The organism is Acidovorax sp. LjRoot129 (genome assembly GCF_964253765.1).
GTDB lineage: Bacteria > Pseudomonadota > Gammaproteobacteria > Burkholderiales > Burkholderiaceae_C > Acidovorax.
On sequence record NZ_CAXUSE020000001.1, the window covers coordinates 274,881 to 331,640 of the forward strand.

Here is a 56,760-nt window from a genome sequence, read left to right on the forward strand (position 1 = left end):
TTCTCACTGGCAAGCATGAGAAGCGATGAACGTCTGCGACCTCAACAAGCAGGTTTCCTAGTCACCCCCTAGTGCAAAGAAAAAAAAGGCCCGGTGCACGCCGGGCTTTGCTGTTTCAAGCACACATCACTTGCAGCTAAAACTGCTCGCACTCTCCACATCTCCCGTCCCGTTGTAGCGCGCGACCTTCGGGTACATACACAGCGGCCGGCTGCGGTTGGCAGACCAGCTCGCAGGCAGCTCGTTATTGACCACCTTGGCCCCCGCACCGCGCGCGTTCGCCGCCACGCTGTCAGGCGCCTTGCCCTGCTCCACCCACGCCACCAGCGGGGCCAGCATGTCGAACTGGTCGGTGGCGGGGCCGCCGGAGCAGTGGTTCATGCCGGGCACGAGGAACAGGCGGGCAAACGCGTCGGCCTGGCCCTGGTGGTGGGCGTTCAGGCGGTCCATCCACTGCGCGGTGTCGGCGGGTGAGAACACGCCGTCGGCCACGCCATGGAACACCATCATCTTGGCGCCACGGTTTTTGAGCGTGCTGAGGTCTGTGGGGTTGGGCGGCGTCATGTACGACCACGCGGACTCGGTGTACGGCGCGGTAGTGGCAAACATCTTGGCGTAGTCGGTCTCCATGTTGAAGTTGAGCGCGTACTGCATGCCCGTGGTGGCCTTGAAGGCCGTAAGTGGTGTGGGCGGCGTGGTGAATAGGAAAGCCGCCGCCCCTGCATCGCGCGTGGCCGGCGCGCCGAAGTGCCAGAACGCGAAGTTGGAGCCTGCAATGCCCGGGTCGAACCAGGTGCCGGTGTAAAGCGGCTCGCCCTTGCTGTTTTTGGGGCCGGCAAAGATGCTGGCGAGCACGCTTTTCTGCGCGCTGGAAATGCAGCTGCCGTCACGTGCGCCGCTGCAGGTGGGCACGTCGGTCTGCAGGTTGAAGGTGGCCTGGCAGGCGGCCACATCGTTCACCTGGCCGTCGGCCACGCCGTCGAGGATGTCGCATTTGCCGACGACCTTGCTGGCGATGAGCTTGAACTCCGCCGGTGTCACGGCCGAGGTCAGGTCGGGCTGCCCGGCCGCGTCGGTGGTGGTGCTGATCTTGGCGTACTGCTGCGCCTTCCACAGTTGCGCGGTGGCGGCCTTGGGCAGGCTGAAGCCCGGGTTGCCTGCCAGCACGCCGTCGTAATGCTCGGCATAGCGCGACGCGGCCACCATGGCGTGGCGCCCGCCGTTGGAGCAGCCGGCGATGTACGAGCGGTCCGGCGCTTTGCCGTAGGCGCCGCGGATCAAGTCCTTGGCCATGGGCGTGAGGGTGCCCACGGCCTGGTAGCCGTAGTCCAGCCGCGCCTGCGGGTCCAGGCCGAAGAAGGGCGTGGGTGCGCCGTGGCCGGCGTCCGAGCTCAGCACCGCAAAGCCCTGCACCAGCGCGGGCGCCACGGGCGCTGCGCCGCTGACCGCGCCGAGTGCAGGCACCACGCTGCCGTCGAGCCCGCCGTTGGCCTGGTGCAGAAAGCGGCCGTTCCAGGCCACGGGCATGCGGATCTCGAAACCGATGGCGTAGCTTGCGCCGTCCACCGGGCTGGTGCGTTCTTTCATCCGGCCTTTGATGAGACAGTGCGCAGGTGCCTGGGTGGCCACGTTCTGCACGGTGATCGGCCCGGCCGCCACCAGCTCGGACGACGTAATGCGCGTGTCTGCCAGCGCCAGGCTGCCGGCCAGGTTGGCGCACGCCAGCAAGGTGGCCGGCTGGGCCGCGGCCAGCTGGGGCAGCGCGGCGCGGTGCAGGGTGGTGGTGCCGCAGCCCGCCACGAGGGCGGCCACGGCCGCCGCCAGGGCCAGGGGATGGATGCGCGAGGGGTGGGGGCTCATGCGGGGGTCTCCTGAAAACGTTGAGGGGCGGAGGTGGTTGCGGCGCGGCGCAGCGCGCGTTAGCGCTGCGGTTGCATCGTGGCAGCGGCGCCCGCCCAGTGCAAGAAAAAGCAGCCACTGCAGGGCGAATTGCGGTGGCTTGCCGTGGGTTTGCAATGGGTAGCGGTGGAGAACGGTGGGCTCAGGCAGCTAGCGCCTGCGCCCACCGGCCTTGCGCTACTTGCAGCTGAAGCTGCTTGCGCTTTCGATGTCGCCCGTGCCGTTGTAGCGCGCCACCTTGGGGTAGGCGCACAGGGGGCGGGTGCGGTTGGCGGACCAGCTGGCGGGCAAGTCCGGATTGGGGCCGGCGACGTTGCCTGCAGTCCGCACGCCGGCAACCACGCTGTCGGGGGCCTGGCCTTTTTCCACCCAGTTCACCAGCGACGTGAGCATGTCGAACTGGTCGGTGGCCGGGCCCATGCCGCAATGCGACATCCCGGGGACGGGGTAGTACCGCGCAAAGTTCGATGCGTCGCCGCTGTTGTTGTTGCGCAGGCCGTCATACCAGCTGGCCGTGTCGTTGGCCGAGAAGATCGGGTCGCTCACGCCGTGGTAGACCATCACCTTGGCGCCGCGCTGCTTGAGCGTGGACAAGTTGGTGGGGTTCACAGGCTGCATGAAGCTCAGCCCCGACTCGGTGTACACGCCGCTGGTGGCTGCGACCGATGCCAGCATGGTGTCGATGGCGGTGGTCAGCGCATAGGCTGCGCCGCTGAAGCCCGTGGGGGACACGGGTGGCGAGCCCCAGGTCATCGCCGTCATCGCGGGGTCGATGTTGGTCGATACGAAGAACTCCCAGAACGACGAGTCCGCCGCGTTGTGGCCCGTGTCGAACGGGAAGCTCGCATAGAACTTGTTGCCCTTGCTGTCCACGGCGCCGGAAAAGATGGGCGCGATGGCCGTCTTCTGTGCGGGTGTCAGGCAGCTGCCGTCCCGCGCACCGGAGCACGATGGGATGTCGCGCTGAAAGTCGAAGCTGGCCTGACAGGCGGCGGTGTCTTGCACGATGCCGTCCTTCACCCCGTCCAGTGCATCGCACTTGTCAAGCACCTTGGCAGACACCATAGCCCGCTCGGCGCCCGTGAAGGCGGTCGACAGATCGGCCGGATCTGTGGCAACGGTGGCGTACTGCTTGGCGCCGAACTGGTTGGCAATGGCGGCCAGCGGCAGGCGGTAGCCGGGGGCACCGGCCAGATAGCCGTCGTATTCACCGGGCATGCGCGTCATGGCCACAAAGGTGTGGCGGCCGGCATTGGAGCAGCCGCCGATATAGGAGCGGTCGGGTTTGCGTCCGTAGGCGGATGCGATCAGGTCCTTGGCCATCGGGGTCAGCTTGGCCACCGTCTGGTAGCCATAGTCCAGCCGCGCCTGGGCATCGATGCCAAAGGTCGTATTGCCCTGTCCGGTGTGGCCGGCGTCGGAGCTGATCACTGCGAAGCCCTGCTGCAGCGCCACGGTGGGCTGCGGCCCGGTCTGGGAGCCAATGGCAGGCCAGATGACGCCGTCGGAGCCGCCGTTGGGCTGGTAGAAGAACCGGCCGTTCCAGGCTGTAGGCATGCGCATCTCAAAACCGATGGCATAGCGCTGGCCGTCCTGGGGGCTGGTTCTGGCGAACATCTCGCCGCGCACCAGGCAGTGTGCGGGCATGGGGACGTCGCCCCGCGTCAGGGCACCCGCAGCCACTGGTTCGGCCAGGCTGATCTGTGTGTTGGGGTGGGTGAACTTGCTGGCCAGCTCGGCGCAGGTGGCCAGCGTGCCCGGCGCTGCGGCCGCCAGTTGCGGCAGCACCGTGTCCGACGAGTTGCTGCCCCCGCCGCAGCCGATCAGCAACGCTGCCGGCAGCGCGGCCAGGGCCAGCGGGTGGATGCGCATTCTTCTTTTCGCGATGTTCATGCTGTTGTCTCCGGTTTTTCTGAGGCGCAGGAAGGCCCGCAGCGCGGCCTCGACACGCTGTGGGAGGGGAAAAGGGAGGTGGGTTGGGTTTGCTACTGAATCAGGAGCTGGTTGCGCTGATTGAATAAGCGCTGGAGGCCAATTCGGGCACAAATTTCTTTGCCGGAGCCGCGAGACGCTCGCGCACGATGGCGATGCGCAGATCGAACTCGGGCAACACCCAGCGGGCAAACGCGTCGGCCGGTGCAGCCCAGCGCGCCCCGGCTTCGGTGGATGCACCCGCGCCATCGCCCGCGCTGCCGTGTGGATCTGCAGCCGGGCTGGCCGCGCTGATGTGGCCCCAGGCCCATTCGAGCAGCACCAGCGCCACGGCGCGCAGGTAGTCGTCGGCCACCCAGTAGGGCAGCCCGGGGTCGGCCTGTGCGGCGCGGGCCAGGACCTGGGTGACCTCGATCAGCGTGCGGCGGCGCGCCAGCGCTGCGGTGGGCGTGGTGGCGTGGCCGCCCGTCCCCGCGGGCAGGGCATCCAGCAGCGCAGCCAGGCCCTCGCCGCCATCGGGCAGCACCTTGCGCACCAGCAGGTCAATCGCCTGGATCTCGTTCGTGCCCTCGTAGATCATCGCCACGCGTGCATCGCGCACGATCTGCTCGATGCCCCACTCGCGCACATAGCCGTGGCCGCCGAACACCTGCAGGCAGTCGCTCGCGCCGTGAAAAGCTTGGGTTGTGAGCGCGGACTTGAGCACCGGCGTAACCAGCGCACACCAGCGCTGCGCGGCGGCGCGCTCGGCCGCATCGGTGCTGTGCTTGGCGGTGTCGAGCTGCAGGGCCGTGTGGTAGGCCAGCACGCGCCCGCCGTCGATCCACGCGCGCTGCGTGGCGAGGATGCGTCGGATGGCGGGGTGGTCCTGGATCAGGCTCGTGTCTTTGGCGCCGGGCGCGCGCATCTGGCGGCGCTCGGCCGCGTAGGCACTGGCCTTTTGCCACGCGGCTTCCAAGAGGCCAATGCCCTGCAGGCCCACGTGCAGGCGTGCCGCGTTCATCATCACGAACATGGCGCTCAGGCCCTTGTTCGGCTCGCCCACCAGCCAGCCGGTGGCGTCGTCAAACCGCATGACGCAGGTGGGGCTGCCGTGCAGGCCCATTTTTTCTTCGATGCGCTCGCAGACCACGGCATTGCGCTCGCCCAGGCCATCCGGACTCTCGACGTTCGGCAATACCTTGGGCACCAAAAACAGCGACAGGCCCTTCGGCCCCGCAGGTGCATCGGGCAATCGCGCCAGCACCAGGTGCACGATGTTGTCGGTCAGGTCGTGCTCGCCGCCGGAGATAAATATCTTGCTGCCGTTCACGCGCACGCTGCCGTCGGGCTGCGGCACGCCGCGTGTGCGCACCAGGCCCAGGTCGCTGCCCGCGTGGGCTTCGGTCAGGCACATGGTGGCCAGCCATTCGCCGCTGGCGATCTTGGGCAGATAGCGGGCCTTGAGGTCGTCGCTGGCGTGGTGCCGGATGCATTCGTACGCACCGTGCAGCAGCCCGGGCGCCATGGTCCAGCCGTGGTTGGCACCGGCCAGCCATTCAAACAGCACACATTCGAGCACCGCCGGCAAGCCCTGGCCGCCGTCTTCGGGCGCGCACGAGAGCGAGGGCCAGCCCGCCTGCCAGAAGGCCTGGTACGCCTCGCGGAACCCTGCGGGCGTGTGCACCTGGCCTGCGTCAAAGCGGCAGCCTTCTTCGTCACCACTGCGCTGCAGCGGGGCGATGGCGCTGTCGACAAACTTGGCGGCCTCGTCCAGCACCTGCGCCGCCAGCTCGCCATCGGTGTCGGCAAACGGCGGCAGCGCCTGCCACTGCGCGGGCGCCTGCAGCACCTGGGTCAGCAGGTGCTCGATGTCGGCAAGGGCCAGGCGTGCTTGCATTGTTTGTTTGCTCTTAAGTTGATAGCTATAAATGCTTATGGAACAAGCGCTAAGGCCATTTTTTGCTTGAATTCGTCATCCACGGCAGCCCGCGCACTCGCCATGCGGCGGCCTGGGCTGGGGTGTGGGCGCCCCAGCCTCTGGCTTTGTTGTCCCGGGTCTGCCTGCTCGGCGCCCGGGCGCGGGGTCAGGAATCTGCGGTAAAGCCGATCTTCTTGATCAGCGGGCCCCAGGTGTCGTACTCGGCCTTTTGCCAGCGGGCTTGTTCTTCGGGCGTGGAGCCGTGGGGCATCAGGCCCACGATGGCCAGGCTGTCGATGACCGACTTTTCCTTCAGCGCCGCGTTGATGGCTGCGTTGGCGGCGGCGATCACGGGCTTGGGTGTCGCAGCCGGCGCGTAGAAGCCAAACCATTCTTCGGTGGTCAGCTCAGGGAAGCCCTGTTCGGCAAACGTGGGCACATCCGGCACGTAGATGGAGCGCTTGGGGCCCGAAGTGGCCAGGATGCGGATCTTGCCGGCCTTGTAGTTGGCAATGAAGTCGCCATGCGGCGTGACCATGGCGGCGACCTGCCCGCCCACCACGTCCGTCACGCCGGGAATGGAGCCCCGATAGGGCACATGGCGCAGGTCCACGCCGCTGTTGATGCCCAAGAGCGCACCCAAGAAGTGGGGCGTGGAGCCCGCACCGGGCGAGCCGTAGCTCGCGTCCTTGGGGTTGGCCTTGGCCCAGGCGAGGAAGTCCTTCACCGTCTTCACGCTGGCGGGCACCATGGGGCCCACAGCCAGGCCGTGGTGCATCACTGCGGCGATCGACACGGGCGCGAAGTCCTTGTCGGTGTAGTTCATCTTGCTGTAGATGTGCGGGTAGTTGGCCAGCGCCGACACCTGTGCCACGGCCAGCACCGAGCCGTCGGCAGGCGCTGCCTTCAGTGTCTCGAGCGCAATGCGGCCGCCTGCGCCGGGCTTGTTCTCCACCACGCCGGCGTTCTTGCTGAACGCGGTGCCGCCCCACTTCTCGGCCACGCGGCGTGCGACGGTGTCGCCCGAACTGCCGGCCGGAAAGCCGAAGTAGACCTTGACCTGCTCGACCTGCGCGTGGGCGGCGAAGGGATGCAGGGCGCCCAGCGCGGCGCTGGCGCCAAGGGCCTGAACGAATTGACGGCGTGTGGTGGTCATGGTTTGTCTCCTGGTGTGTATCGGATGGAAATCTCAAAAAGCAACTGGGGTGTTCTCACACTCTCTCGTTATGTCGGCGCTGCGCCGCTCCGCGGCGCGCTACCGTGGCGCCATGCGCAGGGCGCCATCCAGGCGGATGACTTCGCCGTTCAGGTGCCCGTTGGTCACGATGTGGCAGGCCAGCTCGGCAAATTCCTCGGGCTTGCCCAGGCGCGGCGGGAAGGGGATGCTGGCCGCCAGCGACTGCTGCACGGCCTCGGGCAGCTCCTTCATCAGCGGCGTGGCAAACAGGCCCGGCGCCACGGTGCACACGCGGATGCCGTGCTGTGCCAGGTCGCGCGCCATGGGCAGCGTCATGCCCACCAGGCCACCCTTGGAGGCGCTGTAAGCCTGCTGCCCCACCTGGCCGTCGAACGCGGCGGCCGAGGCGGTGAACATCATCACGCCGCGCTCGCCGTTGTCCAAGGGGGCCAGCTTGGCGCAGGCGGCGGCGAACAGGCGGCTCACGTTGTAGCTGCCGATCAGGTTGATGGTCACCACCCGCGTGAAGTCTTCCAGCGGCGCGGCGCTGCCGTCGCGCTGCACGATGCGCTTGGCGCTGCCGATGCCGGCCACGTTCATCAGGATTCGCGCGGGGCCGTGGGCTGCGGCGGCTTTCTCCAACGCGGCGGTGACGCTGGCGGGGTCGGTGATGTCGCAGGCGCAGGCTATAGCGGCGCCGTCTCCAAACTCGCTGCAGAGGGCGCCGGCCACCTTCTCAGCCAGCTCGGCATTGCGGTCAAGCACGGCGACCTTGGCGCCCAGGCGGGCCAGTTCGCGGGCGGTGGCTTCGCCGAGGCCCGATGCGCCGCCGGTCACGATGGCGGCTTGTCCTTGGATGTGCATGGTGGTGTCCTTGGAGGAGTCAGTGTTGGGGAACGATGGTGAAAGGCAGGGCGCCGCCGTGCAGCGCGTCGACCAGCGCAGCGCGGTGCAGGAGCACCGCGCGCTGGTTGATGGAGCCCTTGTCGGTGATCTCGCCCTTGTCGAGGGATGGCGGCTCGGCCATCAAATGCGCGCGGGCCACGCGCGTGGCGCTGCCGGTGGAGTGGGCCGCCAGCTGGTTGAAGACCTGCTGGAAGTGCTGCTGCACGGGTGCGCTCTCCAACACTTCTTGCTGGCTGGCGCTGTCGGGTAGGCCACTCAGCGCGCGGATGGCGGGCGTGGGCACCAGCAGCGCGCCGATCTCTTTCAGGTTGATGCCGGTGATCACTGCGTCCTGCACATACGGCGCGCAGGCCGCGATGATCTTGGCGCGCATGGGGCCCACGCTCACGAAGGTGCCGGTACTGAGCTTGAAGTCCTCGGCAATGCGGCCGTCGAACTTCAGGCCCTTGTTCAGGTCGTTCTCGTCGATCCACTTCACGGCGTCGCCCGAGCAGTAGAAGCCCTCTTCATCGAAGGCGTCGCGCGTGGCCTCGGCATTGCGCCAGTAGCCGGGCGTGATGTTGGGGCCGCGGTAGCGCACCTCGACCTTGCCGTCCACGGGCACGAGCTTCAATTCGAGCCCCGGCGTGGGCACGCCGATGTCGCCCGCCTGCACGTCGGGGCTGTTGACTGCCACGCAGAACGGGCAGCCTTCGGTCATGCCCAGGCCCGTGTTCATCACGATGCGCTCGCCCACTTCGCGCTCGGCGCTGTCGAACAGCGAGTCCCAGATGGGCTGCGAGAGCGCGGCGGCGGCAAAGAAGAACATCTTCACGCGGCTGAGCAGGTTCTTGCGCAGCTGCTCGTCGGTCTTCATGGTGTGCGCGATCACCTCAAAGCCGGTGGGCACGTTGAAGTACACCGTGGGCGCAATCTCGCGCAGGTTGCGGATGGTCTCGGCCATGCCCTTGGGCGTGGGCTTGCCTTCGTCCAAATACAGCGTGCCTCCGTTGTAGATCACGATGCCGAAGTTGTGGTTGCCGCCGAAGGTGTGGTTCCACGGCAGCCAGTCCACCAGCACCAGGGGCTCTTCGGCCAGCACCGGCATGGACTGGTTCATCTGCTGCAGGTTGGCGGCCCACATGCCGTGCGTCACGATCACGGCCTTGGGCAGCTTGGTGGAGCCCGAGGTGAACATGAACTTGGCGATGCTGTCGGCCGTGATGGCGCCGTGCGCCGCATCCACGGCCGGCGTGGCGGGGGTGGCCAGCAGGTCGCTGAAGGCCACGGTGCTGCGGCCCGGGATGCTGCCGGTGCCCAGCACTACCTTCACGTCGTCGGCCACGGTGGCCTCGATGGCGCGCGCAAAGCGCGCGGCGTCGCTGGCGAACACCAGGCCGGGGGTCAGCGTGTCCAGCACATGGCGCAGCTTGTCGAAGTCCTGGCTGATGGTGGAGTACGCGGTGGACACCGTGCACTGCGGCACGCCGGCCACCAAGCAGCCCAGCGACAGCAGCGCGTGGTCCAGGTCGTTCTCGCTCAGGATGGCCACGGGGCGCTCGGCGCTCAGGTGCATGTCGAGCAGGGCCTGGGCAATGCTGCGTGCGGCCTGCCAGGCCTGGCCGTAGGTGATGTGGCGCCACTCGCCCAGGCTGCCGTCGGCGTTCTTCACACGCTGGGCCATCCAGGTCCGGTCGGGCACGGTCTGGGCCCAATGCGCCAGCCGGTCGGTCAGGCGCAGCGGGTAGGCCTCCAGGTCTTGCGTGGCCCGCACGTAGACCACGCCGTCGTCGGCCTGCCGGGTGCTGACTTCGGTCACGCCAAAGCGCAGCGGCCGGTAGCGGGGGGAGGGGTTGGTTGCCGTCATAGGTGCTTTCGAGGCTTTTCGCGGGCGCGATACCGCTTTCTCAGTCCTTCTTGACCTTGGCGGCCTTGCCGTCGAGGAAAGCCCGCACACGCGCCTTGGCTTCGGGGGCGCTCTGGGCGATGGCGGCCATCATGGCTTCGGTCATCAGGCCCTGGTCCGACGGTTGCTCGGCAATGCGCGGCAGCGCGTGCATCAGCGCGTAGTTGGTCAGCGGCGCGTTCTGCGCAATGCGCTGGGCCAGCTCGAAGGCCTTGTCGAATGCCGTGCCGGTGGGCACGAGGTACTGCGCGAAGCCCACGCGCTCGCCGTCCACTGCGTTGTAGACGCGGCCGGTCATCATCATGTCGGTCATGCGCGCCGTGCCGATCAGGCGCGGGATGCGCACCGCGCCGCCGCCGCCCACGAAGATGCCGCGCGAGCCTTCGGGCAGCGCGTAGAAGGTCGACTCGTCGGCCACGCGGATGTGGCAGGCGCTGGCCAGCTCCAGGCCGCCGCCCACCACCGCGCCGTGCAACGCGGCCACCACGGGCACGGGGCCGAACTGCACGCGGTCCAGCGCCGCATGCCACATGCGCGAGTGGTGCAGGCCCTGGCCGGCATCGCGCTCCTTGAGCTCGGACAGGTCCAGGCCCGAGCAGAAATGGTCGCCCTCGCCATCGATCACCGCCGCGCCCACGGAGGCGGGCAGCGTCTCCATCAGGTCCCGCAGCGCCAGGATCAGGCCGTCGTTCAAGGCATTGCGCTTGGCGGGGCGGGTGAGGCGGATGACCGCGATTTCCTCGTGTTCGCCGCGGATTTCTAGAGAGATGTCGGAATGCTGGGTCATGGTAGTCAGGGTGAGTTAGGGAAATTATGGTTATCAAAAATAACTAAAACAAGGCCACAACGACGGTCTTTGCTAGGTGGTTTCCCTAGCTTTCCCGGATTGCCATATGGTTATGATAAATAACTAAAATGACACCGACTCATCGCAAGGACCCGCCATGAACGCCTTCATCCCCTACGGTATCTACTGGTCGTCCCCGTTTGCCAAGTGGCAAGGCTCGCTGGCCAACCTCAATGCGCTGCCGCTGGCGGCCACCGTGGGCAAGCAGGCGCTGGCCGCGCGCGGGTACGACTTGGCGGCGGTGGACCTGGCGATCCTCGGCATCACCAACCCGCAAAAGGGCAGTTTCTACGGCCTGCCCTGGGTCACCGGCATGATGGGCATCGACCGCGTGGCCGGCCCCACCGTGCAGCAGGCCTGCGCCACCAGCGTGCGTGCGCTGCAGATGGCGGCGCAAGAGGTGGCCTGCGGCACGGCCACCAGCGCGCTGCTGGTGATGGCCGACCGCCAGTCCAACGGCCCGGTGGTGTACTACCCCGACTCCAGCGGTACCGGCGGCTACGGCATCACCGAGCACTGGGTGCCCGACAACATGGGCCAAGACCCCTACGCCAAGAACCCCATGCTGCAGACGGGCGAGAACGTGGCGGCACGCTATGGCATCACCACCGAAGAGCAGCACGCGCTCAAGCTGCACCGCTACACGCAGTACCAGGCGGCACTGGCCGACGACCGCGCCTTTCAAAAGCGCTACATGGCCGACGTGCCGATCACCGACTCGAAATTCCGCAAGCAGACCGGCACGCTTGCCGCCGATGAGGGCATCTTCCCTACCACCGCCGAAGGCCTGGCCAAGCTCAAGCCAGTCAAAGAGGGCGGCACCGTGACTTTTGGCGGCCAGACGCACCCGGCCGACGGCAACGCAGGCGCCATCGTCACCACGCGCGAACGGGCGCGTGCCGTGGCCACCGACCCCGGCATCGAGATTGAGATCCTGGGCTTCGGCATGTCGCGGGTGGAGGCCGGCTTCATGCCCATGGCGCCGTCGCCGGCCGCTTTTAATGCGCTCAAGAACGCGGGCTTGTCGATTGCCGACGTGCATGCCATCAAGACCCACAACCCGTTCGCCGTGAACGACATCGCACTGGCGCGCGACACCGGCTTTGCATGGGAGCGCATGAACAACTACGGCAGCTCCATCATCTGGGGCCACCCGCAGGCGCCCACCGGCCTGCGCGCCATCATCGAACTGATCGAAGAGCTGGTGTTGCGAGGCGGCGGCGTGGGCTTGTTCACCGGCTGCGCGGCGGGCGACACCGGCTACGCCACCGTGCTGCGCGTGACCGACAGCAGAAGCAGCAAAACTTCCAAGGCATGACCATGACCACGACAAGCACCGAACATTCCTTTTCTGCCCCGTTGAACGCCTGGCTGGTAGACGGCGTGCGCACGCCCATGGTCGACTACTGCGGCCCGCTGGGCCACGTGTCGCCTACCGACATGGGCATCAAGGTGGCCCGCGCCGTGCTCGAGAAGAGCGGCGTGCCCGCCGCCGACGTGAACTCGGTCATCACCGGCTCGATGGCGCAGGCCGACTTCGACGCCTTCGTGCTGCCGCGCCACATCGGCCTGTATGCGGGCGTGCCGCAGAGCGTGCCGGCCATCCTGGTGCAGCGCATTTGCGGCACCGGCTTCGAGCTGTTCCGCCAGGCCGCCGACCAGATCGCGCTGGGCTACGCCGACGTAGCGCTGGTGGTGGGCACCGAGTCCATGACGCGCAACCCCATTGCCGCGTACACGCACCGCACGGGCTTCAAGCTCGGTGCGCCGGTGGAGTTCAAGGACTTTCTGATGGAGGCGCTGATCGACACCGCCGGCCCCGTCACGATGATCGAGACCGCGGAGAACCTGGCAAAGAAATACGGCATCACCCGCGAAGACGTGGACGCGTATGCGGCCCGCTCATTCGAGCTGGCGCTCAAGGCCCAGGCCGATGGTTTCCTGGCCGGCGAGATCGTGCCGGTGACGAGCGAGAAGTTCGAGTTGGCGGGCTACGCCACGCGCGGCATCACGCTGCCGCGCAAGGTGGCGCAGCTCGACCGCGACACGCACCCGCGCCCCTCGCCCGTTGAGGCCCTGGCGGGCCTGCGCACGGTGTACCCCGGCGGCGTGCAGACGGCGGGCAACAGCTCGGCCCTGGTGGACGCGGCCGTGGGCGCCGTGGTGGCCAGCGACGCGTATGTGCAGCGGCGCGGCTTGAAGCCCCTGGCGCGCCTGCGCGGTGCGGCGGCTGTGGGTGTGGCGCCCGAGTACATGGGCATCGGCCCGGCGCCTGCCATCCGTGCGCTGCTGGCGCGCACGGGGCTTACGCTGGATGACATCGGCCTGTTTGAAATCAACGAAGCCCAGGGCGCGCAGACCATCGCCGTCGAGCGCGAACTGGGCCTGGACCGGAACAAGCTCAACGTGAACGGCGGCGCGATTGCGCTGGGCCACCCGCTGGCCGCCACTGGCGTGCGTTTGACGGTGACACTGGCGCGCGAGCTGCGCCGGCGCGGCTTGCGCTACGGCATCTCTAGTGCCTGCGTGGGCGGCGGGCAGGGCATGGCCTTGCTGATAGAAAACCCCGACGCCTAGTATTCGAGCCAAATCGGTCTCTAGCGCTTATTCCATAAGCGCTAGCAGCTATCAAAAGCATAGTATCCAATCCAAGGCCACCATGAAAATCATCACCGCAGCCCAGGCAGGAGCCCTGATCCCCGACAACGCCACCATCTTCCTGGGCGGCCTGGCTGTGTCCAGCCTGCCCGAGGAAGTGCTCAAGGGCGTGGAGAAGAATTTTCTCGACACCGGCCACCCACGCAACGTGACCACCTGGGCCTGCGGCGCCATCGGCAACAGCAAGGACGCGGGCATGGTGCACTTTGCCCACCCGGGCATGATCAAGCGTACGGTGGCGGGCCACTTCGGCCAGACCGGCGCCGAGATGATGAAGATGGTGTTCGACGGCGAGGTCGAGGCCTACAACTTCCCGCAGGGCAGCCTGTCGCACCTCACGCGCCACATCGCCAGCCGCAGCCCCGGCCTGCTGACCAAGGTGGGCCTGGGCACGTTCGTGGACCCGCGCATCGAAGGCGGCAAGCTCAACAGCAAGTCCACCGAAGACCTGGTCAAGCTGGTCGAATTCAACGGCGAGGAGTGGTTGTTCTACCCCTCGCCCAAGGTCGATGTGGCCATCATCCGCGGCACGCTGGCCGACGAGAACGGCAACATCACGCTGGACAAGGAAGGCGTGCTGCTGGAGCAGATCAACATCGCCCACGCGGCCAAGGCCAGCGGCGGCATCGTGATTGCGCAGGTGGAGCGCATCGTCAAGGCCGGCAGCCTGCACCCCAAGTCGGTCAAGGTGCCGGGCGTGTCAGTGGACTACGTGGTGGTCAGCCAGCCCGAGAACCACATGCAGACCATCACCACGCAGTTCAACCCCGCGCTGTGCGGCGATGTGCGCGTGCCGCTCAATTCGCTCGCGCCCATGCCGCTGGACGAGCGCAAGGTCATCGCGCGCCGCACGGCGCTGGAGCTCACACCCGGCGCCATCACCAACCTGGGTATCGGCATCCCCGCGGGCGTGCCGTCGGTGGCGGCGGAAGAGGGCGTGTCCGACCAGTTCACGCTGAGTGTGGAAAGCGGCATCACCGGCGGTATACCCGCGCAGCTCGGGGACTTCGGCACGGCCTACAACGCCGACGCGATCATCGAGCAGTCGCTGCAGTTCGATTTCTATGACGGTGGCGGTTTGGACGCGAGCTTTCTGGGCCTGGCGCAGGCCGACAACCACGGCAACGTGAACGTGAGCAAGTTCAACGGCCGGCCCGTGGGCTGCGGCGGTTTTGTGAACATCACGCGGTCCACCAAGCACCTGGTGTTCTGCGGCACGTTCACCGCGGGCGGATTGGAAGTGCAAGTGGCTGATGGGAAGCTCACCATCGTCAAGGAAGGCCGCTCGCGCAAGTTCATCGAGAAGGTCGAGCAGATCACCTTCAACGGCCTGGACGCTGCGCAGCGCGAGCAGAACGTGCTCTTCGTCACCGAGCGCGCCGTCTTCCACCTGACGACCGAAGGCCTGGAGCTGACCGAGATCGCGCCGGGCATTGACCTCGAACGCGACGTGCTGGCGCACATGGGCTTCAAGCCCATCATGCGCAACGTGAAGACCATGGACGCGGGCCTGTTCCGCGCGCAGTGGGGCGGCCTGGCGCAGGCCATGGCGGCGAAGGCCGACGAGGCAGAGCGCAACGCACACGCGGCTGCGTGAGCGCATCGGCCACGCCTGCGCGCTGAGCCTCGGGAACACGGCGAAAAGCGTGTGCCCCCCCAAAAAGCCAGCGGGGCCCAGCGCCTCGGCTGGCTTTTGTTTTGTCGGGATGAAGGAGGTCGCTGCGTGTCGGCTGCCGCCGTCGCGTCAACACCCGCACGGTCGGGGCCCTTGCCTGCTCAGCAGCTGCGCATGGCCCACGGCCACCGCGCCACGGGGCAGCAGCCTCGCTTGCAATCGATAGGGAGCCTCTGCACGAATGGAGCGGTAAATGTGCGCTGCGGATCGGGATCCACTGCTAGGCGCAAAGCACAGCAATAGCCGTAGCTATTGCGAGCATTTGCTTGTAACGCAGACGGCCGGGACCGCAGATGCACGCGGCGCGGAGATTCGTGCAGAGGCTCCCTAGGCGGCAGGCTCCGCCGAGTAGACCTTCTGCAACAGCCGGATCAGCGTCTTGCGCTCGGCGGTCGTGAGGCGCGAGGTGGCGTCGATTTCCAGTTCTGCGGCCGTGCCCTCGGCCTGCGCGGTCAGGTCCACGCCAGCGGGCGTCAAGTGCAGGCCCATCGCGCGGCCGTCGCTGGGGTGGGGGGTGCGTTCGATCAGGCCGCGCCGCTCCAGCGCGGCGACGATCCCCACCAGATTGGGCGGCAGCACGTTGAGCGTGGCGCACAGCTGGCGCGAGGTGACGCCCGGGTTGTGCGCCACCAGCGACAGCACCGAAAAATCCACCACCTTGAGGCGATACACCGCCATGCGTTCCATGAAGACTTCGATCACCGCCAGCGACGCGCGGCGCGCGTTGTAGCCCACCAGCGTGCGCAGAAACCCGGTGTCTACCGACTCGGTGGTGGGGACTGGGCTGGCGGGGGCCGTGGTGGTGGCGGATTTCTTGGAGGGGCGGGCGCTGGGCATGGGGCGATGGGCGGTGGTGCGATGTGGGGGGGCGGGTCCGAAGGGCTCTCGACGGGCTGGATGTGACCTGATTTTGAGTCAAATCATGCCCTACCGCTTATTCTGTAAGCACTTATTGCTATTGTTTTTGTAGTGTTGGTGTGAAAAGGCTGCGGCGGGTCAAACCGGGCTGCGCAGCACGCGGCGGTACTGCACGGCTTCGGCCACGTGGCTCACCTCGGTGGTGGGCGCGCCTGCCAGGTCGGCAATGGTGCGCGCGACCTTGAGGGCGCGGTGCGTGCTGCGCGCCGACCAGCCCAGGCGGGCGGCGGCCGTGTTGAGAAACTTCGCGGCGCTGTCGTCCAGCTGCAGATGGGTGTCTATCTCCTGGCCCTGCAGCGCCTGGTTGGTCTTGCCCTGCCGCGCCAGTGCGATAGCCCGGGCATGCTCCACCCGGGCGCGGATGGCGCTGGTCGATTCGCCGGGCGGGGTTTGCACCAGCTGTTCAGCGGGCAGTGCGGGCACCTCCACATGCAGGTCGATGCGGTCCAGCAGCGGCCCGCTGAGCTTGCCCTGGTAGCGGCTGACCTGGTCCGGCGTGCAGCGGCAGGCGCGCTGCGTGGAGCCCAGAAAGCCGCAGGGGCAGGGGTTCATCGCCGCAATCATCTGAAAACGCGCCGGAAAATCCGCGCGCTGCGCGGCGCGCGAAATGGTGATGTGGCCGGTCTCCAGCGGCTCGCGCAAGGCTTCTAATGCCGCGCGGGGAAACTCGGGGAGCTCATCCAAGAACAACACGCCGTGATGGGCCAAGGAGATCTCCCCGGGCTTGGGCGGCGAGCCCCCGCCGACCAGCGCTACCGCGCTCGCCGTATGGTGCGGCGACCCGGTCGGCCGCTGGCCCCACAGCTCGGGCCGAAAGCGCCCAGCCAGGCTCGCAATCGCGGCGCTTTCCAGTGCTTCCTGCACCGTCATCGCGGGCAGCAGGCCGGCAAAACGCAGCGCCAGCATCGACTTGCCCGAACCGGGCGGGCCGGCCATCAGGGCACTGTGACCTCCAGCCGCCGCGATCTCCAGTGCGCGTTTGGCCGTGGCCTGGCCCTTCACGTCGGCCATGTCGGGGCCGGCGGTGCGGGCCGTCAGCGGCGTGGGCTGCAGACGGGTCCAGCCATCGTTGGCCACGTCTGCATCGCCCCCAGCGGTGCTGCCCGGCGGCAAAAAAGCGCGCACCACGTCGAGCAGGTGGCGGGCACGCACCACCTGTGCGTCGGGCACCAGCGCGGCTTCTTCGGCGCTGCCCGGGGGCAGCACGAGCTGCACATTGATCTGCTGCGCCTGCAGCGCCAGGCTGGTGGCCAGCGCACCGCGCACGGGGCGCAGTTCGCCCGACAGCGACAGCTCGCCCGCAAACTCATACCCCGCCAGCCGGGCGCCGTCGACTTGCCCGCTGGCCGCAAGGATGCCCATGGCAATCGGCAGATCGAAACGGCCGGAATCCTTGGGCAGATCCGCTGGCGCGAGGTTCACGGTGATGCGTTTGTTGTGGGGAAACTCCAGCCCCGCGTTCTGCAGCGCCGACCGCACCCGCTCGCGCGCTTCCTTGACTTCCACCTCGGCCAGGCCCACCAGGGTGAAGCTGGGCAGGCCATTGGCCAGATGCACTTCGACCGTGACAGACGGGGCCTGCAGCCCCAGAAGGGCGCGGCTTTGCACCAAAGCAAGACTCATGAAGCGGTTTCTCCCCAGATGGGTGCGTTTTATGTTTTTTTGATGCGCGGACCAAGCGTTTTGCACCAATCAAGTGCGCCAGGCCGCCGAGGGCAGACCGCCACTGTACCGGGGGATCGTTGTAACGCGAAGCAACTGCGCGGCACGCGGTCGAAGGCCAATGGCACGGTCCGTGCTTAAAGCGCTCGTCCCTATTTGTCCAACCGGAGGAAACATGACCCGCGCCATCATCAAGACCCTGGGCGTTGCCCTTGTCGCAACCCTTCCCATGCTGGCGAGCGCCCAGCTCACGGGCAACGTCAGCCTGACCACCAACTACAAGTTCCGTGGCCAGGACCAGGACGCCTCCAAGGCCAAGGCCGTCAAGCCCGCGCTGCAAGGCGGCTTTGACTACGCCTTCGGCGACTCCGGCTGGTACGTGGGCAACTGGAACTCCAGCGTCGACTGGCTGGCCAACAACTCGCTCGAAGCCGACCTGTACGGTGGCTACAAGTTCAAGGCCGCGGGCGCGGACTTTGACGTGGGCGCACTGACCTACATCTACCCCGGCAACGCCAACGGCAACACCACCGAGCTGTACGGCGCGGCCACCCTGGGCCCGCTGACCGCCAAGTACTCGCACACCATCTCCAAGGACTACTTCGGCTGGGCTGGCGCCAAGGCAGGCTCGGGCCGCAAGGGCACCAACACCGGCTACCTGAACCTGGCGTTCGCCCAGGAAGTCGCGCCCAGCATCACGCTGAAGGCTTCGGTGGGTTTCACCCGCTTTGCCAGCGACATCAAGGACACGGGCGTGCCCAACTACGTCGACTACAGCCTGGGCGGCGCGTATGACTTCGGCAGCGGCGTCTCGCTGGGCGCTGCCGTGGTGGGCGCCAACAAGAAGGCCTTCTTCGGCCATGTGAACAAGTCGCGCGTGATCGTCACGCTCACCAAAACCCTGTAAGCCAGTCTCAATGGGCGCCGCGTGCGCCCGTTGTCGGAGGAACCAAAAAATGAAAATGGTGACAGCCATCATCAAGCCCTTCAAGCTCGACGAGGTGCGCGAAGCGCTCTCGGACATCGGCGTGCAAGGCATCACGGTCACTGAAGTCAAGGGCTTCGGCCGCCAAAAGGGCCACACCGAGCTGTACCGCGGCGCGGAGTACGTGGTCGACTTCCTGCCCAAGGTCAAGATCGAAGCCGCTGTGGCCGACGACCTGGTGGACCGCGTGATCGAGTCCATTGAAAACGCAGCCCGCACCGGCAAGATCGGCGACGGCAAGATCTTCGTGACCCACCTGGAGCAGGTGGTGCGCATCCGTACCGGCGAAACCGGCAAGGAAGCCCTGTAAGGGCCGGCCGCATCAGACACAAGAGAAGAACGCCATGAAAAAACTGATTGCTTCCTTCATCCTGGGGCTGGGTCTGCTGACCATGGGCAACCTGTCCCTGGCCCAGGCACCCGCCACCCCCGAAGCGGCTGCCACCGCGCCGGCAGCCGCCGCCGCGCCGGCCGCTGAGGCCCCCGCTCCTGCAGCTGCGCCAGCACCCGCTGCTGCAGCGGCTGCCGCCCCGGCCGCTGCCGAAGCTGCACCTGCTCCCGTCCCCAACAAGGGTGACACCGCCTGGATGATGACCTCGACCATCCTCGTGATCCTGATGGTCCTGCCCGGCCTGGCCCTGTTCTACGGCGGCCTGGTGCGCAGCAAGAACATGCTGTCCGTGCTGATGCAAGTGATGGTCACGTTCTCGCTGATCGTCGTGCTGTGGTTCGTCTACGGCTACAGCCTGGCCTTCACCGAAGGCGGCGCCTTCATCGGTGGCTTTGACCGCCTGTTCATGAAGGGCATCTGGGACAACGCTGCGGGCACGTTTGCCAACGCTGCCACGTTCAGCAAGGGTGTCGTGATTCCTGAAGTGGTGTTTGCCGCCTTCCAGGCCACGTTCGCCGGCATCACCTGCGCCCTGATCGTGGGTGCGTTCGCAGAGCGCATCAAGTTCAGCGCCGTCATGATGTTCATGGTGCTGTGGTTCACCTTCAGCTACCTGCCGATCGCCCACATGGTGTGGTTCTGGGCCGGCCCTGACGCTTACACCAGCAAAGAAGTGGTGGACAAGGTCAACGCTACGGCCGGCTACATCTGGCAATCTGGCGCGCTGGACTTTGCTGGCGGTACCGTGGTGCACATCAACGCCGCTGTGGCAGGCCTGGTGGGCGCGTTCATGGTGGGCAAGCGCATCGGCTACGGCAAGGAAGCCATGGCGCCTCACAGCCTGACGCTGACCATGGTTGGTGCCTCGCTGCTGTGGGTGGGCTGGTTCGGCTTCAACGCCGGCTCCGCGCTGGAAGCCAACGGTTTCGCCGCCCTGGCCTTCATCAACACGCTCGTGGCGACCGCCGCGGCCGTGCTGGCATGGTGCATCGGTGAAGCGCTGATGCGCGGCAAGGCTTCGATGCTGGGTGCAGCGTCGGGTGCCGTGGCAGGCCTCGTGGCCATCACGCCAGCTGCCGGCAACGTCGGCATCGGCGGCGCGCTGGTCATCGGCCTGGTGGGTGGTTTTGCCTGCCTGTGGGGTGTCAACGGCCTCAAGAAGCTGCTGGGTGCAGACGACTCGCTCGACGTCTTTGGCGTGCACGGCATCGGCGGCATCGTGGGTGCCCTGCTGACCGGCGTGTTCAACGCCCCTGGCCTGGGTGGTCCTGGCTACGTGGCCGACTGGGTGACGGCCACGATGGTGACATCGGCCGACTACTCGATCGCCGCGCAAGTCTGGACACAAGCCAAGGCTGTGTTGATCACCGTCGTGTGGTCTGGCGTGGTCTCGTTTGTGGCCTACAAGATCGTCGACCTGACCGTGGGCCTGCGTGTCCCCGAAGAAGACGAACGCGAAGGCCTGGACATCACATCGCACGGCGAGACAGCGTACAACCGCTAAGCCGTGCCCCCACGCGCTGCGGTGTCTGGTGGCACCGCAGCGTCGCAACAAGAACAAGCGAGTCGCTCCTTCGGTTTCTTCAGCCCGCCGACCACGGCGGGCTTTTTTGTACCGGCAGGAAGCCGCCAATGCCACGTGGCAATCAGCACGGGGTGTCGGGCGCCAACAACTCGTGGGTGAAGAACGCGAAACGCAGACCCACGGGTCTGCGTTTCGCTTTGTGTCCCACCAGTAGTGCCACCCGGCGCGTGCGATCCACCAGGGCTTGCGGCACCACCGCCGTCATTTGCTGCACGCCGGCTGTTCAAAAAATTCACGCGCGCCATAACGCCCCGTGAGGACCCCACCCGCTACGATCCAGGCCATGGAAACAGCCCTGGCCCAGATCATCGAGCGGGTGCGCGCCGCCGCCGCAGACCGCACCCCCTTGCGCCTGCGCGGTGGGGGCACCAAGGACTTCTACGGCCTGGCCCTGCAGGGCCAGGTGCTGGACACCCGGGCGCTGCGCGGCATCGTGAGCTACGAGCCCAGCGAGCTGGTCGTGACCGTGCGCACCGGCACCCCGCTGGCCGAACTGGAGGCCACTCTGGCAGCGCACGGCCAGTGTTTGCCGTTTGAGCCGCCGCACTTTGCAAAAACCCCGGCCGACGCCGCCACCGTGGGCGGCATGGTCGCAGCTGGCTTGTCGGGCCCGGCCCGCGCGAGCGTGGGCGCGGTGCGTGACTACCTGCTCGGCGCCACGCTGATCAACGGCCGCGCCGAGCTGCTGAGCTTTGGCGGCCAGGTGATGAAAAACGTCGCCGGCTACGACGTCTCGCGCCTCATGGCCGGCGCCTGGGGCACGCTGGGCCTGCTCACCGAGGTCAGCCTCAAGGTGCTGCCGGTGGCCCCGGCCGAAGCCACGCTGCGTTTTGAATGCAACCAGGCGGACGCCCTGCGCAAGCTGCACGCCTGGGGCGGGCAGCCGCTGCCGCTCAATGCCAGCTGCTGGGTGCAGGATGCGGGCGTGGGCACGCTGTATGTGCGCCTGCGCGGCGCGGTGGCGGCGGTGGAAGCGGCCTGCCGCATGATGGGCGGCACACGGCTCGACACCGGCACCACAGCCCCCGACTGGGCCGCCTGCCGCGAGCAGACCCTGCCCTGGTTTGCTGATCGCGCGCAACGCCCGGACCACGCGCTCTGGCGCCTGTCTCTGCCGCCCACGGCCCCCGTGCTCACCCTGCCTGCTGCGGCCCAGCCGCTCATCGAATGGCATGGCGCGCTGCGTTGGGTGCAGGCGCCCGTATCGGCGGGCGGCGCACTGCGCGATGCCGCGCGAGCGGCGGGTGGGAGTGCTACTATTTTTAGAGCTGCTAGCGCAGATGGAACCAGCGCTGGAGGCCAATTTGACTTGAAATCTCCGGCGCTGGAGCAGATCCACAAGCGCCTCAAGCAGAGCTTCGACCCGGTGGGCATCTTCAACCCCGGGCGCATGAGCGGCACCTGGTAGGCCCTGTTCAAGCTTTGCCATTGCCCCGACTTCGTCCCACTGCCCGCCATGCGACGCCTGCGCCACCTCACCGGACACCACCGCACCGCGGCCAGCAACCGCGCGCTGGGGTTGTTGCTGGCCTTCAATGCGGGCGCGGTCAATGCGGGCGGTTTTCTGGTGGTGCACCACTACACCTCGCACATGACGGGGTTTCTGTCCTCGCTGGCGGACAACCTCGTGCTGGGCCAGATGAAGCTTGTTCTGGGCGCCATCGGTGCGTTGTGGGCTTTCATGTCGGGCGCCGGCACCACCGCCATCATGGTCAACTGGGCGCGCCACCACCGGCTGCGCAGCGCCTTTGCTTTGCCGCTGCTGCTCGAAGCCGTGCTCATGCTGCTGTTCGGCCTGCTGGGCGCCATCACGCTCAGCTGGCCCACGCCCTTTGCCGTGCCGATGACGGTGCTGCTGCTGTCTTTCATCATGGGCCTGCAGAACGCCACGGTCAGCAAGATGTCGTCGTCGCAGATTCGCACCACGCACATGACGGGCGTGGTGACGGACCTGGGGATCGAGGTGGGCAAGATGCTGTACTGGAACCGCACCGGCACAGCGCCCGAATCGCAGGTGCGCGCCAACCAGGCCCGCCTTCGGCTGTTTGCGGGGCTGCTGGCGATGTTCCTGGTGGGTGGCATCGCCGGCGCTGCAGGCTTCAAGTACGTAGGTTTTGTGTTTGTGGTGCCACTGGCGCTGGTGCTGCTGGCCCTGTCGCTCCCGCCGCTGTGGGCCGACCGCGGCCGGCTGCGCCTTGCGCGGAACCAGCGGCAGGACGGCCATGCGCCGCTTGCCCCGCATCCAGCGCCACCCCTGGACCCGGCCGCCAAACCCCCGGCCGGCCGCTGAACCCGTCCGATCTATCTGATTCTCTGCCCAGGCTGCACCCCATGCAAACCCAGCTCTCCCCTGAATACCGCGCCCGCGCCGATGGCCTGGAGGCCGAGTCGATCCTGCGCAAATGTGTGCACTGCGGCTTTTGCACCGCGACCTGCCCCACGTACCAGCTGCTGGGCGACGAGCTCGACGGCCCGCGCGGCCGCATCTACCTGATCAAGCAGGTGCTTGAAGGTGCCGAGCCCACGCGCAGCACCCAGCTGCACCTGGACCGGTGCCTGACCTGCCGCAACTGCGAAAGCACCTGCCCCAGCGGCGTGGAGTACGGCCACCTGGTGGACATCGGCCGCAAGATCGTGGATGAAAAAGTGCCGCGCCCCTTGGGCGAAAAAGCGTTGCGCTGGGCGCTGAAGGAGGGCCTGCCCTCGCCCCTGTTCACCCCGGCGATGAAGGCCGGGCAGGCGGTGCGTGGGCTGCTGCCGGCGTCGCTCAAGGCCAAGGTGCCCGCGCCGCAAAAAGCAGGCGCCTGGCCCACGCGGGAGCATGCGCGCAAGGTGCTCATGCTCGCGGGCTGCGTGCAGCCGGCCATGATGCCCAACATCAACACCTCCACCGCGCGTGTGCTCGACGCGGCGGGCATCCAGACCGTCATTGCTTACAAGGCGGGCTGCTGCGGCGCGGTCAAGTTCCACCTCAACGACCAGGCCGGCGGCATGGCCGAGATGCGCGCCAACATCGACGCCTGGTCGCCGCTGGTGGAGCAGGGCGGCGTGGAGGCCATCGTCATGAATGCCTCGGGCTGCGGCGTCACGGTCAAGGAATACGGGCACATCCTGAAGGACGACGCGCAGTACGCCGCCCGGGCCGCGCGCATCAGCGCGCTCACGCGCGACCTCTCGGAGTTGCTGCCGGACCTGCTGCCCGAGCTGGCCGACAAGCTCGCGGGCCGCGCGCAGCCAGCGGCCGACGTGCTTTATGCGTATCACCCGCCCTGCACGCTGCAGCACGGCCAAAAACTGCGCGGCGGGGTCGAGGTGCACCTTGCGCGCCTGGGCTTCAAGCTGCGCGTGGCGCGCAATGAATCACACCTGTGCTGCGGCTCGGCGGGCACGTATTCGGTGCTGCAGCCCGACCTGTCGTACCAGCTGCGCGACCGCAAGCTTGGTGTTCTCGCCGAAGCGTTTGGCGAGCAGCCCCCGGACGTGATCCTGTCGGCCAACATCGGCTGCATCACGCATTTGCAGAGCGGTACCGGAACGCCGGTACGGCATTGGATTGAGGTGCTGGACGCGGCACTGGCATGATTGCGGGTTTTGTTGCCCCATTTCCGCACCCCATGACCGACTCCGTGTCCGCACAAGAACAACCCCACGCAGCCCCTGCCGCACCCCTGGCAGCGCCTGTTTCGGCCGAGGCTGCCTCCTCTGCCGTGCCAGCCGCCACGCCCGCCGCATCGGCCGACGCCGGGGCGCCCCCGCAGCGCACGGGCGGATCGCGCCGCGGTGGCCGCAACCGGGGCAAGCCGGAAGGCCGCGAGGCCGCCCAGGGCGCCGCTGCTGCACCGGCCACGCCGGGCAACGCCTCGCGCACGCCGCCACGCACCCACCCCGCACTGGAGCAGCTCGCCGCGCTGTACCCGCAGCTCTTCGGCGCGGTGTTCCGCCCGCTCAAGCGCGGAATCTTCCAGGACATCCTTGCCGCGCACCCTGAAGCCTTCGAGCGTGAAGCGCTCAAGGTGGCGCTGGGCATCCACACCCGCTCCACGCGCTATTTGCAAAGCGTGGCCGCGGGCGACAAGCGCCACGATCTTTCGGGCCAGCCCGTGGAAGACATGGCGCCCGAGCACGTGCACCATGCGCTGCTGGAGGTCTACCGCCGCAAGAAGGCGCGTGCCACCGAAGACCTGCTGCCCAAGCTGCGCAACCGCATGATGGCCGCGTTCGAGGCCTCGGGCCTGACGCGCGAGGCCTACACTGAGCTGGTGCAGGGCCGCGACGAAGCCGCCAACGCCATCCTGGAAGAAGCCTTTGCCGAATGGTCTGCGCGCAACGCCAAGGACGAAGCGCTGCTGCGCGCGTTCGAGGCCAGCGGCCAGACGCTGGAGGCGTTTGCCGACATGTACGGCATGGTGCCCCGCACCGTGGGCCAGCAGCTCGAACGCGCGCGCCGCCTGGCCGCCGCCCGGGTGCAGGCCGCGGCGGCAGCCGCCGTGGCCGCTGCCGAGGCATCTGCCCCGACCGTCGACGCCATAGCCGACGCGCCGGCTGCGGCATCGCACGACGAATAAGGCGCATGGCAGCGCCCGCGCCCGCCGCGGTCCCGGCGCGGCTCATCTTTCTGCCCGGCGTGGGTGGCAACCCCGCGTTCTGGCAGCCCGCATCGGATGCCATCACGCTGCCGGCCGGCCGCGTGCTGCTGGGCTGGCCCTGGTTTGGCGCCAATGCGGCAGGCGGTATGCCACCCAATACCGTGCAGGGCATGGACGACCTGGTCCATGCCGTCACGCCGCACATGGACGCACCCTGCGCGCTGATCGCGCAGTCGCTGGGCGGGGTGGTGGCCATACTTGCGGCGCTCGATCGGCCTGAAAATTTGACGCACCTGGTGCTTGTGGCCACATCGGGCGGCGTGCCCATCGACGACCTGCACCCCCAAGACTGGCGGCCCGACTTTGTGCGCGCCAACCCGGCCTTTCCGCTGTGGGTGGCCGCGCAGCGCTGGGACCTTTCGGCCCGCCTCGCCACCGTGCGCGTGCCCGTTTTGCTGCTGTGGGGCGATGCCGACCCGATCAGCCCTGTGGCCGTCGGGCAGCGCCTGCACGGGCTGCTGCCGAACGCAGCGCTCCAGGTGCTGCAGGGCGGCGCCCACGACCTGGCGCAGACACACGCTGCGGCGGTGGCGGGGCACATCAGCCGCCATCTGCAGGGGGCCGCCGCTTAGAGCGGCTAACAAAAAAACGCTTCTGGCGTCGTGACAGCGTCTTGTCGTACTCCTTGTACTGCCTGCAACACCACACTCGCCAGAACCGTTTCGCTGAGTTTTGTTGGCTGCTCTTAGAATCCGCCTGCGACCTGGTTCACGGGTTGCCGTAAGCGTTCACGTCAACCAACGTGCCAACCTAGGCCGGCTTTGCCGGGCTGGTGGCCCCGTGCCACTCCGATCCCGGGGGCCTGGGGCGGCACCTTGCTGACCGGCCTGCATTCACTGAACTGCCATGAACCAACGTTCGCCATCCTCTCCCCGTTCCTCCTCCAAGACCTTCCTCGGCCTGCGCAAGCTGCCCGCACGCTCTGCGGTGTGGGTCACGCCGCTGCTGCTGTCGTTGCTGATGACTTTTGTCGTGTCGCTGATCAGCACTGTGCGCGTGGCAGGCGTCTCTGCAGACATGCCGCTGCTGTGGATGAGCTCCTGGGCGCTGTCCTGGGTCATCGCCTTCCCCACGCTGCTGCTGGCGCTGCCGGTGGTTCGCCGGGCCACTGCGGCCATTGTCCAGCAGCCAGGCTGAACGCGGCCAGGCTCTAAGGCGGGCGCCGCGGCCTCCGGTCGTTCTGCGGCTTATGGCGCTGCGCGCCCGCCCGTCCGGGTTCGAAGCGCTCAGGCGGGGTTCCAACGGTGTTCGGGCCGCTGTCCGCCGCCGCCGCCGACGAGGACCTCCTGACGCACGATGTCAGCAGCCCGGCATCCAGCCCCTCGGCGCGCTGAAGGCTACTGACATCAGGCTGTCAGCAGTGGCCGCGCACTATCCGTCCCTCGCAGCTGCACCGTACCGATCGATGGGATGCGTCCCATCGATCTCCATCCACCACCGACAAGAGAGGACTTGCCCATGACCGCTACCACCACCCCATCCGCATCCGCGCCCACACCCGCGGCCGCCGCCCCCACCACCGTCCGGATTCCGGCCTTCAGCGTGGCTGGCATTGCCGTGCGCACCAGCAACAACGATGAGATGAACCCCGCCATCGCGCGCCTGGGCGGCCTGTGGGGCCGCTTCTTCAGCGAGAGCTGGGAGCGCAAGCTGCCTAGCCGCGGCGACGACGGCCGCATCTACGGCGTGTACAGCGGCTATGAATCCAACGAGCACGGCGCCTTTGACGTGACGGCCGGCGTGGCGGTGGCCGATGCCGCGGCCGCCCAGGCGGTGCCTGGCGCCGTGCGCGTCGACATCGAGGCCGGCGACTACCTCGTCTTTACCGGCCAGGGCGACATGCCGCAGATGGTGATCGACACCTGGGTGCAGATCTGGCACTACTTTGCCGCGAACCCGCAGGTGCAGCGCCGTTTTGGCACCGACTTCGAGGCCTACGAGGGACCGGAAAAGGTGGCCATTCACATCGGCGTGAAGACGGCCTGACGCGCGCGGCCCTTGATCACGACCACCCATGGCACCACGGCTTCGTACTCCCGGGGTGCGCGTCCGGCCCCCGGATGGCCGCGGTGACCGCTGCCCCGGGCCTTGCGCCCCGCGCGCGACGGCGTGGGTGTCGGCAAACCCGCTGTCAACGCCGCACGGGGCGGTGCGCCTTGCGGCGGCCCGTGGCAGCACTGCGTTTTAATGGTGACCCCCATGCCCCGCACCACCGACCCCTCCGTCACAGCAACTGGCGCTACGCCCTGGCGCAGCAGACTGGCAGCCTATAAGCACCTGCCGCAGGTCAAGCCCATCCCCCCGGCGCTGGTGGCGCGGTTGGGCGAGGGGCTCATGGTCGTGCCCTCGCCGCGGGATGTGGACGCTGCCATGCGCCGTGTGCCGGCCGGCCGGCTCAGCACCGTGCGCGCCCTGGCCGCGGACTTGGCCGAGGCGCATGGTGCGCAGGTGGGCTGTGTGGTGACGACCGGCATCTTTGCCACGCTGGTGGCCCGCGCGGCCGACGAGGACGAGCGCTCGGGCGAGACCACGCCCACGCCGTACTGGCGCACCCTCAAGGCGGATGGCAGCCTCAACCCCAAGTACCCCGGCGGCGTGGAGCGGCAGATGCAGCGCCTGGAGGCCGAGGGCCATGTGGTGGTGCAACAAGGCCGGCTGCTGCGTGTCCAGGACGGGCCTGGGCCCAGCCCCGCGCCCACGCGCGGTGGCCGCCGTGCGCCAGGCTCCAAGTTGCCGTAAGGGCTGGCTGCACCCCAGTCTCGGTCTCGTCGCAATGCTATGTTTTTAATAGCTATAAGTGCTTATGCAATAAGCGCTAGGAGCCCAAAACCTTGAAAATCTACCCCTTCACCCATGCGCCGCGCTGACCGCCTCTTCCAGATCGTCCAGCTCATCCGCGGCCGGCGCCTTTCGACGGCTGCGTTCCTGGCCGAGCGGCTGGAGGTCTCGCCGCGCACCATCTACCGCGACGTGGCCGACCTGCAGCACCAGGGTGTGCCCATCGAGGGCGAGGCGGGCGTGGGCTACCGCCTGGGCGCGGGTTTTGAGCTGCCGCCGCTGATGTTCAGCCAGGGCGAGGCCAACGCGCTGGTCGCCGCGGCCCGGCTGGCGCAGGCCTGGCTGGACGCGGGCCTGGCGCGCGAGGTGGAAGGCGCCCTGGGCAAGATCCTGTCGGTGCTGCCGCCAGCGGCCCGCGCGGCCGCCGAATCGCAGGCGCTGTACGCCCCATCGGTGGGGCTTGATCCGCGGGCCCAGGCCACGCTGCAGTCGCTGCGCGAAGCCGTGCACAGCCGCCACGTGGTGGACGTCAACTACGCCGACGTGCAGGGCCGCGCCAGCCGCCGCCGCCTGCGCCCGCTGGGCTGTTTTTACTGGGGCAAGGTCTGGACGCTGTCGGCCTGGTGCGAGCTGCGCGGCGACTTCCGCGGCTTTCGCATCGACCGCATCGTGGACCTGGTGGTGCTGGACGAGCAGTTCCGGCAGGAGCCGGGCAAAACGCTGGCCGACATGCTGCGCCAGGTCGAGGCCGAGATGGGGTCGCGGCCGCCCGAGTGGCCGCCGGTGCCACCGCACGGGGCGCTGCGTTGAGCGCGCTCTGGCCCCATCACGCCCTGGGCCGGTGTGGTGGCGATGGGTTCCTGCACGCCGCGCCGGGTCGCCCCGGTGGACAGGGCCGGGTGAGGCCCCGCGGAGCACTGGCATGAACCGCAGCGAGCTGCATCAACTGCTGGTGACCGACCTGGGCCTGATCCCGCAGCCAGCGTTGCCCGCGGGCGCCTGCACCTATTTCCTTCGGGAGGTGCAATGGCATCCGGAACGGTCGACGCGCACGGTGCGGTTGCTCTACGGACCGGATGGAGCGCCGACACGCCTGCAGCTGTGCGCCTCATCGGACAACAACAACACCGTCTTGCTGCAGCTGCCGATGGAGCGGCAGCAGTTGGTTTCAGAGGTGCTGCAGGAAATCCAGCTCGTCGAGCAGCGGCTTGCTGGCATGGTGGGGGGGCTGGCTGATCGCGCGGTCGGGTGAGCACGACACGACATGGCGCGAAGGCGGTGGGCGCCCATCTGCAGGGGCCGGGTACGGGTGATGGCCCCTTGTTGGCTGAGGGCCACAACGGCTCGGACATAAACATCAGGAGGCGGGCCCGGGATGGGATGCCCGGCCCGCCTGCGGCACCAACCCCTCCCGGTAGCGCCGGCTGCACGGCACGCTGCTGCCGTCCTTCATCCCCAGGCGCGCATCGCCGCTGTCCAGCGGCTCGATCTCTGCAATAGCGTCCAGATTGACCGCATAGCTGCGGTGCACGCGCACAAACCGCGCCGGGTCGAGCTGCGTGAGAAAGTCCGTGAGCGTGGAGCGCAGCAGGTAGTCATGGCCGTTCACGTGCAGGCCCACATAGTTGGCCTCGGCCTGCAGCCAGGCGATGTCGCCCGCGGCGATCAGGAATTCGCGGCGCAGTTTGCGGACCAGGAAGCGCTCCGGCCGCGTGGGCGGTGGCGGCGCTGCCTCGGCAGACGAATGCGTTTCCGAAGGCGGCGCGTGGTACGGCGTCGGCGTGGTGGCCGCGTCCCCAGGGGGCTGCGCGTCGTTGGCCGGCGTGGGCGTGGATTGCGGGGCCGCCGCAGGCTCGGGCGCGTCCAGCACCCGGGCCTCGCCCTGCAGCCGCAGCAGCAAGAAGCGGTAGCCCACTAGCGTGCTCAGGATCAGCCCGTAGGTGCGCACATCCTTGAGGTATTCGTATCCCCACACCGCCCACCAGTCGCCGGGGCGGTAGGGCACGCCCATGGCGGCGTAGGCCACGTAGCGCAGGCCCACCATGCCGATGAGGTGCAGCGTGCAGTAGGCCACGCTGCCCAGCGCATGCCAGGGCAGGTGGCGCGCCAGGGTGTCCCAGTGCAGCGGAAAGCGCCGCTCGAACGCCGCCACGGCGGGGATGAGTGCCGCGATCACCACAACGCTGGACAGCTCCCACAGCGCCGGCTCCCAGGGCATCAGGCGCCGGCCGGCTGCGGCCAGGTCAAGCCAGGTCACCACACTGTTGAATGCGGCCTGCACCAGCAGCACCGTGGCCCAGAAGCCCCACTCGGCCCGGCGACGCAGGGCTGGGTCGCGCAGGTAGCGGGCAGGCCAGGCGGGGGAGGGGGCGGTCATGGGGTGAGTTTAGGCAGTCGGCGTGGGGGGGGCGGCCCCGGTTCGTCCCGCCCGGCCACCGCTGGTCCCATTCAGAGCCTGCGCCGTCCCAAAGGTGGTCCGGCGCCGCCGTTGCACGGCCACGATGCAGTGACCTATTTCCTGGATCCACACCGCACCATGTCCTCTCGCCGCCACGACATCGACGCCCTGCGCGCACTGGCCTTCGCGCTCGTCATCCTCTACCACGTGGCCATGTACTACGTGGCCGACTGGCACTGGCACATCAAGAGCCCGCACGCCGCCGAGTGGCTGCAGGCGCCCATGCGCGCGCTCAACCTCTGGCGCATGGACCTGGTGTTCCTGGTCTCGGGCCTGGCCTTCGGGCTGGTGCGGCGGGGGCAGACGGTGCCGGGGCTCATTCGCCAGCGCAGCGGGCGCCTGCTGCTGCCCCTGGCCTTTGGCATGGCCGTGATCGTGCCCTACCAGCCCTACGCTCAGGGGGTGGCCAACGGCCTCATCGCGCCCGGGTTCGGCGCCTTTTTGCATCGCTACTACAGCCTGACCACCTGGCCCGCGGGCGCGTTTGACGGCTGGGAGGCCGGCGTGACCTGGAACCACCTCTGGTACCTGGCCTACCTCTGGGTCTACACCGTGGTGCTGGCGCTCCTGCTGCCGCTGGCGGAATCCCAGACAGGGCGCCGGCTGCGCAAGGCGTTCACCGGCCTGCGCGGTACCGCGCTCGTGGTGCTGCCGGTCCTGCCGCTCGCGCTCTACTCATTGCTGCTGTGGCCGCATTTCCCGCCCACGCACAACCTGATCCACGACGGCTGGCTGCACGCCGTGTACTTCACGGTGTTAGTGTACGGTTACTGGATCGGGCTGGACGCCGGCCTGTGGGCCGAGCTCGTGCGCCTGCGCTGGCGCACCCTGGTGCTCGCCCTGGTGCTGCTGGTGGTGTATTTGGGGCTGCTGGGTTGGGCGCTGCAGCAGGGCCACCGGGTTGCACGCCTGCCCTTGCGCGTGCTGGCGGATGTGTACCTCTGGGCGGCTTTGCTCACCATTCTGGGCTGGGCCCACCACCGTCTGAACCGCCCCTGGCCGTGGCTGCGCTGGGCCCAGGGCGCGCTCTACCCCTGGTACATGCTGCACCAGACGGTCATCATCGTGCTGGCGGTAGCCCTGCTGCCGTGGCACCTCGGTCCTGTGGCTGAACCCCTCGCCCTGTTGGCCGGCACCGTGGGTCTGTGCTGGGGGCTGACGGCGATCGTCCAGCGCGTGGCGTGGCTGCGGCCGCTGTTTGGTCTGCCCCCGCGGGCGGCTGGCGCTGCCCCGCAAGCCGTGGCGGCCGCGCCTGGGCTCAACTCCAGAGGCCTCGCCCTCCTGCGCTCGCACAATGACGGCATGACCGTGCCACTTTCAGATCCAAAGCCCGGGGTGCCACTGCGCCCCGCCACCGTCCAGGACAACGCCCGCCTGGCCCATCTCTGGCGCGCGGCCTGGAGTTCTGCCAACCCCGCCGCCGCGTCGGTGGCGCCGATCGCGCACTGGGAAGAGCGTGTGGCCGCGGAGTTTGGCGCCCCCCACACCACGCTGGTGTACGAGCAAGACCATGCGCTGCGCGCGTTCATGGTGCTGGATCTGCACATCAACCACTTGCACCAGCTCTTCGTGGCGCCCGACGCACAAAGCCAGGGCCTGGGCGGCGCGCTGGTGCGGGAGATCGGCCGCAGCTATTGCCCCGCCGGCTGGACGCTGCATGTCGCCACGTCCAACCAGCGCGCTCGGGCGTTCTATGCGCTGTGCGGGCTGGTGGAAGAGGCGGTCAGCGTGCATCCGCAGACCGGGCGGGAGCGGGTGTTGTGCCGTTGGCGGCCTACCTTGCAGGCTGAAATTGGACGGATTGCTTAGGAAGCTGGCAGGCAATGCAACATGCAGTTGCAAATCGTCTCTGTTATTCCACCTTGGTTACTTGGGTTACCTTTTGAGGTAATTTTGTGAAACGAATGGTTGGCGGTGTCAAACGGAAAAGTGGTTCTGATCGCTATCATGCCCAGCACTTCGAATCATTAGGCTCACAGCCTGCAGCACATGACACGCCGCGTAACCATTCAAACGCCACTCGGCGACCAGCTCAAGTTCAGGCAGCTGCAGGGAACAGAAGAAATAAGCCAGATATTCTCGCTGGATGTCGACTTGCTGAGTGACAGCAAGGGCATCGATCCCAAGGCCCTTTTGGGCAAGAACGCGACCATTGTGGTGGAAACCGAGGGCGGCGGGAAAAGGTACATAGATGCGATCGTGACCCGTTTTGGGATGCAGGGCCAGGACCACCGCATGTATTCGTATCGCGCCCGGTTGAATCCATGGCTGTGGCTGGCCACCCGCAAAAGCGATTTCAAGGTATTTCAGAATAAGACTGTCCCCGAGATTATTGAAGAAGTCCTCGGGAAATATGGATACCCGATCGATAAGAAGCTCACCCGCAGTTATCGGACCTGGGATTATTGCGTTCAATATAACGAGACAGATTGCCAGTTTGTGTCCCGGCTCATGGAGCACGAGGGCATTTATTATTATCACCAGCATTCGCCAGGCCAGCACGCTCTCACGCTCGCCGACGATATTGTGGCTTCGCACAGCGCCTTGCCAGGCGCCGCAACCCTCCCGTTCTACCCGCCTGAGAAGGCCGCCATCTCGGACCGCGAATGCGTCTTTGCCTGGGAGCTGGCAGAAGAGATCAAGTCTGGCCGCCACTACAACGACGACTACGACTTCAAGAAGCCGAAGGCTGACCTTTCGAATATGCGCAAGATGCCGGCCGGCCATGCGCACGACAGCTATGAGGTTTATGAGTGGCCCGGCGGCTATACCGAGTACGGCGACGGCGAAACGTATGTGCGCGTGCGTTTGCATGAGAACCTCACCCGCGAGAGCGTCGTGCAGGGCAAATCCAGCTGCCGGGCACTGACGCCGGGGTACACCTTCAGCCTGGAAAACTATCCGCGCGAGGATCAGAACCAGCAGTACCTCATCACCGCGGTTCAGTACCATTTTCAGGAGAACCCGGAAGTCAGCAGTATTGCCAAGCCCACCCCAAAGACGACCCAGGATGAGGTGGGGTCCATTCAGCGTTTTGTGCTGAAAGCGCAGCCCACCAGCCTTGCCTTCACCCCGCCCCGCACCACGCCCAAACCCCGCAGCCAGGGCCCACAGACCGCGGTGGTCGTCGGGCCTGCCGGGGAAGAAATATGGACCGACAAGTTCGGCCGGGTGAAGGTGCAGTTCCACTGGGACCGCATCGGTGCAATGGACGAGAACTCCAGTTGCTGGATCCGCGTATCCCACCCATGGGCCGGTGCGAAATATGGCGGCATCTTTACCCCGCGCATCGGCCAAGAAGTCATCGTGGACTTCCTGAACGGCGACCCCGACTACCCCATCATCACCGGGCGTGTGTACAACGCGGATCAGATGCCGCCCTGGGAGCTGCCCAAGCACAAGACACAGTCGGGCTTTCAGACCAACTGGAGCAAGGGCGGCGGCGGAAAGCACATGCTGCGGTTCGAGGACCAGAAAGGCATCGAGCACATCGAGCTCTCGACGGACCACGGGAACACCCATCTGCACATGGGCTACCTCATGAACCAAGGCACAGAGGCCAAGCGCAGCTATGGCTTTGAGTTGCGCACCAATGAGTGGGGGGCTATTCGGGCGGACAAGGGCTTGTTGATCACGACCTATACACAAGACTTCAAGCAAAAGGTTGCGCATGAGAACCCGGATGGGTTCGACGGATTGGGCGCGGGTCTTGCCAATACGGAATCGTTGATGGAGGAAGCGGGCAACGCATTGGCTGCCATGAACAGCGCTATTGAGGCTCTGAACGGCCTCAAGACCTCGCACATGATGGAGTTGAGCTCCGGGATCGCCGCGATGACCGGTGGCAAGGCCGCCGTGGCCACGCTGTCGAAAGCTGCGGCGGCTATCGCGGCGCTTGCTGGAGGGGGAGCTGGGGGCGGAGATGGCGTGGGACCAGAGACGCTGATGCCCACCAATACCGATCCCGCGATGCCGCAGTCGCAAGCGTTGCGAGAGATGTCCAAAGACATCAACAAGCCCGTGGTCTCCATCGTCAGCCCTGAAGGGCATTCGATGATCAGTCCCAAACCCATTGTGCTTAGCTCGGGGCAGAGCGCGTCGATGCATGCCAAGCAGCACATCACGCTGTCCAGCGGGGCGCAGCTGACTCAGTTGGTCAAAGGCGGCATGCTCACGCACGTGTCAGAGGGCGGGCAGCGCAACACGGTCGCCAAAGGTGATGTGGCCTCGGAGGCCCAGACCGGCAACATGAATCTCACCGCCCAGCAGAACATCACGTTGGCGTCCAAGCAGGACACCGCTACTGTTGTCGGGGACCAGAACGTCAACGTCCAAGCCACCAAAGATTCAGTGCTGATCAAGGCTGCGAAGCACATTCGTCTGCAGGCGGGCGAAAGCATCACCCTGACGATCGGGGAGGGCGAAGGCGTTGCCTCGCTCAAACTCACCGACAAGGGTGAGGTTGTCATCAAGGGCAAGAATGGGCTTATCAAGCTGAGTGAACTGCTTGATGTGCACGGGGCGCCGATACAGCTCAATTGCCCCTAGCTCGCTGGCTAGCGCATTGCGCTCGGCCAGCCGATACATTTTTATCTGAACTGAACCGGAATCTCGATGCAGTACCAAATCAATGAAGGGTTCTTCAGTGTTCCCGATGGCATGCAGGACAACAGCATCAACCTGCTGCTAGCAGGCCAGAGCGGGCTGGGATTCAATGTGGTGGTAACTAGAGCGCGGTTGGAGCCAGGAGAAACCTTCGAACAACTCGTCAACCGGCAATTGCAGATGCTGGGCCAACAATTCAGCATGACTGAGATCACTGATCGAAGCGTGCAGAAAGACCCCGTGTCTGGCGAGCTGCGGGCGATTGAATACGCCGTGCAGTTCAAACAAGACGGCGTTATGGTCTATCAGCGACAGGTCGGCTACCTCTTGGGCAGCACGGGCAATGTGGTCGTGATGACGGCTGCTGCACAAGCACCTCTGACAGACGCTCAACAGACGCAGTGGCGCGCAATCCGTTCGAGTTTCAAGCCTGCATAACCGGTGGCGAGTTGTCACGTTGCCTGCCCGGGCGGTTCGTACAGGCCCTGTTCCCCGTTCCCGGCTTTTCGCTATCTGCCTTGATTCAACAGCCTAGTGCATTCCCCCACTCTATGAGCGCCTATCCCGCAGCAGCCCGTATTGACGACCCCATTGCTCATACGAGTGCCAATGCAAGGATGCTTCTGCAATTGGCAGGTGTGGTGGGCGGTGGCATGTTGGGCGGTTTTGTGGGCGGCGCCCTTGGCGGTGCTGTCGCTGCTGGGCTGACCTTCATCACAGGCGGGTTTGCTGCGCCTGCCGCGCCGGTGATTGTTGCTGCAGCGACTCTTGCCGGGACGCATTACGGCATGCAAGCTGGGGAAGCGTTGGGCACCGCGGCTGCTGATTTTCTCTTCCCGCCTACGATCACCGGCAAGATCATCACGGGTTCAGAGAACGTCAAGATCAACGGTAGGAAAGCGGCGCGGGCGACCGATGCCATGCCGCTGGACAGCGTTATATGCAGCAAGCATACAAGTCGCCCGACCAACTTCATTGCTCAGGGAGCCGCAGACCGCCCTGAGCAAACCCTCATCAACCATTCGCTGGCAGCCCGAAAGGACGACAAAGTCGAGTGTGGGGCGTACATCCACGAAGGCTCTCCGAATGTCTTTATTGGAGGCCCACCAGCCACCGTGCGAAAGTACGACGCGGAGGGCAGCGCCGCGCTGCGTGCCGCTATCACTGCTTATGGGATCTATAGCACGCTCAAAAGCCTGAAGTGTTTAACCAAGCTGCTCAATGATCCTCGCGCAGTGATACGGAACGCGAAATGTCTCGTTCAGGTGGCGCAGGCCGGAATGTCCCTCAACGCTATCGCGGACATCGTGGCCAACCCGGTTCACATTGCGACCGGGGCGAAGCTGCTCGGTGGCGACGAGGATCTGGATTTCGTGCTCCCGGGCGGCATGCCGGTCGTCTTCCAAAGGGTCTATAACAGCCTGGATGTGCGGCCGCATACCCACCTGGGTCAGGGCTGGAGCAGTCCGTACACAGCCGAGTTGCACCTTGGAGTCGATGCGCGGGGCACTCCCATCGTTATCTACTACGGTGACGATGGCCGTGACATTGAGTTCCCGGTACCTGTGCCTGGGGAGAGCCACTACAGCGTGGTCGAAGGAATTGCCGTCTTGTGCAGCGAAGGCGGAGACTACGTCGTGGTGTTGCCGGACGGCAGCCACCAGTGGTTTGGCAAGCCCGCTGACGCTTTCGTTTTGGGGCTGGGGAACCGTGTGCTTCCGCTGCTCCGTATCGAAGACCGCAATAGCAATTTTCAGGCGCTACGCTACGACGGACTCCGTCGACTGACCCATCTGGCCGACAACACGGGTCGCTTGATCGCCTTTGACTACGAAGGTGAAGGAAACCGGGTCGCACAAATCCGTTTGGTGACCGGTGCCAATACCGCAACGCATGAGGTGCCAGAGATTCCGGAGGTACTGGCGCGTTATCGCTATGACAGCCAAGGTCAGCTGATCGAAGTGGTTGGGCGGGACGGACAGATTCAGCGCTTGTTCAGCTATGCAGAAGGGCTCATGGCCCAGCATCGCCTCTCGACGGGATTGACGTGCCACTACCGCTGGCAAGCTTTTTCTCAAAGCTTGGGCAAAAGATCGGGCCCCCATCCGCGCGTTGTGCAGCACTGGACAGACGACGGAGAAAACTACCAGTTCCACTATGACTTGGCGGCGGGCACCACTACGGTGACTGAGCAGCTGGGTTCCGGTGACAGCGCCCAGATCCGCACGCGCATCTGGGCGTGGAACGCCGATCACGAAATCACCGCCTATACCGACGCGCTGGGTAATCGATACACGCAGACGTGGAGTGACACAAGGCAACTGCTTAGCCACACTGATCCATTGGGCCAGACCACCACCTACGCATACGACGAGGCTGGCAATCTGATCCAGACAACCGATGCGCTGGGTCGTACAGAGAGCACCCAGTGGAGCCCGGCCCCCGCCAGCCTGCTTCTGGCCACCAGCGATGCAGCTGGCGCCAGCTGGCGTTATCACTACGACAACGATGGCAACCTGACGACCGAAATCGATCCTCTGGGAAATACCACTCTATACGCCAATGATGAGCATGGTTTGCCAGTTGTCATAACAGATGCCCATGGTGGACGCAAGCAGCTCGCCTGGGACGTACGCGGCTTGCTAACCAGCTACACAGACTGCAGTGGAAAAACCACTCGATACGTCTACGACAGGCGGGGCTACCTCTGCCAAGAGATTGACGCAGTGGATCAAGTAACAGCCTTTGAACACGACGTCTATGGGCGTTTGCTTCAAATCACCTTGGCAGACGGCAGCAAGCACGGCTACCGGTACGACGGGGCAGGCCAATGCGTGCTGGCCGTCGACGCGCTGGGTCACAGCACCAGCTACAGCTACAACCTGCGCGGTCAACTCACCGGGCGCAGCAAAACAGTAGGCAGCCTCAGCAGCAACATCCAGCTGGGCTACGACGCTGCAAGGCGCCTCGCCGCGCTCGTCAACGAAAACCGGCAAGCCTACCAATTTACCTACGACGCAGCCGACCGTCTGGTGATGGAGATCCGCATCGACGGCACCCGCCAGGAGTTGCACCACGACGCGGCAGGCCAGGTCATCGGCGTCACCGAACACCCCATGCCCATGGGCATGGGCGACGCGGTACCCGGGCATGCAGACGTGCAGCCCATCCACACACAGCTGGTGCGCGATGCGGCAGGCCAACTCATCCAGAAGAATATCTGTACGCCGGGCTCTGGAACCAGCACGGCCGAAGCCCAGCCCACAGTGCTACATACGCGGCTGGAATACCGCTACACCTCTGCAGGGGACCTGCAACAGGCCCAGCAGATCAGTCCCCAGTGCGAAGTTCAGTCCCACCACACCTGGCAATACGACAAACTGGGCCAGGTGCTGCAAGAATCCGCGAAGCACAGCGTGCAGGGACAACTGCACAGCAGCACCCTTCACTACGAGTACGACGCCCTGGGCAACCGCATTGCCACCCAGTTGCCCGACGGCCGCACCCTCAACCACCTGTACTACGGCAGCGGCCACCTGCATCAGATCAACCTGGACGGCGCCGTATTGGCCGACATCGAGCGCGATGACCTGCACCGCGAAGTGCTGCGCACCCAAGGCCGCCTGGCCAGCCGCTTCGCCTACGACCCCGTGGGCCGCAAAGCCGCAACCTGGGTACGCCCCGCCATGCTGCGCGTGGGCCACGGCATCGGCAACGACCAGCACGCCAGCGCCGGTTGGAGCCCCCACAGCGCAGACTGGAGCCAACGCTTACAGCGCCTCAACCCCGAAGACACCCTGCTCAAGCGCTACGGCTATGACAAGAACGGCGAGCTCACCAGCACCGAGCACAGCCAGCAGGGCCAGACGAGCCACCGCTACGACCAGGCGGGGCGAATCACCCACACACAAGCTAGCCAGCCCGAGCGCAACGAACGGTTCCACTACGACTTGGCGGGCAATCGCATCAGCGGGCTGGAAGAGAGCAATCTCAGCACCCAAGGCAGAGGCTGGGTGCAGAACAACCGAGTCAAAGTGCTGCAAGATAAGCGCTACGACTACGACGGCTTTGGCCGCCTGATCAGAAAGCGCATCGGCAGCCACACGGAGCGGCACTACCGCTACGACCACCAGCACAGACTGACGCAAGTGGCAGTGGTCCGAGCGGGCAAAGACGGCCAACCGGAGAGTCAGGTCTTCAGCTACCAGTACGACGCCCTGGGAAGGCGCATTGCCAAGACAGACAGCTTTGGCACGACAGTCTTCACCTGGGAAGATATGCGGCTACTGCAAGAAAGCAGGGGCACACAAACCAGCACCTACATCTACGAGGCAGGAAGCTACGTGCCGCTGGCGCGCATTGATGGGAGCGGGGCCATAAAACCCCACCCTGCAGCCGCCCAGGCATTGGGAGGAAACTCCGAGCAAGGCAAGCGAGACAGCGTGCCCATGACCAACCCGGGGTGGGCAGACCAATTCAATGCAGCGAGCGTGGCAGCAAATGATGGGCAAGGGCGTTCGCCACCCGCAACAAATTTAGAGACAACGGGAGCGGTAACTTCGGCTACAGCAAGAGCGTCCGTAGCCCAGGTCTTTTACTTTCACACCCAGCCCAACGGGCTAACGGAAGAGTTGAGCGATAACCAGGGCCACCTAGTATGGACGGCCGAGTACACCACCTGGGGGAGCACGGTCCAGGAAATATGGCAGAGCTACGACGCGGAGGGAAGGCCCGAACAGCGTCCAGCCAGCCAGTACAACACAAACCAGATACAACAAAACCTGCGCATGCAAGGCCAGTATCTGGACAGAGAGACGGGGCTGCACTACAACACGTTCCGGTACTACGACGCGGATCTGGGGGCGTTTACGACGCCGGATCCGATTGGGTTGCAAGGTGGGTTGAATCTGCACCAGTATGCGCCGAACCCAATTAGCTGGATTGATCCATGGGGATGGGCGCGGGACTGTGGGCAAGGCGTCCGTAGAACTAAACATACCCCTAACCGTCACGTGCGACGCCATAATAAAATGGGGAAAAGTAAAATACCAGAAGAAGCTCGTCTAAAGCTGCAAGATAAAAGCAAATATAAAAATCCTGCCCAGTATAAAAAACTTGAAGACAGAACGCTGAGATCTCCCGATCGTACGATCCCACAAGCAAATGGACGGACTCGATACGAAAAAGACTATGGAAGGGTTATTGGTACGCGAGGAGAAACTGGTCATGTGGTTGTAAAAGACAACACTGGAAAAATAGTAACTTCTTTTCCTTCAAAATTTGAATGATATGCCTTTAGATTTTTATTTTACTTCGAAAAAAACAAAAACCATAGAATCTTTCAAAATGAAAGATTCGGATATTCGCCTGTTTGAACACGCCTTTGAGGAGCTTCAAAAAAAAACAGGAGTTTTTATTGATCCATACGGTAAATGCAAAATTTATCCCGATCATCTGAAAATAATTCAAAAAGCGCTGGAAAATAGCAAGAGTGATGTTGCGTCGAGATTTTCCAAATTTTTAGATGAGGTAATTTTTCAAGGGGAGGTCTTAACTGCCGATGGAGATTAAGGTTGCTATGCGGAGAGCTTCCACTACGACCTAGCAGGCAACCGCATCAGCGCGCTGGAAGAAGGCAACCTCAGCAAGCGCTACGACTACGACGGCTTTGGCCGACTGATCAGAAAGCGCATTGGCAGCCATACGCAGCAACATTACCGCTACGACCACCAGCACAGGCTGACCGAGGCGGCTGTGGTGCGGGCAGGCAAAGACGGCCAGCCGCAAAGCCAGGTCTTCAGTTACCAGTACGACGCCCTGGGCAGACGCATTGCCAAAACAGACAGCTTTGGCACGACAGTGTTCACGTGGGAGGGGATGCGGCTGCTGCAGGAAAGCAGGGGCCAGCAGATCAGCACCTACATCTACGAGCCAGGCAGCTACGTGCCGCTGGCGCGTATCGACGGTACAGGCGCCATAGAACCCCACCCGGCTGCGGCGCATGCACTCGGAGGGGATGCGGAACAGGGCAAGCAAGGCAGCGTGCCCACGACCAACCCACAGTGGGCGGACCGGTTCAACGTCGCTGCTGCTGCCAACGACGAGCCCGGCGGGTCAAACACACGGAATGTTCGAGAGGGCACAGATGGCGAAGATATCGCCCAGGTGTATTACTTCCACACCCAGCCCAATGGGTTACCTGAAGAGCTGAGCGATAACAGCGGCAATCTGGTGTGGCAAGCGCAGTACACCACCTGGGGAGGTACGGTTCGGGAGGATTGGCAGAGCTTTGACAGTGCTGGTAGACCCCAGCAACAACTAGCAAACCAGACTGCATCACTCCATCAGAACCTGCGGATGCAGGGACAGTATCTGGACAGAGAGACGGGGCTGCACTACAACACGTTCCGGTACTACGACGCGGACTTGGGGGCGTTTACTACGCCGGACCCGATTGGGCTGCTGGGTGGGTTGAACCTTCATCAATATGCGCCCAATCCCCTTATATGGATTGATCCCTGGGGGTGGAAGAGCAAAAATTGTAATGGCGCGGGGCCGGAGTGGAAAAGCAGGCGTACGCAAAGTAGCGGAGATTCGGGTTTAAAGGATCACGCGCGACGCCATTCCGATATGTCTCCTAAACAGTATTTGGAGCATGGTAAACGGAACGTTACTGAAGGACGCGTCCTAACGGGGGGTAAATATCCTGATGCAAAATATCATGTCCGTAAGGTTGGAGACGCTAAATATAGCGTAACCATTACGGATAAAAATGGGAAAATCCTTTCGATTGATACGCCGAAACAAGGTGGCGCACCACTGACAAAACAAAAACTCGATGATTGGCTAAGAAATAGTGGTGTCACTGCCCCTAAAAATTTCTGGAACTGAGGCATGACTCTCGCTAGAATGTCGCAAATTAAGTGTTTACTGGAAGATGCTGGCTGGAGCATCATTATAAATAATAAGGATTTGTATAAAGTTTTTGATGATCAAATAATTTGGCCTATTCGCTATGTAAATGGCGAAAAGAATCTAACAATTGTTTTTCAGTTGGTTGAGGATTTTGGAAATCGAACGGAGAGTTTGGCTGATTTATTCTTTTTTAAGATCGATGGACATGAGGAGGAATTTGTTTTCCGTAAAATAAAAAGTGATCAATGGCAAGAAACACTAAGTCAATTTGATAAGAAAATCTCATCAATCGTCGCAAATTCAGATTAATAATTAATTGTCAATATTTCGTATAAATATACAGATCAATGGGTATTCGGTATTTAATGAAAAGCAGGATTGACGGCTACTTCCTGCGAGAGCGTCTAGCTAAAGCGAATTTCGTCCGCTGATCAGAAAGAGATTGGCAGCCACACGGAGCAGCACTACTGCTACGACCACCAGCACAGGCTGACCCAGGTGGCGGTAGTGAGGGAGGGCAAAGACGGCCAACCGCAAAGCCAAGTCTTCAGCTACCAGTACGACGCACTGGGCAGGCGCATCGCCAAGACGGACTGCTTTGGCCAGCGTTCACGTGGGAGGGGATGCGGCTGCTGCAGGAAAGCAGGGGCCAGCAGACCAGTACCTACATCTACGAGCCAGGCAGCTACGTGCCGCTGGCGCGTATCGACGGTACAGGCGCCATAGAACCCCACCCGGCTGCGGCGCATGCACTCGGAGGGGATGCGGAACAGGGCAAGCAAGGCAGCGTGCCCACGACCAACCCACAGTGGGCGGACCGGTTCAACGTTGCTGCTGCCGCCAACGACGAGCCCGGCGGGTCAAACACACGGAATGTTCGAGAGGGCACAGATGGCGAAGATATCGCCCAGGTGTATTACTTCCACACCCAGCCCAATGGGTTACCTGAAGAGCTGAGCGATAACAGCGGCAATCTGGTGTGGCAAGCGCAGTACACCACCTGGGGAGGCACGGTTCGGGAGGATTGGCAGAGCTTTGACAGTGCTGGTAGACCCCAGCAACAACTAGCAAACCAGACTGCATCACTCCATCAGAACCTGCGGATGCAGGGGCAGTACCTGGACAGAGAGACGGGGCTGCACTACAACACGTTCCGGTACTACGATGCGGACTTAGGGGCGTTTACCACGCCGGACCCGATTGGGCTGTTGGGTGGACTGAACCTGCACCAATACGCGCCGAACCCCATAGCATGGATTGATCCATGGGGGTGGGCTAGAGATTGCGGGCAACAGGTAAACCGCCCTAAACCTGTAAGCCTTCCAAGTGCTAGAAAAACGAAAGTTGATATGGCCCACGTTCTTGATCGCCATACAGCAAGCGGCAAAACTGCTCAGCAAAGTGGGAAAAAGGATCTTTTCCCAGAAAATATGACCCCTAAAAAAATTGAACGATCAATTAAAGAGGCATATGGCAACGGCAAAAGAATTCAAACCCAAGGTGAGCGGGCGCTCGTACAGGGTAAATCTGGGGGTAAGACAATTGAGATGTGGGTTAACACAAAAACCAAGATAATTGAGACCGCTTATCCAAAGAGCTGAGACAAATATGATAGTTATCCTGGATCCGGATTCTATAAGATTATCAGAAAGTAAAATTTCTGATAGCGTATTTGCTCATATATATTTGCAATATGACGTTGATCGGTATTTTCCTGAATGCGGTTGGGATGATTTTGTTGAGATTATTCTTGAATGGTGGCTTGATGGTGTTATAAATTTAATAAAACACAAGGAAACTTCAGTTTTTAGATTTATGGATGGGGACTTCTCGTTTCAGATTCAGAGGGTTGGCGAAAATTCTTTTTTCGTTGATTTGCGGGAGCGTTCAAGCATCTTGTTTGCTCAGGAATTTGACTTTGTGAGATTTTGTCAATCTTTGGTTGCGGCCTGCAATTTGTTTCTCCGAAGAATACAGCAAATATGTAGGGATAGAGAGGTGCTTGGCGCTCTTGACATGAAGTTAAATATCATTAGAAATTTATTGAAAAGCCTCAAATCCGATTTGTGATTAATCGAAGTATTCTGCCCAGTGGATTACGTAGGCATTTCTGCAATGCTTCGATCTCGATTTTTATAATTGGCTGGGAGTATTTTTTACAAGTAAATCTAACCTGAATTTTTCCGAATACTTCGCAGAACAATTTAAAGCCACGCTCAATGCCAAGGCGGACTGGAACGGAATCAGCTGGCAGGACATGGAAACGGCCATTGGCCAAAATGCTGACAAATATCAGGCGCTATGGGACCGGGTCACCAGTACCGAAAAGAAGGGCGTGTTTGCTCACTTCAGCCCGTGCTGGACAGGCATTCCCCTCATGGGCGTGAGCTGGGCTGTGTTGAGGCGGATGTACCCGCTGGCCGCCATGTTGTTGTTGGCGTTGTTGGTCCTGAACCTCGCGTTTCCGGGCGAGAGCGGCGCTGCCAGGGCGCTGGGGGTGGCGATCCTCGTGTCGTTCACCCACAAGAACACCTATCTGCGATGGATGGCCCATTGCATCCGCCGCATTGACGCGCAAGGGCTGGCTGGACCGGAGCGTGACGCTGCGCTGCGTGAGATTGGTGGGTTGGACCAGAAGTCCGGGTGGATTGCCGCCGGTGTCTTGATCCTGGCGGCGGTCGTGGTCGCCGTTGTTTTCAATTAGAGGGGCGATGGTGCTGGGCTGGCGAACTGAAGCAAGAGGTCTGACGGCTTGCCCGCGTGGCCGGCCGCACCGTGCCACACCAACGCGATGTGGTGGGCACTGTGCCGCCGCGTGCTGACGCGCACCATCCTTCGCAACAAGGCAAGGTGTGCTGAGCGTCGGTCAATCTGCCCGGGTGCGAATCCAAAGGGATTGATGCTTTTCAGGCGGGGCCCGGCGCCTCTCAGAGCCGCCCCAATGTGACGCCGTGCTTGGTAAACACCCGCCTTGATCTGCCAGCGGTTGTGGAGGGCGCTGTCGCGAAATCCTTGGCAGCCAGGCACCCATGATTCGCCAATCGCCAATCGCCAATCGCCAATCGCCAATCGCCAATCGCCAACCGGAATTGGACACCGAGCATTGCACCCGCTGAATGCCACCGCCCCAGCTGCGCATTGACCCGTGGAGGCATCGGCTACGAGCACCACGCGGCTGCAGCACGCCGGCCCGCGGCGCGCTTACGTTTTACTTCGCCGTGATCTTCACCGCATGCAGCGCCTGCGTCGTATTGAACTTCACACGAATCGACTTCGCGGGCACCCCTTGCTTGACCAACTCGTTGCGCACGGCCATCGCCCGCATCAAAGCGATCTCGCGTGCATCCACTGGGGCATCCTTCTTCTGGCAGTACCCGGTGATTTCCAGACGCTCGTTGGGTTCGCGGGTGGCGGCCAGGCGCGTCAAGATCGCCACAGTTTCCTGAGACAGCTTTACCTGCGCGGGCTTGAACACTGCAACCACTCCGTCCGCAGGGAGGCGGGGTTCTTCCGGCGCGGCGGCTGGCGCGGATTCGAGCGGTGGCGGGGGCGTCTCGGCGGGGGCGCTTGCAGTCGCCGCTGCAGGCTCTGTAGAAGCGGTGGGCGTATCGGCGCAACCGCCTAGGCACAGTGCCGCGGCGAGCAGGGTCAAAGGGACAACGCTGGTGTAGTGCATGGATAAGACCTCGAAGAAAGTGAAGGGATGGATGAAATCGCGGCGATGAGTTGCTGACTTGTGCAGAGCGTTACGCGGGGGCGCGGCCGTGAAAGGGGATATGACTCACGACGCTCTGCAGCACATCACGCGAGGCCGTAGCTGGTGGCGGCTGCAACGCGTTCTGCGAGTCAGGCGGGTGGTCCCTCAGGGAGGCGGTGCCGCCACCGCGCTCGACGCAGCCACCGGCTTAGCGACTCACGGAACCCACTGCCAAAAGACGACCTGCGCAAATTTGGCGTCGCTGGCCCAGGGGTCCCAGATGGTTTTGTCGCCCTTGCTTTTGGCGCCGGGCCAGGGCCCGAGGGAGGTTGACATCGCAGGGGCATAACTGCCGCGTATGCGCAGCTTTGCGGGCTTGCCATCGGCGGTGTAGCTGTACCCGCCCGCCGGCGTGTCAGGGCCTGGGTAGACCACGATCACGTGGCCGTTGGAGGCTTCTGTCTTTCCGCCGACGACCAGCGCGCCTTCACGGGCCAGTCGCCCCACCTGCCCGGCGGGTACCACTTTCCAGTGCGCTTGGCCGCGCATGTGCTCGATCAGCGCGTTGGCGTTCATCCACGGTTGGTCGGGCAAATACTGTTTGATGACGTGCCATACCGCATGGCTGCATGAGTTGGGATGAAGCGAATAAGCAGCGTCGCAGGCTTGCTTGAGTTTGCTGACCGACTGCGCGGTTTCTACGTCGATGGGCACGAGGTCTTGTCCTGAGGGGTTTGGTGGTTCTTGGCGGATGGCGATGAAGCCGGTGAGCTGCTCACATAGCTCCGCGATCGTTCATTCCAGTGCAGGCTGGGTGGTTTGAAGTTGCCGCCGACGGCGGGGGATCGCACTTCAAAGCGCAACTCGCGCGGTATGCCGCGCTGCCAGTGCCCGGCAGTGATGACGAGTTGCTCCGGCGGATCGACGGGGAAGAGGTGCGCAATGCGGGCAAGACATCGGCCGGACTCGTCTACCAGGATGGGTCGCGGGAAGTCCTGCCACGGCGCGTCGGCGGGCAGGGCCTGATAGTGGTCTTCGGTGAATACGCTGAGCAAGCGAACCTTCGCCGGGGTTGCTCCCGTAGATGCGCCTGCCATCAGGGGGCAGACCCGGACCGACGGGCGGTACGGTTCCATCTCTGCGGGCAAAGCGATCCCGCGTTCTACCGGCAGGCAAACATCGGGTGCCAGAGTGACGAAGTCGCGCGCGTGCGCCGCGCAAGCGCACGCAGCCAGTACCGTGAGCGCGCCAACGCGCCAGGTTGTGATGGACGTCAAGGGGAGCCTCCCAAACAACGAAATAAGCGGTCGCTGAGTGATCTGAGTCACTCTGGAACGCCGCCGAGTGTCGCTGGAGATTTCTGCTGTTTGACGTCAGGAGGTGCTGCGGCAACTGTTTGATGCAGCTGTCACAAATGCCAACATTCAGTTGCAGCACCCATCAGGTGGACCCTAGAACTTCACGTCTGACCTGCAGCCCAGTTAGCCTTGAGCCAACGCCTTCTCAATATCCCCCGCCAGCTTCTTCGGCGCATCTTGGGGCCCGTAGCGGCGGATGACCTTGCCATCCTTGGCGACGAGAAACTTGGTGAAGTTCCACTTGATGGCCTTGCTGCCCAGCAGGCCCGGCGCTTCGGCGCTGAGCCAGCGGTACAGGGGCGAGGCGCTGGCGCCGTTCACGTCGATCTTGGCCATCATCGGAAAGCTCACGCCGTAGTTGAGCTGGCAGAAGCTGGCAATCTCTTCGTTGCTGCCGGGGTCCTGGCTGCCGAACTGGTTGCAGGGAAAGCCCAGCACCACGAGGCCTTTGTCCGCGTACTGCTTGTGCAGCTCTTCCAGGCCGCCGAACTGGGGCGTGAAGCCGCAGGCGCTGGCGGTGTTCACGATGAGCAGCACTTTGCCCTGGTACTGCGATAGCGGCACGGTCTGGCCGTTCATCTGCTGGGCTTCAAAGTCGTAGATGGTGTCGGGCATGGGGCGGGCTCCTGAAGGCGAAGGGGTGGACGACGCCATCGTAGCCCCAACCGCCCGCGGTACGGCGAGCAAGCCAGCCAATGAGTCGTCAGTTAGTCAGGAGCCGTGGGTGCCGGTCGGCGAGGCCGCCGCGGCGCCCGGGCGGCGGAACTGCAGCGCGGCGAGCAGGGACGCCAGCAGGATGAGTGCGCCGCCGAGCACCGTGCGCGTGCTCAGCGTGGCAGCGCCCAGCAAGGCCGACGAGACGCTGGCGAACATCACCTCGGACAGCATCACCAGCGCCGTGGTGCCGGCCGCCAGGCGCGCGGCGCCGAACTGCAGTGCCCAGTTGCCCAGCATGAGCACGCCGGCCAGCAGCAGGCCGGTGATGACCCAGGTGCTGTTCACGGCCGGGAACGGATCGACCACGCCCACCTGCCGGCCCACCCACGCCACGGCCAGCGCCATCAGCATGCAGCCGCCGAACATCGAGAACATGCGCGCGGGCCCCGGCACGGCGTGCAGGCGGCGCAGCGTGACGTTGGTGAGTGCGAACATGAAGCCGCCCAGCAAGGCCAGGCCGTCGGCCAGCGACAGGTTCTGAAACAGGCGCGCGGCGGGTGCACCTTCGGGCAGCAGGACCAGCACAACTCCCGCAAAAGCCAGCGCCAGGCGCAGCAGCGCAGAGGGCGTGGGACGCTCGCCCAGCACCTTCCAGGCGAGCAGCACGGCCCAGGCGGGCATGAGATAGAACAGCAGGATCACGCGCACCACGTCGCCGATGGTGACTGCCCAGTTGAAGGCCACGTTGTTGAGGCCCGAGCTCAGTGCCAGCAGCCAAAGCTCGGGGTGGGCGCGCACCTGGGCCCAGATGCTCGGGCGCCAGGCCAGCAGCGCGAGCAGCACCACGGCATACATGAAGGCGGTCGCCCACAGCGGGTGCAGGCCCGCCTGGTGCATGTGCTGAAACGGCCACCACGCCAGCCCCCAGACGAAGGCGTTGAAGAGCAGGGCGGCGAAGGGGAGGCGGGAATGCATTTGAAGAGAAATTGGGTGCTAGCGCTTGCTCTATAAGCGCCAGTAGCTATCAATTATGTAGCGAATGCCGTGGGGTGGTGTCGCGGCTGCAACGACATAACTTTGCGAGCGTTGCGAACAACCTGGGGACCAAAGCCCGCTCTCTCCGCGCCCCGGCGACAACGTGTGTTGCGGCGGCGAGGGTGATACGGACGGGGCGGTCGCCCGATGCTGCATGCACAGTGCGGCCGTGAAGTCAGCGCCCGCGTCGGCCACCACGCGGCGGCATCCGGCCCCTTAGCGCACCACGTCAGTGGTGATGATCGTGGCGCGCTAGGTGCAGCAGGTGGTCCACCTCTTCGCGGTGCTTGATGCAGTTGCTCTGGTGCCAGCGCTGGATGAGCCACATCACCCCCGCCACCACCAGGCCGAAGGTGGTGATGGCGCCGAACACCGACAGGCCGAGCTTGAGCGACAGGCTGTAGAACGCGCCCAGCGCCAGAATGCACGCCTGCTCGTTGAAGTTCTGCACGGCGATCGAACGGCCGGCGCCCATCAGGTTGTGGCCCCGATGCTGCAGCAGCGCATTCATGGGCACCACCAGGTAGCCGCCCAGGCCACCCAGCAGGATGAGGAAGGGAATCGCCAGCCAGATGTTGCTGATGAACACCATCAGGATCAGGAGCAGGCCCATGGCGATGCCCAGCGGGATGACCTTGGTGGCCATGTCGAGGCGCATGCGCATCGACGCCACCACAGCCCCCACGGCGGTGCCGATGGCGACCACGCCGGTCAACGCCGACGCCTGCGTGGTGTTGTAGCCCAGCGCCACGGCGGCCCAGGCCAGCACGATGAACTTGAGGTTGCCACCGGCGCCCCAGAACAAGGTGGTGGTGGACAGCGAAATCTGGCCGAGCTTGTCGCGCCAGAGGCGGCCGTTGCAGGCCCAGAAGTCGGGCAGCAGGCTCAGCGCGTTCGACAAGATGCCGCGCGACGTGTCGCTGCGCAGGGGCCGCATCTCCACCCCGGTGTGCGGGATGCGGGTGTTGAACCAGGCCGCCAGCATGTACACCGCGATCAGTGCGGCGATGGCCGCTTCGGCGGGTGTGTCCACGCCTGTGTCGAACATCGGGACGTCGATGCCCAGCAGCATGCGCGACAGATGCTGGCCCACCAGCTGGCCGCCCAGCAGCACCCCGAGGATGATCGACGCAATGGTGAGCCCCTCGATCCAGCCGTTGGCCTTGACCAGCTGCGACGCGGGCAGCAGCTCGGTGAGGATGCCGTACTTGGCGGGCGAGTAGGCCGCGGCGCCGAGGCCGACCACGGCGTAGGCGATGAGCGGGTGCGAGCCGAACAGCATCATCAGGCAGCCCACGACCTTGATCGCATTGCTCACGAACATCACCTTGCCCTTGGGCAGGGCGTCGGCAAAAGCGCCCACGAAGGGCGCCAGCACCACATAGAACAACGCGAACATGGGCACCAGCGCGGCGCGCTGCCATTCAGGGGCGCCCCCTGCACGCAGGAGTTCGACGGCGGCCACGAAAAGTGCGTTGTCGGCCAGCGAGCTGAAAAACTGCGCCGACATGATGGTGTAGAAACCGCGCTTCATCGAATGGCTGGTGGCTGCATCAGTTGGACTGATGCCCTGTTAAATGTGGGGAACGCTGGCAAGTGACAGGCGGTTATATCACGCGGATAAACGGCCGCAGTGCCAGAATCCAGCGCGTATTCCCTGGTAAATCCCTCGCCCAATCAGGTCCTTTTCATGCCCCGTCCCATTACCGCCACCATCCACACCGCTGCCCTGCACCACAACCTTTCGCGCGTGCGCCAGGCGGTCCCCGATGCCAAGGTCTGGGCGGTGGTCAAGGCCAACGCCTACGGCCACGGCATCGAGCGGGTGTACGAAGGCCTGCGCGGCGCCGATGGTTTTGCGCTGCTCGACCTGGCCGAGGCCGAGCGCGTGCGGCAGTTGGGCTGGCGCGGACCCATCCTGCTGCTGGAAGGCGTGTTCGAGCCGCGCGACCTGGAGCTGTGTTCGCGCCTGGGCCTGTGGCACGCAGTGCACTGCGACGAGCAGATCGACATGCTGGCGGCGCACAAGACGCAGGTGCCGCACCGCGTGTTCCTCAAGATGAACTCGGGCATGAACCGCCTGGGCTTTGCACCCGAGCGCTACCGCACCGCGTGGGCGCGGCTGAACGCGCTGCCGCAGGTCGATGAGATCTCGTTCATGACGCACTTCAGCGATGCCGACGGGCCCCGCGGCATCGCACACCAGGTGGAGGTGTTCAACACCGCCGCCGAAGACCTGCCCGGCGAGCGCACCCTGTGCAACAGCGCCGCCACGCTGCGCCACGGCACCGACGCGCGGGTGCGCGGCGACTGGGTGCGCGCCGGCATCGTGCTGTATGGCAGCGCGCCGGACTTTCCGCTCAACGACATCAACCACTGGGCGGTGCAGCCTTCGATGACGCTCTCGACTCGCCTCATCGGTGTGCAGCACCTGAAGGCGGGCGACACCGTCGGCTACGGCTCGCGGTTTGTCGCCGACGCGCCGCTCACCATCGGCGTGGCGGCCTGCGGGTATGCCGACGGCTACCCGCGCCATTGCGACACGGGCACGCCGGTGCTGGTCAACGGTGTGCGCACGCGGCTGGTGGGGCGCGTGAGCATGGACATGGTGACGGTGGACCTCACGCCCCTGCTGCAGGCGGGCCTGGAGCCCGGGTTCGGCGCGGAGGTCACGCTCTGGGGCCGGGCGGCCAACGGCACGGTGCTGCCCATCGACGAAGTGGCCAGCGCCGGCGGTACGGTGAGCTGGGAGCTGATGTCCGCATTGGCGCAGCGCGTGCCGGTGACGGTAGACGGCTAGCGGATAGCGGCTAGGCGGCATCAACCGGCAGCTCAGCGCGCTGCGATCAATGGGGTCCGCGCCGGTATGAGCGACTCCAGGGGACGCGGCGCGACACGGCCCAACACCGACCACTCACCGCGCGGATTCGTCGACAACTTCACGCTGCGGGGCGCGCGTGGCCTGAAGCCCGTTAGCAAAGCAGCGGCAAACTGGTGTGAAATGGCCCCCGCTGCCTGAACGCCAGGCGGCGCACACCGTCACCACCACCATTGCAAAGCGTTCTTTCTTGTATGGCCACTTCCCCCGGCGACCGCAGCAGCAAGGCACAGACCAAAACCAAAGCCAAGACCTCCAGCTGGCGCTCCGTGCGCATGCCGCAGCACGGCGCCGTGGCGCGCACCCTGCAGCAGCGCTACAGCCTGCGCTGGCACGGGCTGCTGATAGGGAGCTTCACGCTGCTGCTGATGTGGTGCACCTCGCACGTGCAAATGCTGCTGGGCGTGGACTCGCTGGCGCTGCGCTACACCGTGACCCTGACGGTGGGCTACCTCGGGTACCTGCTGGTGCTGCGGGCCTGGGCCGCGCGGCTGGTGCAGCGTGATCGCCCGTCCGACGGCGGTGGGGACGGCATCGAGGTGCCGGATATCTCCTGGCCCAACGGCGGCTCATCGTCCGGTGGTGGCAACGTGCCGCTGCCGCGCACAGGGGGCGGCAATTTTGGCGGCGGGGGCGCGTCGGGGGACTACGGCGGCGGCTGGACCTCGGGGCTGTCCAACGCCAGCGGGGGCAGCAGTGGCGGCAGCGAAGCCAGCGCGCTCGGTGACCTGGCTAGCGGTGCGGCCGATGCGATTGGCAGCGCGGACGAAGGGGCCGTGGTGGTGGTCCCGGTGGTGGCCATCTTCCTGATAGGGGCCGCGCTCATCTTTGGCGCGGGCTCGCTGGCCATGTTGTTCTTTGGCTGGGATGTCCTACTGACCGTGGCGGTGGAGCTGGCCTTCTCGGTCGCCACGGCCCGCGCCGCCGTGGGGGTGGAGCGCGAAGGCTGGCTCGGCGCCGCCGTGCGGCTGACCTGGAAGCCGCTGCTGGGCGCGCTGCTGTGCGCGGTGTTGCTGGGCTGGACCCTGGACCACTTCCTGCCCGACGTGCGTTCGCTGCCCGAGGCGCTGCGGCTCATCCAAGGGCGCTGAGTTGACAAATGGGTTTTGCTACTGTTTTGGTAGCAATTGACCCAATACAGTCAAGCGCTAGGCCCCATTTTTACTCAAAATTTGGCTGCAAAACGCGCACAGGGAGCGACTCCCGCCGCCGCGTCAGCGCCGGGTGCCCGCCTCGCTTCCCGCGCAGGGGCACGCATCCAGCGCATCGACGCTGCTGCGCACCTGGGCCAGCAATGCCAGCAGCTGCGTCTGCGTGGCCCGGTCGCACCCCTGGAGCAGGCCGGCCGCCACGCCACGCCGCGCCTCGCGCAAGGCCTGGTGCAGGTCCAGGCCCCGGGCGCTCAGGCTCAGGCAGCGGCTGCGCTTGTCCTCGGCGTTGGGCGCGCTCTCCAGCCAGCCCTTGTCCTGCAGCATGGCCACCATGCGCGCCACCTGGGCCTTGTCAGCGCCGCTGTGGGCCACCAGCTCTTTCTGCGTGGTGCCGGGGTGGCGCCCCACAAACATCAGCGCCCGCACTTCGTTGAGCGTGAGTTCAGGATGCACCGTGGCCATGGTGCGCACCATGTGCGCCTTGTAGACATGCAGCAGATCGTGCATGGCGTCAAAGACATCGGAGGCCGCATGGGGGGCTGCGCGGGAGTTCATTGTGGTTATGTGGTTGACAAAATCAACCAATCAAAGGATGATTTGGTTGATCAAGTCAACATTTTAAGTCATGAACGCACCTCTGCCTACCGCCGCCTCCGCGCACCTCGTTGTCGAACGGGTCCGCCATCCCTTGCAAGCCCGCCACCTCCAGGTGGTGCGGCGCACCGATCTCAGCCCCGGCTTTGTGCGGCTGACGCTGGCCGGGCCCGAGCTGGCCGGCTTTGTGAGCGCTGGTTTCGACGACCACCTCAAGCTCATCCTGCCGCAGCCGGGCCAGGAGCGCCCCTCGCTGCCGTCGTTACAGGACGGCCGCCCGGTGTTCCCCGATCCGCGCCCCGTGCTGCGCGACTACACCCCCGCGCGGCACGACGCCGCCGCTGGCGAGCTCGACATCGAAGTCGCGATACACGAAGCCGGCCCCGCCACCGACTGGGCGGCCAGCGCCTTTGTCGGCCAGTGGGTCGGCATTGCCGGGCCGCGCGGCAGCCTGGTCATCCCGACCGGTTTTGATTGGCATTGGCTCATCGGCGATGAGTCGGCGCTGCCGGCCATCGCCCGCCGCCTCGCCGAACTGCCTGCCCACACCGCGGCCACCATACGCCTCCAGGTGCGCAACCCGGCCGACCGGCGGGCGCTGGCCAGTGCTGCACAGCTCGATGTAGCGTGGGTGGATTCGTTGCCCGCCGCGGTGGAAGCCCTGGCGCTGCCGCCCGGCGCCGGCTACATCTGGGCCGCAGGTGAACACGCTGACATGGCCGCGGTGCGCAAGGTGGTTCTCGCCAAGCCCGGGGTCGATGCCAAGCGCATGCGCATCGCGGCGTACTGGAAACGCGGTGTGGCGGACCACCATGAGGATCTGGCCAGCGCGTGAGGTCGTGGGTTTGACGTGAGCGTGCGGGGCCCCGGTGGGCAGCGCGGGAGCAGGGGCCCGCGAAGATCAAGCCGCCCGGTGATCAAGCCATGAGCGTTTGCGCCGCCGCGTACTGCACGGCCTCGGTCATGCGGTGCAGCGCCTGCACGTTCAAGCGCCAGTACTGCCAGTACAGCGCCACATCCACCGGCTTGTCCGGAATCAGCTCCACCAAGGTCGCGGACGCCAGGTCGGCGCGCACCATCGGGTCGGGCGTCATGCCCCAGCCCAGGCCCGCGCGTGTGGCCATCACAAACGCGTGTGCCTCGGGCAGCCAGTGCACGGGTGGCGTGAGGGCGCGCCGCGTAATGCGCCGCACAAAGCGCTCTTGCAGCGCGTCCTTGCGGTTGAACACCAGCATGGGCGCTTGCGCCAGCGAGGCCGCATTCACTCCGCTGGCAAAGTAGCGCTGCATGAACGCGGAGCTGGCCAGCGCGCGGTAGCGCAACGTGCCCAGCGGCAGCACCTGGCAGCCCTGCACGGGCTGCGGGTCGGCCGTCACGGCGGCCATCACGCGGCCTTCGCGCAGCAGGTTGGCCGAGTGGTCCTGGTCTTCAACATGGATGTCAAAGGTTAGCCCCGGGCCGTCGGCCGCATGCGCCAGCGCCATCGCGGCCGGGAACCAGGTGGCTAATGAGTCGGCGTTGACGCCGATCGCCAGGCGGGTGGAGCTGTGCTGTTGCCCGCCGCCGATGGCGTTCAGCGCGTCGGCCTCGCTCAGCGCGACTTCACGGGCGTGCCGGTACAGGGCCTGGCCGGCCTCGGTGGGCACACACGGCGTGGCGCGGCGCACCAGCACCTGGCCCACGCGCTCCTCCAGCAATTTGACCCGCTGCGACACGGCCGAGCGTGTGACATGCAGCACCGCTGCGGCGCGCTCGAAACTGCCTTCGTCGATGACGGCGGCAAACGCGCTGAGCTGGGCGGAGTCGAGAGCCATGGTGCTGCACAAAATTTTAGGTTAGCCATTCTGACGGATCGTTAAAAAGTATAGCTCGCGTGAACACGATGGCATGACCACAATCCGCCCCATGAGCACCACGGCCTTCGTCCACGGATTCACTTCCACCGCCCTTTTGATCATGGCCATCGGCGCGCAAAACGCCTTTGTGCTGCGCCAGGGGCTGCGGCGCGAGCATGTGCTGCCCGTGGTGCTGGTCTGCTCTTTGTCTGACGCAGTGCTGCTGCAGGCCGGCATCTGGGGCATGGGCGGCGTGCTCGCCGCGCGGCCTGAATGGGCGCAGTTCATGCGCTGGGCCGGGGCCGTATTTCTGGTGGCCTATGCGCTTCAAGCCGCTGCGCGGGCGTGCAAGCCCAGCCACCTGCTGGTGTCTGCCAACGGCGCGGGTGCCAGCCTGCGCACCACACTGCTCACCGTGTTGGCGCTAACCTGGCTGAACCCGCATGTGTACCTCGACACGGTGGTCCTGCTGGGCACCATGGCCAGCCCCTACCCCCTGTGGGGCCGCGCCACGTTTGCCGCGGGCGGCTCGCTCGCCAGCGCGCTGTGGTTCATCACCTTGGGGTTCGGCTCGCGCTGGCTGGCCCCGGTGTTTGCCTCCCCCGGCGCGTGGCGGGTGCTGGATGGGACGACGGCCGCCACCATGCTGGCGCTGGCCGGGGTCATGGCGTGGGGTTGATGCTGCTGCAGGCACGCCTAAGCTAAGAAGGATAAGTTCGTTAGCGAAACGTGCGCTTTGATCCATAGTGCGGGCATCGACTGATCTGGAGTGATTTCCCCCATGCGTTTCAAGACCCTTCTGCTGGCCGCGGCCATTGCCACTGCGTTGCCCCTGGCCGGCCAGGCCAAGACCTTCCGCTGGTCGCGCGCGGTCGATCTGTCGTCCTGGGACATCCATGCCCAGAACGTGGGTGTGAACAACACCTTGCACGCCGCCGTGTACGACACGCTGGTCGACTACAACAGCACCACCTTCAAGCCCGAACCGGCCCTGGCCACCGAGTGGAAGCGCGTGAGCCCCACGCAGCTGCGTCTTTCCTTGCGCAAGGGCGTCAAGTTCAGCGACGGCAGCGATTTCACGGCCGACGACGCGAAGTTCTCGCTCGAGCGCGCCAAGGCCAAGAGCTCGAACTACGCGGTGTATGCGCAGGGCATCGACCGCGTCGAGAAGGTGGACGCGCACACCATCGACATCTTCTCGGACCTGCCCAACCCGGTGCTGGTGAACCAGCTCACCGAGCTGCGCATATTGAGCAAGGCCTGGGCCGAAAAGAACAAGTCGGTGGAGCCCAAGGACATCAAGACCAAGGACGAAAACTTTGCCCACCGCAACGCGCTGGGCACCGGCCCCTTCGTGCTCAAGTCCTGGACGCCCGACCAGCGCGCCGTGCTGGAGGCCAACCCGCACTGGTGGGGCAAATCCAAGTTTCCGAGCAATGTGACCGAGATTGTCTACACGCCCATCAAGTCGGACGCCACACGCACGGCCGCGCTGCTGTCGGGCGAGATCGATTTCGTGATCGACCCCAGCCTGCAGGACCTGGCGCGCGTGCGCCAGACGCCCACGCTCAAGGTGCTTGAAGGCGCGGAGTACCGCACCATCTTCCTCGGCCTCGACCAGTACCGCGAGGAGCTGCCCGGCTCGGACGTGAAGGGCAAGAACCCGCTCAAGGATGTGCGCGTGCGCAAGGCGCTCTACCAGGCCATCGACATCAACGCCATCCAGCGGGTGG

The 56,760-nt window shown here is 65.0% G+C and carries 49 protein-coding genes and 1 pseudogene (1 of these 50 cut by a window edge); 32 read left to right on the forward strand and 18 right to left on the reverse strand.

The annotated features are described in order from the left end of the window. Positions 1–126: 126 nt before the first annotated feature. From ACSQ3Q_RS01305 to ACSQ3Q_RS01335, 7 genes are all read right to left on the reverse strand, one after another. The gene (locus tag ACSQ3Q_RS01305; RefSeq protein ID WP_436132639.1) at positions 127–1,860 is read right to left on the reverse strand and encodes a tannase/feruloyl esterase family alpha/beta hydrolase; all 1,734 of its coding nucleotides are present in this window, start codon (positions 1,858–1,860) and stop codon (positions 127–129) included. 216 nt (positions 1,861–2,076) lie between these two features. Further along, complete coding sequence (locus tag ACSQ3Q_RS01310; RefSeq protein WP_436132640.1) at positions 2,077–3,792, reverse strand: tannase/feruloyl esterase family alpha/beta hydrolase; 1,716 nt, start codon at positions 3,790–3,792, stop codon at positions 2,077–2,079. 100 nt (positions 3,793–3,892) lie between these two features. Beyond that, a complete protein-coding gene (locus ACSQ3Q_RS01315) occupies positions 3,893–5,710 on the reverse strand; it encodes an acyl-CoA dehydrogenase family protein (protein WP_436132641.1) in 1,818 nt (605 codons plus the stop codon). Positions 5,711–5,897: 187 nt separating this feature from the next. After that, positions 5,898–6,887: a Bug family tripartite tricarboxylate transporter substrate binding protein gene (locus tag ACSQ3Q_RS01320; RefSeq protein WP_010466902.1), complete on the reverse strand. Its 990-nt coding sequence runs from the start codon at positions 6,885–6,887 to the stop codon at positions 5,898–5,900. Between the two features lie 99 nt (positions 6,888–6,986). Continuing rightward, on the reverse strand, positions 6,987–7,772 hold the full coding sequence (locus tag ACSQ3Q_RS01325; protein ID WP_436132642.1) for an SDR family NAD(P)-dependent oxidoreductase: 786 nt from the start codon (positions 7,770–7,772) through the stop codon (positions 6,987–6,989). Between the two features lie 19 nt (positions 7,773–7,791). Beyond that, positions 7,792–9,660, reverse strand: coding sequence for a feruloyl-CoA synthase (locus ACSQ3Q_RS01330; protein ID WP_436132643.1), 1,869 nt, complete (start codon positions 9,658–9,660; stop codon positions 7,792–7,794). Positions 9,661–9,700: 40 nt separating this feature from the next. Further along, on the reverse strand, positions 9,701–10,486 hold the full coding sequence (locus ACSQ3Q_RS01335; RefSeq protein WP_436132644.1) for a crotonase/enoyl-CoA hydratase family protein: 786 nt from the start codon (positions 10,484–10,486) through the stop codon (positions 9,701–9,703). A 157-nt stretch (positions 10,487–10,643) separates the two neighbouring features. Here ACSQ3Q_RS01335 and ACSQ3Q_RS01340 point away from each other — a divergent pair, with 157 nt between their 5' ends. From ACSQ3Q_RS01340 to ACSQ3Q_RS01350, 3 genes are all read left to right on the forward strand, one after another. Continuing rightward, positions 10,644–11,864, forward strand: a complete 1,221-nt coding sequence (locus ACSQ3Q_RS01340; protein WP_436132645.1) for a thiolase family protein — start codon at positions 10,644–10,646, stop codon at positions 11,862–11,864. Positions 11,865–11,866: 2 nt separating this feature from the next. After that, positions 11,867–13,123, forward strand: coding sequence for a thiolase family protein (locus ACSQ3Q_RS01345; RefSeq protein ID WP_436132646.1), 1,257 nt, complete (start codon positions 11,867–11,869; stop codon positions 13,121–13,123). Between the two features lie 82 nt (positions 13,124–13,205). Next, entirely contained in the window at positions 13,206–14,801 is a 1,596-nt protein-coding gene (locus tag ACSQ3Q_RS01350; RefSeq protein WP_436132647.1) for an acyl CoA:acetate/3-ketoacid CoA transferase, read from the forward strand. 405 nt (positions 14,802–15,206) lie between these two features. Here the strand turns inward: ACSQ3Q_RS01350 and ACSQ3Q_RS01355 are convergent, their stop codons facing one another. Further along, positions 15,207–15,716: a MarR family winged helix-turn-helix transcriptional regulator gene (locus ACSQ3Q_RS01355; protein ID WP_436132648.1), complete on the reverse strand. Its 510-nt coding sequence runs from the start codon at positions 15,714–15,716 to the stop codon at positions 15,207–15,209. A 159-nt stretch (positions 15,717–15,875) separates the two neighbouring features. Then, positions 15,876–17,420, reverse strand: coding sequence for a YifB family Mg chelatase-like AAA ATPase (locus tag ACSQ3Q_RS01360; protein ID WP_436132649.1), 1,545 nt, complete (start codon positions 17,418–17,420; stop codon positions 15,876–15,878). Between the two features lie 214 nt (positions 17,421–17,634). Between ACSQ3Q_RS01360 and ACSQ3Q_RS01365 the strand changes: the two genes are divergently transcribed. The 13 genes from ACSQ3Q_RS01365 (at position 17,635) to ACSQ3Q_RS01425 (ending at position 29,096) form a co-directional block, all read left to right on the forward strand. Next, entirely contained in the window at positions 17,635–18,366 is a 732-nt protein-coding gene (locus ACSQ3Q_RS01365) for a TorF family putative porin (RefSeq protein WP_436132650.1), read from the forward strand. Positions 18,367–18,415: 49 nt separating this feature from the next. Continuing rightward, complete coding sequence (gene glnK / locus ACSQ3Q_RS01370) at positions 18,416–18,754, forward strand: P-II family nitrogen regulator (protein ID WP_436132651.1); 339 nt, start codon at positions 18,416–18,418, stop codon at positions 18,752–18,754. A 34-nt stretch (positions 18,755–18,788) separates the two neighbouring features. Then, positions 18,789–20,339 carry an ammonium transporter gene (gene amt / locus ACSQ3Q_RS01375; protein WP_436132652.1) on the forward strand — a complete coding sequence of 517 codons (1,551 nt, stop codon included), beginning with the start codon at positions 18,789–18,791 and terminating at the stop codon, positions 20,337–20,339. 355 nt (positions 20,340–20,694) lie between these two features. Then, the gene (gene glcE / locus ACSQ3Q_RS01380; protein WP_436136912.1) at positions 20,695–21,828 is read left to right on the forward strand and encodes a glycolate oxidase subunit GlcE; all 1,134 of its coding nucleotides are present in this window, start codon (positions 20,695–20,697) and stop codon (positions 21,826–21,828) included. Between the two features lie 48 nt (positions 21,829–21,876). Further along, positions 21,877–22,710: a YoaK family protein gene (locus ACSQ3Q_RS01385; RefSeq protein ID WP_436132653.1), complete on the forward strand. Its 834-nt coding sequence runs from the start codon at positions 21,877–21,879 to the stop codon at positions 22,708–22,710. 41 nt (positions 22,711–22,751) lie between these two features. Beyond that, positions 22,752–24,002 carry a glycolate oxidase subunit GlcF gene (gene glcF, locus ACSQ3Q_RS01390; RefSeq protein WP_436132654.1) on the forward strand — a complete coding sequence of 417 codons (1,251 nt, stop codon included), beginning with the start codon at positions 22,752–22,754 and terminating at the stop codon, positions 24,000–24,002. A 32-nt stretch (positions 24,003–24,034) separates the two neighbouring features. Further along, the gene (locus tag ACSQ3Q_RS01395; RefSeq protein WP_436132655.1) at positions 24,035–24,985 is read left to right on the forward strand and encodes a ProQ/FINO family protein; all 951 of its coding nucleotides are present in this window, start codon (positions 24,035–24,037) and stop codon (positions 24,983–24,985) included. Between the two features lie 5 nt (positions 24,986–24,990). Beyond that, entirely contained in the window at positions 24,991–25,638 is a 648-nt protein-coding gene (locus ACSQ3Q_RS01400; protein WP_436132656.1) for an alpha/beta fold hydrolase, read from the forward strand. Positions 25,639–25,912: 274 nt separating this feature from the next. Continuing rightward, positions 25,913–26,203, forward strand: coding sequence for a DUF2798 domain-containing protein (locus ACSQ3Q_RS01405; RefSeq protein WP_436132657.1), 291 nt, complete (start codon positions 25,913–25,915; stop codon positions 26,201–26,203). A gap of 321 nt (positions 26,204–26,524) precedes the next feature. After that, positions 26,525–27,052, forward strand: coding sequence for a GyrI-like domain-containing protein (locus ACSQ3Q_RS01410; protein WP_436132658.1), 528 nt, complete (start codon positions 26,525–26,527; stop codon positions 27,050–27,052). A 213-nt stretch (positions 27,053–27,265) separates the two neighbouring features. Next, entirely contained in the window at positions 27,266–27,805 is a 540-nt protein-coding gene (locus ACSQ3Q_RS01415; RefSeq protein ID WP_436132659.1) for a 6-O-methylguanine DNA methyltransferase, read from the forward strand. Positions 27,806–27,919: 114 nt separating this feature from the next. Beyond that, positions 27,920–28,654 (forward strand): helix-turn-helix transcriptional regulator, encoded by a 735-nt coding sequence (locus ACSQ3Q_RS01420; RefSeq protein ID WP_436132660.1) that lies wholly within the window; start codon positions 27,920–27,922, stop codon positions 28,652–28,654. A gap of 112 nt (positions 28,655–28,766) precedes the next feature. Beyond that, a complete protein-coding gene (locus ACSQ3Q_RS01425; protein WP_436132661.1) occupies positions 28,767–29,096 on the forward strand; it encodes a hypothetical protein in 330 nt (109 codons plus the stop codon). A gap of 105 nt (positions 29,097–29,201) precedes the next feature. Here ACSQ3Q_RS01425 and ACSQ3Q_RS01430 read toward each other — a convergent pair whose 3' ends face one another. Next, complete coding sequence (locus ACSQ3Q_RS01430; protein WP_436132662.1) at positions 29,202–30,221, reverse strand: LytTR family transcriptional regulator DNA-binding domain-containing protein; 1,020 nt, start codon at positions 30,219–30,221, stop codon at positions 29,202–29,204. A gap of 159 nt (positions 30,222–30,380) precedes the next feature. Between ACSQ3Q_RS01430 and ACSQ3Q_RS01435 the strand changes: the two are divergent. The 11 genes and pseudogenes from ACSQ3Q_RS01435 to ACSQ3Q_RS01485 all read left to right on the forward strand — a co-directional run. Beyond that, positions 30,381–31,562: pseudogene (locus ACSQ3Q_RS01435) on the forward strand (acyltransferase family protein); the annotation flags it as partial. A gap of 42 nt (positions 31,563–31,604) precedes the next feature. After that, positions 31,605–32,111 carry an N-acetyltransferase family protein gene (locus tag ACSQ3Q_RS01440; protein WP_436136913.1) on the forward strand — a complete coding sequence of 169 codons (507 nt, stop codon included), beginning with the start codon at positions 31,605–31,607 and terminating at the stop codon, positions 32,109–32,111. Positions 32,112–32,291: 180 nt separating this feature from the next. Next, positions 32,292–34,850, forward strand: a complete 2,559-nt coding sequence (gene tssI, locus ACSQ3Q_RS01445) for a type VI secretion system tip protein TssI/VgrG (protein ID WP_436132663.1) — start codon at positions 32,292–32,294, stop codon at positions 34,848–34,850. A gap of 66 nt (positions 34,851–34,916) precedes the next feature. Continuing rightward, positions 34,917–35,345 (forward strand): DcrB-related protein, encoded by a 429-nt coding sequence (locus ACSQ3Q_RS01450; RefSeq protein WP_436132664.1) that lies wholly within the window; start codon positions 34,917–34,919, stop codon positions 35,343–35,345. Between the two features lie 113 nt (positions 35,346–35,458). Beyond that, positions 35,459–40,195 (forward strand): RHS repeat-associated core domain-containing protein, encoded by a 4,737-nt coding sequence (locus tag ACSQ3Q_RS01455; protein WP_436132665.1) that lies wholly within the window; start codon positions 35,459–35,461, stop codon positions 40,193–40,195. Positions 40,196–40,253: 58 nt separating this feature from the next. Further along, the gene (locus ACSQ3Q_RS01460; RefSeq protein ID WP_436132666.1) at positions 40,254–40,478 is read left to right on the forward strand and encodes a hypothetical protein; all 225 of its coding nucleotides are present in this window, start codon (positions 40,254–40,256) and stop codon (positions 40,476–40,478) included. A 186-nt stretch (positions 40,479–40,664) separates the two neighbouring features. Further along, positions 40,665–41,798, forward strand: coding sequence for an RHS repeat-associated core domain-containing protein (locus ACSQ3Q_RS01465; RefSeq protein WP_436132667.1), 1,134 nt, complete (start codon positions 40,665–40,667; stop codon positions 41,796–41,798). Between the two features lie 3 nt (positions 41,799–41,801). Next, on the forward strand, positions 41,802–42,131 hold the full coding sequence (locus ACSQ3Q_RS01470; protein ID WP_436132668.1) for a hypothetical protein: 330 nt from the start codon (positions 41,802–41,804) through the stop codon (positions 42,129–42,131). Between the two features lie 314 nt (positions 42,132–42,445). Next, positions 42,446–43,423 (forward strand): RHS repeat-associated core domain-containing protein, encoded by a 978-nt coding sequence (locus ACSQ3Q_RS01475; protein ID WP_436132669.1) that lies wholly within the window; start codon positions 42,446–42,448, stop codon positions 43,421–43,423. Positions 43,424–43,430: 7 nt separating this feature from the next. Next, a complete protein-coding gene (locus tag ACSQ3Q_RS01480; RefSeq protein ID WP_436132670.1) occupies positions 43,431–43,892 on the forward strand; it encodes a hypothetical protein in 462 nt (153 codons plus the stop codon). A gap of 187 nt (positions 43,893–44,079) precedes the next feature. Continuing rightward, positions 44,080–44,526, forward strand: a complete 447-nt coding sequence (locus ACSQ3Q_RS01485) for a hypothetical protein (protein ID WP_436132671.1) — start codon at positions 44,080–44,082, stop codon at positions 44,524–44,526. A 504-nt stretch (positions 44,527–45,030) separates the two neighbouring features. Here ACSQ3Q_RS01485 and ACSQ3Q_RS01490 read toward each other — a convergent pair. The 6 genes from ACSQ3Q_RS01490 to lplT all read right to left on the reverse strand — a co-directional run bounded on the left by ACSQ3Q_RS01490 (position 45,031) and on the right by lplT (position 50,103). After that, the gene (locus ACSQ3Q_RS01490; RefSeq protein ID WP_436132672.1) at positions 45,031–45,498 is read right to left on the reverse strand and encodes an OmpA family protein; all 468 of its coding nucleotides are present in this window, start codon (positions 45,496–45,498) and stop codon (positions 45,031–45,033) included. A gap of 237 nt (positions 45,499–45,735) precedes the next feature. Continuing rightward, positions 45,736–46,233 (reverse strand): hypothetical protein, encoded by a 498-nt coding sequence (locus ACSQ3Q_RS01495; RefSeq protein ID WP_436132673.1) that lies wholly within the window; start codon positions 46,231–46,233, stop codon positions 45,736–45,738. Then, positions 46,218–46,796 carry a hypothetical protein gene (locus ACSQ3Q_RS01500; RefSeq protein ID WP_436132674.1) on the reverse strand — a complete coding sequence of 193 codons (579 nt, stop codon included), beginning with the start codon at positions 46,794–46,796 and terminating at the stop codon, positions 46,218–46,220. The genes ACSQ3Q_RS01495 and ACSQ3Q_RS01500 overlap by 16 nt, the downstream gene beginning before the upstream one ends. A 204-nt stretch (positions 46,797–47,000) precedes the next feature. Further along, entirely contained in the window at positions 47,001–47,492 is a 492-nt protein-coding gene (locus tag ACSQ3Q_RS01505; RefSeq protein ID WP_436132675.1) for a glutathione peroxidase, read from the reverse strand. Positions 47,493–47,588: 96 nt separating this feature from the next. After that, the gene (locus tag ACSQ3Q_RS01510) at positions 47,589–48,509 is read right to left on the reverse strand and encodes a DMT family transporter (RefSeq protein ID WP_436132676.1); all 921 of its coding nucleotides are present in this window, start codon (positions 48,507–48,509) and stop codon (positions 47,589–47,591) included. A 289-nt stretch (positions 48,510–48,798) separates the two neighbouring features. Next, positions 48,799–50,103, reverse strand: a complete 1,305-nt coding sequence (gene lplT / locus ACSQ3Q_RS01515; protein ID WP_436132677.1) for a lysophospholipid transporter LplT — start codon at positions 50,101–50,103, stop codon at positions 48,799–48,801. A 156-nt stretch (positions 50,104–50,259) separates the two neighbouring features. Here lplT and alr point away from each other — a divergent pair, with 156 nt between their 5' ends. Both alr and ACSQ3Q_RS01525 read left to right on the forward strand, forming a co-directional pair. After that, positions 50,260–51,369 (forward strand): alanine racemase, encoded by a 1,110-nt coding sequence (alr, locus tag ACSQ3Q_RS01520; RefSeq protein WP_436132678.1) that lies wholly within the window; start codon positions 50,260–50,262, stop codon positions 51,367–51,369. Positions 51,370–51,641: 272 nt separating this feature from the next. Beyond that, positions 51,642–52,538: a hypothetical protein gene (locus tag ACSQ3Q_RS01525; RefSeq protein WP_436132679.1), complete on the forward strand. Its 897-nt coding sequence runs from the start codon at positions 51,642–51,644 to the stop codon at positions 52,536–52,538. Positions 52,539–52,661: 123 nt separating this feature from the next. On the opposite strand, the gene ACSQ3Q_RS01530 is transcribed toward ACSQ3Q_RS01525, so the two are convergent. Further along, entirely contained in the window at positions 52,662–53,153 is a 492-nt protein-coding gene (locus tag ACSQ3Q_RS01530; protein WP_436132680.1) for a MarR family winged helix-turn-helix transcriptional regulator, read from the reverse strand. Between the two features lie 70 nt (positions 53,154–53,223). Here ACSQ3Q_RS01530 and ACSQ3Q_RS01535 point away from each other — a divergent pair, with 70 nt between their 5' ends. Beyond that, entirely contained in the window at positions 53,224–54,027 is an 804-nt protein-coding gene (locus ACSQ3Q_RS01535; RefSeq protein WP_436132681.1) for a siderophore-interacting protein, read from the forward strand. An 82-nt stretch (positions 54,028–54,109) separates the two neighbouring features. Here the strand turns inward: ACSQ3Q_RS01535 and ACSQ3Q_RS01540 are convergent, their stop codons facing one another. Beyond that, positions 54,110–55,006 (reverse strand): LysR family transcriptional regulator ArgP, encoded by an 897-nt coding sequence (locus ACSQ3Q_RS01540; RefSeq protein WP_436132682.1) that lies wholly within the window; start codon positions 55,004–55,006, stop codon positions 54,110–54,112. Between the two features lie 91 nt (positions 55,007–55,097). Here ACSQ3Q_RS01540 and ACSQ3Q_RS01545 point away from each other — a divergent pair, with 91 nt between their 5' ends. After that, a complete protein-coding gene (locus tag ACSQ3Q_RS01545) occupies positions 55,098–55,706 on the forward strand; it encodes a LysE/ArgO family amino acid transporter (protein ID WP_436132683.1) in 609 nt (202 codons plus the stop codon). 102 nt (positions 55,707–55,808) lie between these two features. Further along, positions 55,809–56,760: the 5' portion of an ABC transporter substrate-binding protein gene (locus tag ACSQ3Q_RS01550; protein WP_436132684.1), read on the forward strand. 629 nt of this gene lie beyond the right edge of the window; only the first 952 of its 1,581 coding nucleotides appear in the window; its start codon is at positions 55,809–55,811; its stop codon lies beyond the right edge, outside the window.

What these genes read in the sequence shown, in the direction of transcription:
- ACSQ3Q_RS01305 (WP_436132639.1), bottom strand. Translation starts at nt 1,860, where the DNA reads ATGAGCCCCCACCCCTCGCGCATCCATCCCCTGGCCCTGGCGGCGGCC.
- ACSQ3Q_RS01310 (WP_436132640.1), bottom strand. Translation starts at nt 3,792, where the DNA reads ATGAACATCGCGAAAAGAAGAATGCGCATCCACCCGCTGGCCCTGGCC.
- ACSQ3Q_RS01315 (WP_436132641.1), bottom strand. Translation starts at nt 5,710, where the DNA reads ATGCAAGCACGCCTGGCCCTTGCCGACATCGAGCACCTGCTGACCCAG.
- ACSQ3Q_RS01320 (WP_010466902.1), bottom strand. Translation starts at nt 6,887, where the DNA reads ATGACCACCACACGCCGTCAATTCGTTCAGGCCCTTGGCGCCAGCGCC.
- ACSQ3Q_RS01325 (WP_436132642.1), bottom strand. Translation starts at nt 7,772, where the DNA reads ATGCACATCCAAGGACAAGCCGCCATCGTGACCGGCGGCGCATCGGGC.
- ACSQ3Q_RS01330 (WP_436132643.1), bottom strand. Translation starts at nt 9,660, where the DNA reads ATGACGGCAACCAACCCCTCCCCCCGCTACCGGCCGCTGCGCTTTGGC.
- ACSQ3Q_RS01335 (WP_436132644.1), bottom strand. Translation starts at nt 10,486, where the DNA reads ATGACCCAGCATTCCGACATCTCTCTAGAAATCCGCGGCGAACACGAG.
- ACSQ3Q_RS01340 (WP_436132645.1), top strand. Translation starts at nt 10,644, where the DNA reads ATGAACGCCTTCATCCCCTACGGTATCTACTGGTCGTCCCCGTTTGCC.
- ACSQ3Q_RS01345 (WP_436132646.1), top strand. Translation starts at nt 11,867, where the DNA reads ATGACCACGACAAGCACCGAACATTCCTTTTCTGCCCCGTTGAACGCC.
- ACSQ3Q_RS01350 (WP_436132647.1), top strand. Translation starts at nt 13,206, where the DNA reads ATGAAAATCATCACCGCAGCCCAGGCAGGAGCCCTGATCCCCGACAAC.
- ACSQ3Q_RS01355 (WP_436132648.1), bottom strand. Translation starts at nt 15,716, where the DNA reads ATGCCCAGCGCCCGCCCCTCCAAGAAATCCGCCACCACCACGGCCCCC.
- ACSQ3Q_RS01360 (WP_436132649.1), bottom strand. Translation starts at nt 17,420, where the DNA reads ATGAGTCTTGCTTTGGTGCAAAGCCGCGCCCTTCTGGGGCTGCAGGCC.
- ACSQ3Q_RS01365 (WP_436132650.1), top strand. Translation starts at nt 17,635, where the DNA reads ATGACCCGCGCCATCATCAAGACCCTGGGCGTTGCCCTTGTCGCAACC.
- glnK (WP_436132651.1), top strand. Translation starts at nt 18,416, where the DNA reads ATGAAAATGGTGACAGCCATCATCAAGCCCTTCAAGCTCGACGAGGTG.
- amt (WP_436132652.1), top strand. Translation starts at nt 18,789, where the DNA reads ATGAAAAAACTGATTGCTTCCTTCATCCTGGGGCTGGGTCTGCTGACC.
- ACSQ3Q_RS01385 (WP_436132653.1), top strand. Translation starts at nt 21,877, where the DNA reads ATGCGACGCCTGCGCCACCTCACCGGACACCACCGCACCGCGGCCAGC.
- glcF (WP_436132654.1), top strand. Translation starts at nt 22,752, where the DNA reads ATGCAAACCCAGCTCTCCCCTGAATACCGCGCCCGCGCCGATGGCCTG.
- ACSQ3Q_RS01395 (WP_436132655.1), top strand. Translation starts at nt 24,035, where the DNA reads ATGACCGACTCCGTGTCCGCACAAGAACAACCCCACGCAGCCCCTGCC.
- ACSQ3Q_RS01400 (WP_436132656.1), top strand. Translation starts at nt 24,991, where the DNA reads ATGGCAGCGCCCGCGCCCGCCGCGGTCCCGGCGCGGCTCATCTTTCTG.
- ACSQ3Q_RS01405 (WP_436132657.1), top strand. Translation starts at nt 25,913, where the DNA reads ATGAACCAACGTTCGCCATCCTCTCCCCGTTCCTCCTCCAAGACCTTC.
- ACSQ3Q_RS01410 (WP_436132658.1), top strand. Translation starts at nt 26,525, where the DNA reads ATGACCGCTACCACCACCCCATCCGCATCCGCGCCCACACCCGCGGCC.
- ACSQ3Q_RS01415 (WP_436132659.1), top strand. Translation starts at nt 27,266, where the DNA reads ATGCCCCGCACCACCGACCCCTCCGTCACAGCAACTGGCGCTACGCCC.
- ACSQ3Q_RS01420 (WP_436132660.1), top strand. Translation starts at nt 27,920, where the DNA reads ATGCGCCGCGCTGACCGCCTCTTCCAGATCGTCCAGCTCATCCGCGGC.
- ACSQ3Q_RS01425 (WP_436132661.1), top strand. Translation starts at nt 28,767, where the DNA reads ATGAACCGCAGCGAGCTGCATCAACTGCTGGTGACCGACCTGGGCCTG.
- ACSQ3Q_RS01430 (WP_436132662.1), bottom strand. Translation starts at nt 30,221, where the DNA reads ATGACCGCCCCCTCCCCCGCCTGGCCTGCCCGCTACCTGCGCGACCCA.
- ACSQ3Q_RS01440 (WP_436136913.1), top strand. Translation starts at nt 31,605, where the DNA reads ATGACCGTGCCACTTTCAGATCCAAAGCCCGGGGTGCCACTGCGCCCC.
- tssI (WP_436132663.1), top strand. Translation starts at nt 32,292, where the DNA reads ATGACACGCCGCGTAACCATTCAAACGCCACTCGGCGACCAGCTCAAG.
- ACSQ3Q_RS01450 (WP_436132664.1), top strand. Translation starts at nt 34,917, where the DNA reads ATGCAGTACCAAATCAATGAAGGGTTCTTCAGTGTTCCCGATGGCATG.
- ACSQ3Q_RS01455 (WP_436132665.1), top strand. Translation starts at nt 35,459, where the DNA reads ATGAGCGCCTATCCCGCAGCAGCCCGTATTGACGACCCCATTGCTCAT.
- ACSQ3Q_RS01460 (WP_436132666.1), top strand. Translation starts at nt 40,254, where the DNA reads ATGAAAGATTCGGATATTCGCCTGTTTGAACACGCCTTTGAGGAGCTT.
- ACSQ3Q_RS01470 (WP_436132668.1), top strand. Translation starts at nt 41,802, where the DNA reads ATGACTCTCGCTAGAATGTCGCAAATTAAGTGTTTACTGGAAGATGCT.
- ACSQ3Q_RS01475 (WP_436132669.1), top strand. Translation starts at nt 42,446, where the DNA reads ATGCGGCTGCTGCAGGAAAGCAGGGGCCAGCAGACCAGTACCTACATC.
- ACSQ3Q_RS01480 (WP_436132670.1), top strand. Translation starts at nt 43,431, where the DNA reads ATGATAGTTATCCTGGATCCGGATTCTATAAGATTATCAGAAAGTAAA.
- ACSQ3Q_RS01485 (WP_436132671.1), top strand. Translation starts at nt 44,080, where the DNA reads ATGGAAACGGCCATTGGCCAAAATGCTGACAAATATCAGGCGCTATGG.
- ACSQ3Q_RS01490 (WP_436132672.1), bottom strand. Translation starts at nt 45,498, where the DNA reads ATGCACTACACCAGCGTTGTCCCTTTGACCCTGCTCGCCGCGGCACTG.
- ACSQ3Q_RS01505 (WP_436132675.1), bottom strand. Translation starts at nt 47,492, where the DNA reads ATGCCCGACACCATCTACGACTTTGAAGCCCAGCAGATGAACGGCCAG.
- ACSQ3Q_RS01510 (WP_436132676.1), bottom strand. Translation starts at nt 48,509, where the DNA reads ATGCATTCCCGCCTCCCCTTCGCCGCCCTGCTCTTCAACGCCTTCGTC.
- lplT (WP_436132677.1), bottom strand. Translation starts at nt 50,103, where the DNA reads ATGAAGCGCGGTTTCTACACCATCATGTCGGCGCAGTTTTTCAGCTCG.
- alr (WP_436132678.1), top strand. Translation starts at nt 50,260, where the DNA reads ATGCCCCGTCCCATTACCGCCACCATCCACACCGCTGCCCTGCACCAC.
- ACSQ3Q_RS01525 (WP_436132679.1), top strand. Translation starts at nt 51,642, where the DNA reads ATGGCCACTTCCCCCGGCGACCGCAGCAGCAAGGCACAGACCAAAACC.
- ACSQ3Q_RS01530 (WP_436132680.1), bottom strand. Translation starts at nt 53,153, where the DNA reads ATGAACTCCCGCGCAGCCCCCCATGCGGCCTCCGATGTCTTTGACGCC.
- ACSQ3Q_RS01535 (WP_436132681.1), top strand. Translation starts at nt 53,224, where the DNA reads ATGAACGCACCTCTGCCTACCGCCGCCTCCGCGCACCTCGTTGTCGAA.
- ACSQ3Q_RS01540 (WP_436132682.1), bottom strand. Translation starts at nt 55,006, where the DNA reads ATGGCTCTCGACTCCGCCCAGCTCAGCGCGTTTGCCGCCGTCATCGAC.
- ACSQ3Q_RS01545 (WP_436132683.1), top strand. Translation starts at nt 55,098, where the DNA reads ATGAGCACCACGGCCTTCGTCCACGGATTCACTTCCACCGCCCTTTTG.